The organism is Nannocystis pusilla, from assembly GCF_026626665.1.
GTDB lineage: Bacteria > Myxococcota_A > Polyangia > Nannocystales > Nannocystaceae > Nannocystis > Nannocystis pusilla.
In genome coordinates this window covers 4116857-4173269 of record NZ_JAPNKE010000002.1, presented here as the reverse complement: position 1 = coordinate 4173269, position 56413 = coordinate 4116857, and the positions used below count along the sequence as shown (strand labels likewise).

Annotated in this window: 53 protein-coding genes and 5 pseudogenes (2 of these 58 cut by a window edge); 32 read left to right on the top strand and 26 right to left on the bottom strand. The window is 73.1% G+C overall.

The window, feature by feature from the left end; genetic code table 11:
- The 5 genes from OV079_RS18345 to OV079_RS18325 form a co-directional block, all read left to right on the top strand.
- Window positions 1-64, top strand: the final stretch of a protein-coding gene (locus OV079_RS18345; RefSeq protein WP_267770102.1) for a hypothetical protein. The gene continues 857 nt to the left of window position 1, outside the view; 64 of the gene's 921 nt are visible here — the last part of the coding sequence; its start codon lies beyond the left edge, outside the window; the stop codon is at window positions 62-64.
- 517 nt (window positions 65-581) lie between these two features.
- Window positions 582-1628: an N-acetyl-gamma-glutamyl-phosphate reductase gene (gene argC / locus OV079_RS18340; RefSeq protein ID WP_267770101.1), complete on the top strand. Its 1047-nt coding sequence runs from the start codon at window positions 582-584 to the stop codon at window positions 1626-1628.
- A complete protein-coding gene (gene argB / locus OV079_RS18335) occupies window positions 1625-2458 on the top strand; it encodes an acetylglutamate kinase (RefSeq protein ID WP_267770100.1) in 834 nt (277 codons plus the stop codon). The genes argC and argB overlap by 4 nt, the downstream gene beginning before the upstream one ends.
- Before the next feature lie 240 nt (window positions 2459-2698).
- The gene (locus OV079_RS18330; RefSeq protein ID WP_267770099.1) at window positions 2699-3691 is read left to right on the top strand and encodes a M20/M25/M40 family metallo-hydrolase; all 993 of its coding nucleotides are present in this window, start codon (window positions 2699-2701) and stop codon (window positions 3689-3691) included.
- Between the two features lie 51 nt (window positions 3692-3742).
- Window positions 3743-5029: a hemolysin family protein gene (locus OV079_RS18325; RefSeq protein WP_267770098.1), complete on the top strand. Its 1287-nt coding sequence runs from the start codon at window positions 3743-3745 to the stop codon at window positions 5027-5029.
- A 210-nt stretch (window positions 5030-5239) separates the two neighbouring features.
- Here the strand turns inward: OV079_RS18325 and OV079_RS18320 are convergent, their stop codons facing one another.
- Together OV079_RS18320 and OV079_RS18315 are read right to left on the bottom strand one after the other, a co-directional pair.
- Window positions 5240-6565, bottom strand: a complete 1326-nt coding sequence (locus tag OV079_RS18320; RefSeq protein ID WP_267770097.1) for a Smr/MutS family protein — start codon at window positions 6563-6565, stop codon at window positions 5240-5242.
- A 10-nt stretch (window positions 6566-6575) separates the two neighbouring features.
- A complete protein-coding gene (locus OV079_RS18315; RefSeq protein ID WP_267770095.1) occupies window positions 6576-8018 on the bottom strand; it encodes an MYXO-CTERM sorting domain-containing protein in 1443 nt (480 codons plus the stop codon).
- A 444-nt stretch (window positions 8019-8462) separates the two neighbouring features.
- On the opposite strand from OV079_RS18315, the gene OV079_RS18310 reads away from it, so the two are divergent.
- The gene (locus OV079_RS18310; RefSeq protein WP_267770094.1) at window positions 8463-9875 is read left to right on the top strand and encodes a S1 family peptidase; all 1413 of its coding nucleotides are present in this window, start codon (window positions 8463-8465) and stop codon (window positions 9873-9875) included.
- Between the two features lie 218 nt (window positions 9876-10093).
- Here the strand turns inward: OV079_RS18310 and ruvA are convergent, their stop codons facing one another.
- From ruvA to OV079_RS18270, 8 genes and pseudogenes are all read right to left on the bottom strand, one after another.
- Window positions 10094-10723, bottom strand: coding sequence for a Holliday junction branch migration protein RuvA (gene ruvA, locus OV079_RS18305; protein ID WP_267770092.1), 630 nt, complete (start codon window positions 10721-10723; stop codon window positions 10094-10096).
- Window positions 10720-11223, bottom strand: a complete 504-nt coding sequence (ruvC, locus tag OV079_RS18300) for a crossover junction endodeoxyribonuclease RuvC (protein ID WP_267770090.1) — start codon at window positions 11221-11223, stop codon at window positions 10720-10722. Before ruvC ends, ruvA begins: the two co-directional genes overlap by 4 nt.
- Before the next feature lie 14 nt (window positions 11224-11237).
- A complete protein-coding gene (locus OV079_RS18295) occupies window positions 11238-11984 on the bottom strand; it encodes a YebC/PmpR family DNA-binding transcriptional regulator (protein ID WP_267770089.1) in 747 nt (248 codons plus the stop codon).
- Between the two features lie 438 nt (window positions 11985-12422).
- Complete coding sequence (gene recD2 / locus OV079_RS18290) at window positions 12423-14153, bottom strand: SF1B family DNA helicase RecD2 (protein WP_476703789.1); 1731 nt, start codon at window positions 14151-14153, stop codon at window positions 12423-12425.
- Between the two features lie 86 nt (window positions 14154-14239).
- Window positions 14240-14674 (bottom strand): annotated as a pseudogene (locus OV079_RS58130) (YrrC family ATP-dependent DNA helicase); the annotation flags it as partial.
- A gap of 42 nt (window positions 14675-14716) precedes the next feature.
- Window positions 14717-16372: a hypothetical protein gene (locus OV079_RS18280; protein WP_267770086.1), complete on the bottom strand. Its 1656-nt coding sequence runs from the start codon at window positions 16370-16372 to the stop codon at window positions 14717-14719.
- Window positions 16373-16636: 264 nt separating this feature from the next.
- Window positions 16637-17656, bottom strand: coding sequence for an LLM class flavin-dependent oxidoreductase (locus tag OV079_RS18275; protein WP_267770085.1), 1020 nt, complete (start codon window positions 17654-17656; stop codon window positions 16637-16639).
- A 24-nt stretch (window positions 17657-17680) separates the two neighbouring features.
- Window positions 17681-17923 carry a hypothetical protein gene (locus OV079_RS18270; protein WP_267770084.1) on the bottom strand — a complete coding sequence of 81 codons (243 nt, stop codon included), beginning with the start codon at window positions 17921-17923 and terminating at the stop codon, window positions 17681-17683.
- Here OV079_RS18270 and OV079_RS18265 point away from each other — a divergent pair.
- The 5 genes and pseudogenes from OV079_RS18265 to OV079_RS18245 all read left to right on the top strand — a co-directional run bounded on the left by OV079_RS18265 (window position 17922) and on the right by OV079_RS18245 (window position 21339).
- Window positions 17922-18482, top strand: a complete 561-nt coding sequence (locus tag OV079_RS18265; RefSeq protein WP_267770082.1) for a hypothetical protein — start codon at window positions 17922-17924, stop codon at window positions 18480-18482. The two genes, OV079_RS18270 and OV079_RS18265, sit on opposite strands and share 2 nt — an antisense overlap.
- A gap of 254 nt (window positions 18483-18736) precedes the next feature.
- Window positions 18737-19492, top strand: coding sequence for a hypothetical protein (locus tag OV079_RS18260; RefSeq protein ID WP_267778883.1), 756 nt, complete (start codon window positions 18737-18739; stop codon window positions 19490-19492).
- Window positions 19474-20055: a BamA/TamA family outer membrane protein gene (locus OV079_RS18255; RefSeq protein WP_267778586.1), complete on the top strand. Its 582-nt coding sequence runs from the start codon at window positions 19474-19476 to the stop codon at window positions 20053-20055. Before OV079_RS18260 ends, OV079_RS18255 begins: the two co-directional genes overlap by 19 nt.
- Before the next feature lie 59 nt (window positions 20056-20114).
- A pseudogene (locus OV079_RS58125) lies at window positions 20115-20354 on the top strand (hypothetical protein); the annotation flags it as partial.
- Between the two features lie 82 nt (window positions 20355-20436).
- Window positions 20437-21339 carry an STAS domain-containing protein gene (locus tag OV079_RS18245; RefSeq protein ID WP_267770081.1) on the top strand — a complete coding sequence of 301 codons (903 nt, stop codon included), beginning with the start codon at window positions 20437-20439 and terminating at the stop codon, window positions 21337-21339.
- A gap of 62 nt (window positions 21340-21401) precedes the next feature.
- Here the strand turns inward: OV079_RS18245 and OV079_RS18240 are convergent, their stop codons facing one another.
- Entirely contained in the window at window positions 21402-22151 is a 750-nt protein-coding gene (locus tag OV079_RS18240; protein ID WP_267770080.1) for a hypothetical protein, read from the bottom strand.
- Window positions 22152-22483: 332 nt separating this feature from the next.
- Here OV079_RS18240 and OV079_RS18235 point away from each other — a divergent pair, with 332 nt between their 5' ends.
- Complete coding sequence (locus OV079_RS18235) at window positions 22484-22678, top strand: hypothetical protein (protein WP_267770079.1); 195 nt, start codon at window positions 22484-22486, stop codon at window positions 22676-22678.
- A 479-nt stretch (window positions 22679-23157) separates the two neighbouring features.
- Here OV079_RS18235 and OV079_RS18230 read toward each other — a convergent pair whose 3' ends face one another.
- The 7 genes from OV079_RS18230 to dacB form a co-directional block, all read right to left on the bottom strand.
- Window positions 23158-23847: a sensor histidine kinase gene (locus OV079_RS18230; RefSeq protein WP_267770077.1), complete on the bottom strand. Its 690-nt coding sequence runs from the start codon at window positions 23845-23847 to the stop codon at window positions 23158-23160.
- Entirely contained in the window at window positions 23811-25061 is a 1251-nt protein-coding gene (locus tag OV079_RS18225; protein WP_267770075.1) for a hypothetical protein, read from the bottom strand. The genes OV079_RS18230 and OV079_RS18225 overlap by 37 nt, the downstream gene beginning before the upstream one ends.
- The gene (locus OV079_RS18220; protein WP_267770074.1) at window positions 25058-25753 is read right to left on the bottom strand and encodes a response regulator transcription factor; all 696 of its coding nucleotides are present in this window, start codon (window positions 25751-25753) and stop codon (window positions 25058-25060) included. Before OV079_RS18220 ends, OV079_RS18225 begins: the two co-directional genes overlap by 4 nt.
- 117 nt (window positions 25754-25870) lie before the next feature.
- Window positions 25871-26932, bottom strand: a complete 1062-nt coding sequence (locus OV079_RS18215) for a diacylglycerol/lipid kinase family protein (RefSeq protein ID WP_267770073.1) — start codon at window positions 26930-26932, stop codon at window positions 25871-25873.
- A gap of 688 nt (window positions 26933-27620) precedes the next feature.
- Complete coding sequence (locus tag OV079_RS18210) at window positions 27621-28190, bottom strand: HEAT repeat domain-containing protein (protein WP_267770071.1); 570 nt, start codon at window positions 28188-28190, stop codon at window positions 27621-27623.
- A gap of 43 nt (window positions 28191-28233) precedes the next feature.
- Window positions 28234-29295, bottom strand: a complete 1062-nt coding sequence (locus OV079_RS18205) for a DUF2167 domain-containing protein (RefSeq protein ID WP_267770070.1) — start codon at window positions 29293-29295, stop codon at window positions 28234-28236.
- A gap of 39 nt (window positions 29296-29334) precedes the next feature.
- A complete protein-coding gene (gene dacB, locus OV079_RS18200) occupies window positions 29335-30987 on the bottom strand; it encodes a D-alanyl-D-alanine carboxypeptidase/D-alanyl-D-alanine endopeptidase (RefSeq protein WP_267770069.1) in 1653 nt (550 codons plus the stop codon).
- On the opposite strand from dacB, the gene OV079_RS18195 reads away from it, so the two are divergent.
- From OV079_RS18195 to OV079_RS18185, 3 genes are all read left to right on the top strand, one after another.
- Entirely contained in the window at window positions 30986-33193 is a 2208-nt protein-coding gene (locus OV079_RS18195) for a hypothetical protein (RefSeq protein ID WP_267770068.1), read from the top strand. The two genes, dacB and OV079_RS18195, sit on opposite strands and share 2 nt — an antisense overlap.
- A 3-nt stretch (window positions 33194-33196) precedes the next feature.
- Window positions 33197-33784, top strand: a complete 588-nt coding sequence (locus tag OV079_RS18190) for a hypothetical protein (RefSeq protein ID WP_267770067.1) — start codon at window positions 33197-33199, stop codon at window positions 33782-33784.
- Between the two features lie 207 nt (window positions 33785-33991).
- Window positions 33992-34906: an HTTM domain-containing protein gene (locus OV079_RS18185; RefSeq protein ID WP_267770066.1), complete on the top strand. Its 915-nt coding sequence runs from the start codon at window positions 33992-33994 to the stop codon at window positions 34904-34906.
- A 226-nt stretch (window positions 34907-35132) separates the two neighbouring features.
- Here OV079_RS18185 and OV079_RS18180 read toward each other — a convergent pair whose 3' ends face one another.
- Window positions 35133-35519, bottom strand: a complete 387-nt coding sequence (locus OV079_RS18180) for a zinc ribbon domain-containing protein (protein WP_267770065.1) — start codon at window positions 35517-35519, stop codon at window positions 35133-35135.
- Between the two features lie 264 nt (window positions 35520-35783).
- On the opposite strand from OV079_RS18180, the gene OV079_RS18175 reads away from it, so the two are divergent.
- Window positions 35784-36221, top strand: a complete 438-nt coding sequence (locus tag OV079_RS18175; protein WP_267770064.1) for a hypothetical protein — start codon at window positions 35784-35786, stop codon at window positions 36219-36221.
- Window positions 36222-37547: 1326 nt separating this feature from the next.
- Here the strand turns inward: OV079_RS18175 and OV079_RS18170 are convergent.
- On the bottom strand, window positions 37548-39545 hold the full coding sequence (locus OV079_RS18170) for a hypothetical protein (protein ID WP_267770063.1): 1998 nt from the start codon (window positions 39543-39545) through the stop codon (window positions 37548-37550).
- Window positions 39546-40203: 658 nt separating this feature from the next.
- On the opposite strand from OV079_RS18170, the gene OV079_RS18165 reads away from it, so the two are divergent.
- The 6 genes from OV079_RS18165 (at window position 40204) to OV079_RS18140 (ending at window position 45176) form a co-directional block, all read left to right on the top strand.
- The gene (locus OV079_RS18165) at window positions 40204-41337 is read left to right on the top strand and encodes a hypothetical protein (RefSeq protein WP_267770062.1); all 1134 of its coding nucleotides are present in this window, start codon (window positions 40204-40206) and stop codon (window positions 41335-41337) included.
- A gap of 167 nt (window positions 41338-41504) precedes the next feature.
- Window positions 41505-42110, top strand: coding sequence for a double zinc ribbon domain-containing protein (locus tag OV079_RS18160; RefSeq protein ID WP_267770060.1), 606 nt, complete (start codon window positions 41505-41507; stop codon window positions 42108-42110).
- Between the two features lie 244 nt (window positions 42111-42354).
- On the top strand, window positions 42355-42843 hold the full coding sequence (locus tag OV079_RS56045; protein ID WP_267770059.1) for an FHA domain-containing protein: 489 nt from the start codon (window positions 42355-42357) through the stop codon (window positions 42841-42843).
- Window position 42844: 1 nt separating this feature from the next.
- Window positions 42845-43699, top strand: a complete 855-nt coding sequence (locus OV079_RS18150) for a PP2C family protein-serine/threonine phosphatase (protein WP_267770058.1) — start codon at window positions 42845-42847, stop codon at window positions 43697-43699.
- A 22-nt stretch (window positions 43700-43721) separates the two neighbouring features.
- A complete protein-coding gene (locus OV079_RS18145; RefSeq protein ID WP_267770057.1) occupies window positions 43722-44177 on the top strand; it encodes a nucleoside deaminase in 456 nt (151 codons plus the stop codon).
- Between the two features lie 12 nt (window positions 44178-44189).
- Window positions 44190-45176: an NAD-dependent epimerase/dehydratase family protein gene (locus OV079_RS18140; RefSeq protein ID WP_267770056.1), complete on the top strand. Its 987-nt coding sequence runs from the start codon at window positions 44190-44192 to the stop codon at window positions 45174-45176.
- A 333-nt stretch (window positions 45177-45509) separates the two neighbouring features.
- Here OV079_RS18140 and OV079_RS18135 read toward each other — a convergent pair whose 3' ends face one another.
- From OV079_RS18135 to OV079_RS18115, 5 genes are read right to left on the bottom strand one after another with little or no spacing between them, the layout of a single operon-like run.
- Window positions 45510-46562 carry a hypothetical protein gene (locus OV079_RS18135; RefSeq protein WP_267770055.1) on the bottom strand — a complete coding sequence of 351 codons (1053 nt, stop codon included), beginning with the start codon at window positions 46560-46562 and terminating at the stop codon, window positions 45510-45512.
- Window positions 46563-46571: 9 nt separating this feature from the next.
- Entirely contained in the window at window positions 46572-46766 is a 195-nt protein-coding gene (locus OV079_RS18130; RefSeq protein WP_267770054.1) for a hypothetical protein, read from the bottom strand.
- A 15-nt stretch (window positions 46767-46781) separates the two neighbouring features.
- Window positions 46782-47417, bottom strand: coding sequence for a hypothetical protein (locus OV079_RS18125; RefSeq protein ID WP_267770053.1), 636 nt, complete (start codon window positions 47415-47417; stop codon window positions 46782-46784).
- Complete coding sequence (locus OV079_RS18120) at window positions 47414-48472, bottom strand: RNA polymerase sigma factor (protein WP_267770052.1); 1059 nt, start codon at window positions 48470-48472, stop codon at window positions 47414-47416. The genes OV079_RS18125 and OV079_RS18120 overlap by 4 nt, the downstream gene beginning before the upstream one ends.
- Window positions 48469-49098 (bottom strand): nitrilase-related carbon-nitrogen hydrolase, encoded by a 630-nt coding sequence (locus OV079_RS18115; protein WP_267770051.1) that lies wholly within the window; start codon window positions 49096-49098, stop codon window positions 48469-48471. Before OV079_RS18115 ends, OV079_RS18120 begins: the two co-directional genes overlap by 4 nt.
- A 595-nt stretch (window positions 49099-49693) precedes the next feature.
- Here OV079_RS18115 and OV079_RS18110 point away from each other — a divergent pair.
- From OV079_RS18110 to OV079_RS18095, 4 genes are read left to right on the top strand one after another with little or no spacing between them, the layout of a single operon-like run.
- Window positions 49694-50236 carry a ribosome maturation factor RimP gene (locus OV079_RS18110; RefSeq protein WP_267770050.1) on the top strand — a complete coding sequence of 181 codons (543 nt, stop codon included), beginning with the start codon at window positions 49694-49696 and terminating at the stop codon, window positions 50234-50236.
- 21 nt (window positions 50237-50257) lie between these two features.
- Entirely contained in the window at window positions 50258-51673 is a 1416-nt protein-coding gene (gene nusA / locus OV079_RS18105) for a transcription termination factor NusA (RefSeq protein WP_267770049.1), read from the top strand.
- Window position 51674: 1 nt separating this feature from the next.
- Entirely contained in the window at window positions 51675-52088 is a 414-nt protein-coding gene (locus OV079_RS18100; RefSeq protein ID WP_267770048.1) for a YlxR family protein, read from the top strand.
- 3 nt (window positions 52089-52091) lie between these two features.
- Window positions 52092-52439 carry a translation initiation factor IF-2 N-terminal domain-containing protein gene (locus OV079_RS18095; protein ID WP_267770047.1) on the top strand — a complete coding sequence of 116 codons (348 nt, stop codon included), beginning with the start codon at window positions 52092-52094 and terminating at the stop codon, window positions 52437-52439.
- 463 nt (window positions 52440-52902) lie between these two features.
- Here OV079_RS18095 and OV079_RS18090 read toward each other — a convergent pair whose 3' ends face one another.
- Complete coding sequence (locus OV079_RS18090) at window positions 52903-53049, bottom strand: hypothetical protein (RefSeq protein ID WP_267770046.1); 147 nt, start codon at window positions 53047-53049, stop codon at window positions 52903-52905.
- A 189-nt stretch (window positions 53050-53238) separates the two neighbouring features.
- On the opposite strand from OV079_RS18090, the gene OV079_RS18085 reads away from it, so the two are divergent.
- The 6 genes and pseudogenes from OV079_RS18085 to truB form a co-directional block, all read left to right on the top strand.
- Window positions 53239-53850: a hypothetical protein gene (locus OV079_RS18085; protein ID WP_267770045.1), complete on the top strand. Its 612-nt coding sequence runs from the start codon at window positions 53239-53241 to the stop codon at window positions 53848-53850.
- Window positions 53823-53885 (top strand): annotated as a pseudogene (locus OV079_RS58120) (hypothetical protein); the annotation flags it as partial. The gene OV079_RS18085 and the pseudogene OV079_RS58120, both read left to right, overlap by 28 nt.
- Before the next feature lie 127 nt (window positions 53886-54012).
- Window positions 54013-54762: pseudogene (locus OV079_RS18080) on the top strand (translation initiation factor IF-2); the annotation flags it as partial.
- Window positions 54763-54860: 98 nt separating this feature from the next.
- Window positions 54861-55502: an EF-Tu/IF-2/RF-3 family GTPase gene (locus tag OV079_RS18075; RefSeq protein ID WP_338089089.1), complete on the top strand. Its 642-nt coding sequence runs from the start codon at window positions 54861-54863 to the stop codon at window positions 55500-55502.
- Window positions 55503-55528: 26 nt separating this feature from the next.
- Window positions 55529-55948 carry a 30S ribosome-binding factor RbfA gene (gene rbfA / locus OV079_RS18070; RefSeq protein WP_267770042.1) on the top strand — a complete coding sequence of 140 codons (420 nt, stop codon included), beginning with the start codon at window positions 55529-55531 and terminating at the stop codon, window positions 55946-55948.
- Window positions 55926-56413, top strand: a pseudogene (truB, locus tag OV079_RS18060) (tRNA pseudouridine(55) synthase TruB) (it continues 533 nt past the right edge of the window). Before rbfA ends, truB begins: the two are co-directional and overlap by 23 nt.

The window sequence follows — 56413 nt, the reverse complement described above, 5'->3', positions numbered from 1 at the left end:
CGGGTCCGACCAGGTCGAGCGCCTGGCCGACCACGTGGTCGAGCCCGAGGACCACCTGCACTGAGCTCCGGCGGGCCTTAAATCGAGAACCCGAGATGCCGACCAGCATCCCGGGTCCCCCCCAGATCTAAGATGTTGCTACTGCACCGACCAAGCGAAGCGCGACAAGCTCAAAACGACTCGATAAGCCAGGCGAATTCTAAGTCAGGCGCGAAGGTTCAAGCCAGAAGAAGCTAAATAAGCGGTAAGTGGCGCAAGAGAAGCCAGAAGAAGCCAAGGCGTAAGTCAGAAGGCGAAGCGGAAGGGCTAAGGTAAGTAGGGTCGTCGTTTCCGGCGACACCGACCTAGGAGTGCAGGGCACGAGCCAGGTTGGCAAGTTGTCGAGATCATTGATGACAGGTTGTCAGGTGCGGCGCCGCTCCGCGCCGGTATGACATCCCTGTCAGGCCTGGCCCGCCGGCCGCCGCGACAGGCCATGACATCGATGTCGTGCGCGGGCGGGGCCGGACATCGCGCGTGCCGCGGGCATCTGCTAGGAAGTCCCGCACAGAGGCCCCATGTCCACGAATTCGCGGCCACGCGTGACGATTATTGGCGGAACCGGCTACGGCGGCGCCGAGCTGATCCGGTTACTTCGTTGGCACCCCGGCGTCGACCTGGTCCGCGTGACCAGCATCGACCAGGTCGGCGAGCCGCTGGAGGCGGTCCACCGCAACCTGCCGAAGACCGGCCTGGTGTTCGAGAACATCCCCGCGGCCGAGGCCGCCCGTGACGTCGACGTGGTGTTCCTCGCGCTGCCGCACAAGGTCAGCGCGACCATGGCGGGCGAGCTCGCCGACGTGCCGGCGCGGGTGATCGACCTGTCCGGCGACTTCCGCCTGCGCGACAAGGACGCCTACAAGACTTTCTACGGCGACGTCCACCCGCACCCCGAGCACCTGGGCTCGTGGGTCTACGGCCTGCCGGAGCTGCACAAGGAGGCGATCCGCGCGGCCCGCAGGGTCGCCTCGCCGGGCTGCTTCGCCACCGCGATCGCCCTCGGCCTGCTGCCGCTGGCCCGCGCCGGCCTGCTGCGCGGGGCGATCCACACCGTCGCCATGACCGGCTCGTCCGGCTCGGGGGCGTACGCGCAGATCGGTACGCACCACCCGCTGCGCGCCGGCAACCTCAAGACGTACAAGGTGCTGAACCACCAGCACACGCCGGAGATCGAGCAGACGCTGCGCGACGCGGCCGGCCGCGACAGGCGGGCGAGCGAGTTCTCGCTGGCGTTCGTGCCGGTGTCGGCGCCGCTGGTGCGCGGGATCCTGGCGACCAGCATCGTCCCGGTGCCCGGCGACCTCGACGTCAAGGCGCTCTACGGCGAGTTCTACAAAGATGCACCGTTCGTCCGCGTGCTCGGCAGCAAGGTCGGCGCCGAGGTCGTGGCGATCAAGGGCAGCATGTACGTCGACCTGTCCTGGACTTTGGGACAGGTCGATCCCGCGACCGGTCAGCGCCAGCTGGCGGTGGTCACCGCGCTCGACAACCTCGTCAAGGGCGGGGCAGGGCAGGCGGTGCAGTCGATGAACCTGATGCTCGGGCTCGCGGAGACGGCCGGCATCGACGCCCCGGGGTTGTGGCCATGACGACGGCGGTCCTCAAGTTCGGCGGCGAGGTCATCGCCGACGCCCCCGCGCTGGCGGCGGTGCTCGGCGATGTCGCCCGCCTCACCGCGTCCGGGTGGAAGTTCGCCATCTGCCACGGCGGCGGGCCCCAGGCCAACGCGCTGCAGGAGCGCCTGGGGCTGCAGCCGGTCAAGGTCGGCGGCCGGCGCGTCACCGACGAGGCGACGCTGCAGGTCATGAAGTACGTCCTCGCCGGCGAGCTCTCGGTCGACGTCGTCGCCGCCGCGCTCGCGGCCGGGCTGGGCGGCGCGCTCGGGCTCTCCGGCGTCAGCGCGGGCCTGGTGGCGGCGCGCAAGCGTCCGCCCACGCGCGTGAGCGGCGGCGGCGAGGAGCTGGTCGACTTCGGCCTGGTCGGCGACGTCGTCGAGATCCGCACCGCCGTGATCGAGCACCTGTGGGCCGGCGGGTACACGCCGGTGATCAACACGCTCGGCGTCGGGCTCGAGACCGCGGGCTTCGCCTGCCCGGTCTTCAACATCAACGCCGACACGGTGTCGTCGGCGATCGCGGGCGCGCTCAAGGTCGACCACCTGTTCCTCATGACCGGCGTGCCGGGCGTGCTGCGCGACAAGGACGACCCGAGCACGCGCATCGCTCGCCTCAGCGCCGCCGAGGCGCGCGGGGCGATCGAGATGAAGGTGATCGTCGGCGGCATGATCCCCAAGGTCGAGGAGGCGCTCGCCAACCTTGCCCTCGGGATCGGCGCAGTGCACATCCTCGGCGCCACCGCGGGCGCGCTGCAGGCCGAGGCGGCGACGCCCGGCAGCGTCGGCACCGTGCTGGTCGCGTGAGGCTGCTACACTCGCGGCCCATGCGCGACCCACTCCTCGGCGCCGCCCTGCGCGCGGCCGTCGACGCCGCCTTCGAGACCGAACAGGTGCCGCTCCTGCAGCGGCTGGTCGACCTCCCGAGCCACACCTACGCCCGCGACGACGTCGAGATCGCCGCCGCGGCGCTCGACGAGGCGGCCGCGGCGGTCGGGCTCACCTGTACCAGTACCGGACCCTTCGGGCAGGTTCGCCGACCATCGCGTGTACGCCGACGCCAGCGTGGGCGACGGACCGTCGCTGGCGCTGGTCGGGCACATCGACACCGTGTTCCCGCGCTCGCTCGGCTTCCTGAGCTTCCGCCGCGATGGCGACGTCGCCCGCGGCCCCGGCGTGCTCGACATGAAGTCGGGGCTCACCTCGGTGATCTTCGCCCTGCGCGCGTTGCGGGCGGTGGCGCCGGCGCGCGCGGGCTTGCCGGTGCGCTTCATCGTCGTAAGCGACGAGGAGGTCGGCTCGCCGAGCAGCGCGGCGATGTACCGCGAGCTGGCGCCGAAGCTGACCGGCGCGCTGGTGTTCGAGTCGGGCCGCGAGGGCGACACGATCGTCACGCGGCGCAAGGGCGGCGGGCTGTTCACGATCACGGTGCGCGGCAAGGCGGCCCACGCCGGCAACAACCATCACAAGGGCGTCAACGCCATCCACGCGCTCGCGCTGCTGGTCGATCGCGTCGAGCGGCTCACCGATTATTCGCGCGGCAGCACGCTCAACGTCGGGCTCATCGAGGGCGGCACCGCCAAGAACACGGTGCCCGCGAGCGCGAAGTGCCAGATCGACGCGCGCTTCGAGACCGTGGCCGACGCCGAGCGCGTGGCCGCGTTCCTGCAGGCGCTGCAGCGCGATCCGTTCGCCGGCCTCGCGGACGTGCCGGAGCGGCTGCGCGGGGTCGCGGTCGAGGTCAGCGGCGGCATCACGCGTCCGCCGATGGAAGCGTCGGCGGCGAGCCAGCGGCTGCGCGGGGTCTACGAGCCCTACGCCGCGGCGTGCGGTCTACAAGTCGGCGAGTGCCCGCTCCAGGGCGGCGGCTCCGACGCCAACTTGCTCGCGGCCGACGGCGTGCCCTGCGTCGACGGCCTCGGCCCGTACGGGCAACACTTCCACGAGACCGAGGAGTGGTGCAGCCTCGACAGCCTGCGTCGTCGAACGGCGGCGCTGGCGTGCTTCCTCGCGGAAGAGGCCGGTACGTGCTTCCGGTGACGCCCGCTTGCGGAGCTCTCGCGTCTCGTGAGAATTCTGCAGGACGCGCCGATGAGCGATGCCGACGTCCTGGGGCTGTTGATCGTCGTCCTGTGTCTGGCCGCGAGCATGTTCTTCTCCGGTTCGGAGACCGCGATCACCAGCCTCGACGCGCACAAGGCCAAGCGCCTGGTCGAGGACGGCGGGCGGCAGGGTCGCATCGCGGCGTTCTGGGTGCGTGAGCCGGTGCGGGTGCTGTCGACCATCTTGGTCGGCAACAACATCGCCAACACGTTGATGGGCGCGGTCGTGACGGCGCTAGCGATCCGTCACCTCGAGGGCGGGCCGTGGGGCGGCTGGGCGGTCGGAGGCGCGGTGTTCGTGACGACCGTGCTGCTGCTGATCCTCGGCGAGATCACGCCCAAGGCGCTCGGCCGGATCTACGCCGAGCGGCTGGCCCTGCCGGCGCTGTGGGTGCTGCGCGGGCTCAGCAAGCTCATGGCGCCGGCGCTGTGGTTGCTCACCACGATCACGGGCGTGATCGTCCGGCGCTTCGAGCCGAAGGACGGCGGGTCGGGCGGCAGCAAGGTCACCTCCGACGACATCGGCTATCTCGTGCAGGTCGGCCAGCGCGAGGGCTCGATCGATCCGGGGCAGGCCATGCTGCTCGCCGGCATCGTCCGCTTCGAGGCCAAGATCGTCCGCGACATCATGATCCCGGCCAGCCGGATCATCGCGGTCAACTTCGCGTGGACCGTCGCGCAGGTGCGCCAGGTGGCCTTGCGCTCGGGGCACAGCCGGCTGCCGGTCTACGAGGGCCAGCCGGGCAACATCAAGGGCGTGCTGCACATCAAGCAGCTGGTCGACCTGGCCGACAACGAGCGGCTGGCGCGGGTGGTCCGCCAGCCGGTGTTCGTCAGCCAGACGATGCGGCTGCACGACCTGCTGCAGCGGTTCAAGGAGCAGCGGGTCCACCTGGCGATCGTGGTCGACGACGCCGGCGACGCCGTCGGCATCGTCAGCCTCGAGGACGTGCTCGAGCAGATCGTCGGCCAGATCTTCGACGAGAGCGACCGGGCGCCGCTGACCCCGGTGCCCGACGTCAGCGGCGCCGTGATCGTCGAGGGCCAGGACAGCCTGACGCGGGTCGAGGAGCGCCTCCACGTCGAGCTGGCCGACCTCGAGGGCGTCATCAGCGTCGGCGACCTGCTGACGCACCTGGCGGGCCAGATCCCGATCGCCGGCTCGGTGTTCGTGTGGGAGGGCCTGCGCTTCCGCGTGCTCGAGGCCGACGCGCGGCACGTGATCCGCGTCCGCGTCGAGCCGACCGGCGGTGACGACGACGACGACGACGACTGACCGTTTCGACATGCGCTGAAGGGCATGTCGAAACGGACATGACGCACGGAACATGTCTTGAGATTTTCGTCGAGCGCCCGGCCCGCGCGGTGGGTCGCGCTCGTGCACGTCGTCATCGGCGCGCGGCCCTGTTCGGCGCGGGAAGGCGGCGTCCGGCCAGGCGATCAGGTCGGTGCGCCGGCCGCCGCGCGGCCGGGGTTGCCTCACCGGTCAGGCGCGCGGCCGCAGCTGGAGGATGACCGAGCCGTACTCGCCGCGGACGTCGAGCTCGGGCGCCCACGCGGCCACCTCGGCCTCGCCGGCCACGGAGGCGCACCACTCGGCCAGCGCCTCCTTGAGGACCGGGTCGCCGGGGCTGCCGAGGCCCTTGCCGGTGACGACCCGGACGTAGCGAGTCCCTGCCATGCGCTCGCGCGCGGCGAAGGCGGCCAGGGCCTCGACTGCCGGCTCGCGCCGCAGGCCGCGGAGGCGCAGGGTCGGCAGGCGGCCGCGGCGGGCGCGGGCGACCAGTTCGGCGGCCGCGCGCGCGTGCTCGACGGTGCGGCCGGGCTCGTCGCGCCAGCCAGAGCCGGCCCAGGTGCGGCCTTGCAGGACCGCAGAGCTCGGAGGCTCGGGCTCTCGTCGAGTCGCGGCGGGTGTGCTCGCGCCTCCGGCCTGTGTCCGCAGGCGGGCCGGGGAGTCGTCACGCTCGCGCGTGGCCGCTCGCGTGCCGGCTTCCTGCGCTCGCAGGCGGGCGGCGAAGGACTCGTCGTCGCTCGTAGGCTTGGTCGCTCGCGTGCCGGCTTCCTGCGCTCGCAGGAGGTCCGCGAAGGACTCGTCGTCGTCGCTCGCGGGCGCAGTCGTTCGCGTGCCGGCTTCTTGCGCTCGCAGGAGGTCCGCGAAGGACTCGTCGTCGTCGCGCTCGAGGCCGGCCGGGCGCGGGCCGGCGGCCTTCGCTCGCAGGACGGCGGCGAAGTCGTCGCGCTCGTGACCGGCCGAGCGGGCGCCGGCGGCCTTCGCCCGCAGGAGGGTCGTGACGTCGTCGCGCTCGTGACCGGCCGGGCGGGCGCCGGCGGCCTTCGCCCGCAGGAGGGTCGTGACGTCGTCGCGCTCGTGACCGGCCGAGCGGGCGCCGGCGGCCTGCGCCCGCAGCAGGGCCGCGAAGTCGTCGTCGTCGCTCGCGGGCGCAGCCGGGCGCGCGTCAGCGGCTGGCTTCGGTCCGCGCGGCGGCGCCGGCCTGGACGCTCCGGGCGCGGCGGATGAGCTGGCCTCTGCGACATGTCGTTTCGAACCTGTCGCGGAGGGCAGGCGCGTCACGACGCGCAGGGCGTCGAAGTCGAGCGGGTCGCCGGTGGCGAGGGCCGCGAACGCCCGCGCCATCAGCTCGCGCTCGCTGACGGGCTGCGGCGGGGGTTGCGGCGGCGGAGCGGGCGGCGGGGGCTTGGGCAGGCCGTCAGGGAACAGAGCGACCAGCGGAGCGCGCAGGCGGCCCTCCGGCTCCGGCGGCGCGGACCGGCGCGGGGCGGCGGTCCGGCCGGGACGTCGGCGACGCGGCATGGCCGCGAGGTCAGGTGCGGCGCCGGCGGACGAGGCCGAGGCCGGCGAGCGCGAGCATCCAAACGGACATGTCGCGAGAGACAGGCGCAGTCACGCAGTTGCAGCCGCTCTCGTCGGTGCCGGGGTCCAGCGGGGCGGTGGCGGTCGCCGGGTCGACGGTCGCGTTCGAGCCGCCCCCGCCGGTGCTGTCCTCGGTGTCGCTCTCGCCGGGCGGGCCTTCGCTGGTGGTGCCGCTGGTGTCGCTGCCGGTGGTGGGCTCGCCGGTGGTCGGGTCGGTCGGCTCGACGCCGACGTGGATGACGGACTCGGCGAAGCCGATGTTGCCGTCGTGGTCGAGCGCCTCGACGCGGATCGTGTACGTGCCCTTGGGCGGCTTGATCGACCACTGCTTCTCGCCGGAGTAGGCGGGCTGCTCGATGTTGGCCTCGGGGATCATCATGCGCCAGCCGTAGCCCTCGAAGTTGTCGCTGACCTCGGCCTTGACCAGCACGTCGGTGCCGGGCTCGATCATCGCGCCGTCTTCGGGGGACAGCAGGGTGACCGTCGGCGCCACGTCGTCGACCGAGTTGGCGCCGAAGAACGCCATCAGCTCGGCGATGTCGTTCTGCGCGCCGCCGTTTTCGCCGCAGAACTCGTCGTGGACGTACTCGCAGCCGATCGGCCCGGTCGCCGCGTTGTACGGCGTGCAGGTGTCGGCCCACACCTTCTTCCCGAAGGTGGCGTACGGGTACATGATGTTGTCCTCGCCGTCGATGTGGTCGAGGCCCCAGGCGTGCGCGGCCTCCTGCAGCGCGGTGGTGCCGAGGACCTGGATGTCGCCGGCGACCTCGGTGAAGGCGAAGGTCGTGTCGCGCCACCACGTGTCGCCGCAGTCGAGGTTGCAGGCCACGCCGAGCACGCCGTTGGGCAGGCCGATCACCTGCGGCTTGCCGCCCATCATCACCATGCTGTACGGCAGGTGCTTCGGCGGCGCCTTCTCGTAGGCGATCCGCACGCCGAACGGCTCCATCGCGTCCTTGAACACCTGGATGATCGCCAGCGCCTCCTGCTCCGAGCGCAGGAACTGGGGGTACTGGACCGTGCCGCCCTGGATGCACGGCGACTCCATCAGCGCGGAGTTGGTGCCGCCCGTCATCTCGCCGCCGAAGAAGTTGAGGAAGACCGTGTGGCGCTTCGGCGGGGTGTCCCAGGCGTAGCTCGGGCGCGGGCCGGCGGAGAGATCGTCCTCGGCCATCGACCGCGGGACCACGAGCCCGCCGGCGTGGATGAGGTCGTTCTCCTCGAGGTACTTCTCGAAGGCGGCGCGGCGGGCCGCGATCTCCTCCTCGGTGAGCTCGGGCGCGGCCTGCACCGGCTGGCCGAACAGCGTCTGCGGTGCGGGATCAGCCGCCGCGGCGAGCGGTGCGAGGGCGAGCGCGCAGGGGATCGAGATGTAGGCGATGAGGCGAGTCATAGGGGTCCGACCGCACGCTATCACAGCGGTGCGGCGGCGATCTCGGCCGCGACCGGCGGCGCGCGTGTGGCAGGACATGCGGCGCCGCGTGGGCAGGCAGCGACAGGGGCGGGCGCTTTCCCGGGATTGCGGGCGGCCGATGAACGCGGGCTCATGATCACGGGCGACGTCGCCGGATCGGCCGGTCGGATCTCGGCCCCGCACCCACCTCGCCGCGCGCCCTCCGCGGGCGATCGTCGTGCTGTCTTTCGGGCCAGGTCTCTCGGGATAGGTGACATGTCGGTCGCGGCGACGGCGGGTGCGGGCTCGGCCACGGCGGACCGGCGCGGACGCGGAGACTCGCGCGGCGGCGCGCCCGGGCCGCGAGGCGCGTCCGTGGGGGCCACCACACGAGATTTGGCTTCGGGCTGGCCGGTGCCCGAAGCGTGCCGTAGCCTGGATGTTGTGCCTGCTGCGCTCCGGATCCTGTCGCTCTGCGCCGCCCTCGTCGCCCTGGGCTGCGCGAGCCGTCCGATCGGCGACGTGACGCTCGAGCGCGGCAAGACCGGGCGCGCGCAAGGAGACCTCGCGGTGGCGCAGAAGGGGGCCGCGTCGGTGGCGGTCATCTCGACCGACGTCGGCCGCGGCCTCGCGTTCGTGGTCGATCCCGCCGGCTATCTCATCACCAACCGCCACGTGATCGAGGACGCCGATCACATCGAGGACGTCACGTTCCCCGCGCTCCGGCCCCAGCGCAGCTTCGCCGCGGTCCGCATCGTCTACATCGATCCGAGCCGCGACCTCGCGCTGATCAAGCTCGACGTCGACGCGCCGCTGCCGGCCCTGTCCCTTGCGACAGTCGGCTTGGCGCCGATCGAGGACTATCTGCACGCCAAGGATCGCGTGCTGCTGCTGGCGCGCCCGAGCGAGGACGACGCGAGCGCGGGCGGCAAGAAGCCCGACGGCTTCGTGGCCCGCACCGGCAACGTGCGCGAGCTCGAGGTGTTCAACCCCGCGGTCGGGCCGGGCGCGTTCTTCGGTCTGTCGCAGGCGGTGCGGCGCGGGCAGAGCGGCGGGCCGGTGCTCGACCGCTACGGCCGCGTGGTCGGGGTGGTCAGCTGGACGTGGAAGCACCGCGTCGGCGGCTACGCGATCCCGATCGCCGAGGCGGCGCAGATGCTGAGCGAGCGCCCGGCGATGGAGACCGCGGCCGAGCAGAGCGCCCGCGCGACCGAGCGGGCCCGCGGCTTCCTCAAGGCGCTCGACGGCGGCGACCTCGAGGTCGCGCGGCGCATGATGTCGCCGACCTACAGCCGGAAGATCCGCCAGCGCACCATGACCACCATCGCCGAACAGCTGCCGGGCGACGGCCGCGCGGCGGTCCAGCAGTTCGTGGCCGCGCTCGAGGACATCATCGACTCCGAGCCGGCCGGCGCCGAGGAGCTGCCGTTCTCCAAGGTCCAGGACGTCGTCCTCCGCACCGGTACCCGCGGCTTCATGGAGGCGCTCGGGGTCGAGGGCGCGCTGTCGAAGGACCAGGTCATCAGCTTCTTCTTCGAGTTCGCCCAGGCCTACGTCGGCGCCCGCTACTTCGCCGAGAGCGACCAGGACACCGCCATGACCGCGGCGATGATGCGCCTGCAGACCGTCGACGCGGCCCGCACCTTCGCGTTCGCCGAGGCCACCGGCCGCTTCAAGCGCGGGGCGCACCTCGAGGTCGAGCGCCTGGAGATCGTGCCCGGCGCCTACGCGCCGCACGCGGTGGTCACCCTGCGCAACCGCGACACCGACGGCCGCCAGCCGGCCACGCTGGTGATGCAGATGCGGCTCGAGTGGGGCGACTGGTACGTCGCCGAGCTGCAGACGGCCGGCGGCTGAGCAGCTGTCCCGAAGGCCAGCCGGAGGACAGGCCGCGGGGCTGCCGACGCTCGGGAGCCCCGGTCGGACGGCGAGGGCGGGCGTGGCCGCGAGCCCGCTGCGTCGGGCGGGCCGTCCGCGCGGGCAGGCCGGGACATGTCCTCGCTAACATGTTCGCGGAGACATGCCCGCTCGAGCATGTGCGAACGGACATGCTCGAACCGGCAGCTCCGAGCGCCTCAGCGCTCCATCAGCTGGGCCAGCGTCCGGCGCACCAGGTCGTCGAGCGAGGCGGTGACGGGGCCGCCGGCGGTGAGCTTGGCCAGGGCGACCTCGACCTCTTTGACGCGCCAGCCGAGGTCGACCAGCACCTGCTTGGCCTCCTCGACGATCGCGGGCGGCTCCGGCTCGGCCTTGGCCGGGGTGGGGCCGCGGGGGCTGCCCTCGAGCTCGGTGGCGAAGGAGGCGACCTTGTCGGCGATCGACAGCAGGATCTGCTCGGCGGTCTTCTTGCCGATGCCGGGGATCTTCGTCAGCATGACCTCGCGGCCCTGCGTGAGGTGGTCGACCAGCTCGGCCAGCGGGAAGCCGCCGAGGACCGCCATCGCGTGCTTGGGGCCGACCTTGGGCACGCCGGTCAGCAGCAGGAACAGCTGCTTCTCGGCCTGGGTGGCGAAGCCGAACAGCAGCAGCGCGTCCTCGCGGGCGTGGGTGTGGACCCACAGGGCGCAGTGCTCGTCGGGGTCGCCGACGGCGGCGAGGGTCTGCAGCGACACGCGCAGCTCGTAGCCGACGCCGCCGACGTTGAGGACGACGACGCCCTGCCTGGCGTCGCGGTGGACGACGATGCCCGACAACCAGCCGATCATGGACCTGTCCTCCGGGGCAGCCTGGGCGCGTGCACGTGGCACAGCGCGATGGCGAGGGCGTCGGCGGCGTCGGCCGTGGGGGCGCGCGCCAGGCCGAACAGCAGCTGCACGCGGGCCATGACGTCCTCCTTGGTGGCGCGGCCGTGGCCGACGACGGCGCGCTTGACGTAGGCGGGCGGGTACTCGGCGACCTCGAGGCCGCGCTCGGCGGCGACGGCCATCACCGCGCCGCGCGCCTGGCCGAGCTTGAGCGCGGAGCTGGGGTTGACGCCGTGGAAGGCTGCCTCGAGGGACAGGACGCGCGGGCCGAACTCGACGATGAGCTCGGCGATCGTGCGGGCGAGGACGGACAGGCGCACGGGCATCGGGTCTTCCTGGCGCAGGCGAATGACGCCGCACTCGACATAGGCGGGGCGGGCCCCCTGCCGGTGATCGAGGAGGCCGTAGCCGACGATCCGGGTGCCGGGATCGACGCCGAGGATCCGCGTGGCGGTCGACAACGGGGATCCGCGGCCTACGGGCCGTGCTCCTCCATGACCTCGTCGGGCAGGGTGGCGTTGGTGTAGCAGCTCTGGACGTCGTCGTGCTCGTCGAGCTTGGCCCACAACTTGGCCACCGAGACCGCCACGTCGCCGTCGAGCGCCTTCTCGTTCTCGGGCTTGGCGATCCACTGCACGCCGCCGCTGGGCTCGAGGTCGGCGAGCTCGGTCTGCAGCCCGGCGAGGTCGCTCGGCGACGACATGATGGCCCACGTCTCGCCCCAGTCCTGGATGTCCTCGCCGCCGGCCCCGAGCGCCCGCTCCATCAGCGCCTCTTCGCTGATCTTGGCCTTCGGGACCTCGAGCACGCCCTTGTGGTCGAACATCCACGCGACCGCGCCGCTCGACACCATCTCGCCGCCCGACTTGCCGAAGGCGGTGCGGATCTCGGCGACCGTGCGGTTCTTGTTGTCGGTCAGCACCTCGACGATGAAGCACGAACCACCGGGACCGCGGCCCTCGTAGAGCACGTTCTCGAAGGTGACGCCGGCGAGCTCGCCGGTGCCCTTCTTGATCGCGCGCTCCTGGTTCTCCTTCGGCATGTTGGCGGCCCTGGCCGCGAGGAGCGCGGTGCGCAGGCGCGGGTTGCCGGCCGGGTCGCCGCCGCCGTCCTTCGCGGCGACCATGATCTCGCGGGCGATCTTGGTGAAGATCTTGCCACGCTGGGCGTCGAGCGCCCCCTTCTTGCGCTTAATCGTGGACCATTTGCTGTGGCCGGACATGCTGACCGAGGTCAGTACCACACGCGCCTGGCGGAAAAAAGCACCCCGCAGGGCCCGGCAGGGAGGCCTCGGGGACCGCTTCGTCGCCGGCAGCCCGGGCTCGAGGGCGCTGCGGAACGTGCGTTCGGACCCCGTTCGCCGGCCGGCGGTGATCGCGGCCGGCGGCTGTCCCGGGCGGCTCCGTCGACCGCGGTGAGTTCCGCCCCGAGACGTCGCCGTCCGCGGGGAGGCAGCGGAAGCGCCGGAGATCGAGCCGCCAGGTCACCCCCGGTGCGCCGCAGGGCCCGGCGCCGATCCCGCGCGGCCCTGTCCACGCGCCGAACGCCGGGGTCGGACTGGCGGCGAGGGTCGTCGTGGCATGTCCTCGAGGACATGTTCGAGGGGATATGTCCTCGAGCATGGTGAGGAGGACATGTCCCATGGACCAGCCCCGAGCACTCATGCCGTGTCGATGTGGCGCACGGTCCGGCGCTCGCCGAGGCGCTCGCGCAGGGCGGCGAGCAGGCGCTCGCGCAGGCCGGTGAAGCGGCGGGCGGCGTCGCTGCGGTGGACGGCCTGGGTCAGGGCGCGCGGGTCGGCGACGAGGACGCACAGGCGGCGAGCGCGGGTGACGGCGGTGTAGAGGAGGTTGCGGCGCAGCATGACGTGGTGCTCGCCGAGCAGCGGCACGACCACGGCGGGGAACTCGCTGCCCTGGCTCTTGTGGATCGAGACGGCGTAGGCGAGCTGCAGCGCGTTGAGCTGCTTGCTGTCGTAGGAGACCGGGTCGCCGTCGATCTCGACGGTGAGGATCTGGCGCTCGGGGTCGACCGCGGTGACGAGGCCGATGTCGCCGTTGAAGACGCCGCGCTCGTGGTCGTTCTTGGTCTGCATCACGCGGTCGCCGACGCGGAAGATCCGCGGCTGGCGGCCGGGCAGCACCAGCTCGGGCGCGCCGGCGGTGTGGTGGGCCTGGAGCGCGGCGTTGAGGGCCTCGGTGCCGGCCTTGCCCTTGTGCATCGGGCACAGCACCTGGACCTCGGTGCGCGGGTCGAGGCCGTAGGCCCTGGGGATCCGCTCGGTGATGGCCTTGAGCACGAGCTCGTGGGCGCGCTCGCTGTCGCGGGCCTGGACGACGTAGAACTGGCCGCCCTCGCTGCGGTCGGAGTCGGGGACCTTGCCGCGCAAGATCGCGTGCGCCGAGGTGACGATCGACGAGCCCTCGGCCTGGCGGAAGATCTGGGTCAGGCGCACCACCGGGATCGGCGAGTCGGGGCGGTCGGCCGCGGCGAGGACGTCGCGCAGGACGTTGCCGGGGCCGACCGAGGGCAGCTGATCGGCGTCGCCGACCAGGAGGAGGCGGTGCTGGGGCGTGAGCGCCAGGAGCAGCGCCTCGGCCAGCGGGAGGTCGAGCATCGAGGCCTCGTCGATCACGACCAGGCCCTCGGGCAGCGGGTTTTGAGCGTTGTGGAAGAACTCGCCGGTGCCGCCCTCGATCTCGAGCAGGCGGTGGATGGTGGTGGCGCGCTGGCCGGTGGCCTCGGCGAGGCGCTTGGCGGCCCGGCCGGTCGGCGCGGCCAACAGCACCGGCGACTCGTTGGCGAGCGCGGTGTCGATGATGGCGCGGGTGACGGTGCTCTTGCCCGTACCTGGCCCTCCGGTCAGGATGACGAGGCCGGCGTCGCGGATGGCCGCGATCGCGGCGAGCTGGCCGGCCGACAGGCCCGGCGGCGGGGCGACCTCGGTCCAGCGGCCGCGGCCCTTGCCGGCGCCCAGAGCGATGTCGGTGAGGATCTCGGCGACGTTGCGCTCGGCGTCGTAGAAGCGCGGCGGGTAGCACAGCGGCGGCAGCGGCTCGCCCTCGTCGCCCTCGCGCCGGTCGAGCACGAGCGCGCCGGAGTGGACGAGCTTCATCGCCTCGGCCTCGATGCGGGCCGGCGGCAGCTCGAGCAGGCGCTCGGCGTTCTGCACGAGGATCGGCAGCGGCAGGGCGCAGTGGCCGTTCTGCTCCGACTGCTCGAGGGTGTGGAACAGGCCGGCCTCGATGCGCTCGTCGCTCTCGAGGTCGACGCCGAGGGCGCGGGCGATCTTGTCGGCGGTGATGAAGCCGATCCCGCGGACCTCGCGGGCCAGGCGGTAGGGGTGCTGGCGCAGGACGGTGAGCGCGGTCTCGCCGAAGCGCTGGCTGATCGCGTCGGCGAAGTGGGTCGGCAGATCGAGCTCGAGCAGCTGATTCTCGATCTCCGCGGTCGGGCCGCCGCGCGCGTGTGGTGGGCCAGGATCCGCTCGAGCGTCTTGGGGCCGATGCCCTCGACCTCGAGCAGGCGGCGCGGCGACTTGTCGAGGATCCCCAGGGTGTCGAGGCCGAAGCGCTGGACGATCCGCTCGGCCTTCTCGGCGCCGAGGCCGGGGTAGCGCTCGAGCCGGCGCTGGATGCCGGGCAGGGTGGTCGGGGCCTTGGCGGCGATCCTGGCGAAGTTGAACTGCTTGCCGTAGTTCGGGTGGTGCGTCCACTCGCCCGCGGCCGTGACCTGCATGCCCTCCTCGATGCCGGTCGAGCGGCCGACCCACGTCTGCGGCGCGACCTCGCCGGGCCGCACGACCCGCAGCACCGTGTAGCGGGTCTGCGGGTTGTGGTGGACGACGCGCAGCACGGCCCCCTCGATCCGCTCGCCGGCGGCTTCGTTCTCGGGGGTCTCGGGGGTCGCCATGCGGCGGCGGAGCATCGCCCATCGCGCGCCGATCGGCAACGTTCATGGGCCTGTGCCCGGGTTCGCGCGGCCGCTCGGGTGCGGAGCCCAGGCGGCGGGGGTGTCGCATCCGCCCGGGTCGCGGGCGAGCGAGCGCCCCGGGAGATCGCCCGGGTCGTGCCAGCCGCCGTAACTGTCCAATACGACAGGTCCTTTCGCACCTGCCTCGAAGACCAGGAGGAGCGCCTCGCCGGGGCTGTTCTTGAGGCCGCCGGCCGCCAGCGAGGCGTCGACGCGGATCAGCGAGGTGCCCGGCGGCGGGCCCGGATCGTCGCCCTGGGCCGGGTCGTAGGCGGCGGGGACGACCACGTGGCGCTGGCCGGGCGCGGAGGTGAACGGCGGCAGCGGATCGCCGCCCGCGAGGTCGAGGGCGCCCGCGGGGCCGTCGACGAGGCGCAGGCCGCCGACGAGGAGCGGGTCGCCGGCGGCGCGGAGGTCGGCCAGCTCGACGAACTCCTGCGTGGGCTCGCGACCGCGCGGGTTGGCGAGCACCTCGGCGAGCGCGAGCGGCGGAGCGCCGCGATCGAAGCTGTCCCCGAGGACATGCTCGGTGCTGCGCTCGGCGGCGCGGCCGGCGAGGTCCCAGGCCTGGAGGGTGGCGGTGACGCGGGCGCCGGCGGGGGCGTCGAGGCGGACTGCGAGGTCGACGGGGCCGGGCGGAGTCACCAGCTCGCGCGCGGCCGGGCCGGCGGTGAGGCGCAGGCGCAGCGGCTCGCGGGCGTGCAGGCGGGCGTGCAGGCAGCGGCCGAGCTGGGCGAACACCAGGTCGGCGAGCTCGGGCGGGCTGAGGTCGGGGCCGGGGCCGGTGCGGAAGGCGGCGAACTCGCGCGAGGCCACCAGGGGACGGCCGGCGCGGTCGCGCAGGCTGCCGCCGGCGAGCTCGTAGACCACGCCGGGGGCGAGCGGCTCGGCTGTCCTCCAGGACAGGCAGAGGCCGGGCACCCAGCCGGGACAGGCGACGGGATCGACGAGCTCGCGCGGATGATCGGCGGCGCGCAGCTGCAAGGTGTCGCCCGGGGCGGCGGCGACGGGGCGGTCGAAGGCGGTGTCGACGCGGGCGAGATCGGTGGGCACGAGGTCGGCCCCCGGCGGCGGCGAGACGAGCCGCGGCGCCGGGCCCGAGCTGGCGGGGCCGGCCGTGACGAGGTCGCGCCGCCACACGACCGCCTCGCCGTCGTCGTCGACCAGCGGCGCGCCGCGGCGGTCGCGGGCGAACACGAGGAGGCTGTGGCGAGCGTGGGCCGCGAGCGGGCGCTCCGGGGTGATGTGGAGGCTCGTGCCTGGCCTTTCGGGCAGGTCTTCGAGGGCGAGGGCGAGCGGGATGGCGCCGTCGAGCGGGTCGCCGCGCTCCAGGGCGCGCAGGTCGGCGTCGGCGATCGGGTCGACCTGGCAGCGCCCGCGCTCGCAGCTGCCCTCGTCGCACTCGGGGGTGAGCTCGCAGGCGCCGACGGTCTCCCAGGCGAGCAGGGCGACGCGCAGGCGCCGAGGATCGAGCGGCTCGCTGAACTCGAGCCGCCACGGGCCGGCGACCGGGACCTCGACGGCGCGCGGGCCGGGGAAGTCGCTGGCGACGATGCGCGGGCCGTCGAGGTCGGCGTCGAGGACGAAGTCGATGCAGGAGGGGACGATGGCGAGGGCGAGGAGGAGCCGGAGTCTCACACCGAGAGGTCGCGCGAAGATGGGGTTGTTTTGCAGGACGTCGGTGTGAGGGCGCGCGCCAAGGCCGGTTGGGTGGCGGGGCTCGACGGGGCAGACGAGGCTGACGGCAGAGTGGGCAGAAATTGCTCGCGGCGCGGACGGGGTGCGCTGCTCACCCGTTCCCAGGCGGCGAGCCGGCGGGCGCATGACGACATGTCGATTTGAACATGTCGCTTGAGATATGTCCTCGACGACATGCCCTCATGGACATGTCCTGAAGGACTTTCAGCGCAGCAGCGGCATCACCTCGGCGGCGAAGCGCTCCATCTCCTCGAGCTGCGGGCTGCACTGCAGGAGCAGGAGGTCGACGCCGGCGGCTTCGAAGCGGCGGATCTGGTCGGCGACCTGCTCGGGCGTGCCGACGAGGCCGGCGCGCAGGCCCCGGTTCGAGACCGAGTAGTCCTCGCGGCTGACCTGCTGCTCGAGCTGGGTGTTCTGTAAAAAGTCGCGGTAGTTGGCGTAGCCGGGCGAGCCCTCGGAGACGTCGGTGATCCGCGCCCGCTCGCGCTCGGCCTCGGCCTCGCTGGCGCGCACGATGACGTAGGCGGCCATGCCGTGCTGCATCGGCGGCAGGCCCAGGGCGTCCCGGCGGCGGCGCATGTCGGCGATCTTGGGGGCGACGCGCTCGGGCGGGTCACCGTGCATGACGTAGGCGTCGCAGGCGCGGGCGATCAGCGACTTCGCGGCCTCGGACTCGCCGCCGGCGTAGATGACGGGCCGTCGCGCCGGCTTGGGCTCGAGCACGCAGGCGTCGACCTCGTAGTGCTGGCCGCGGAACGAGAACTCGGGCTCGCGCCAGGCGCCGGTGACGACCTGCAGCCACTCGTCGGTGCGGGCGTAGCGGTCGTCGTGGCGCTCGAAGCGGACGCCGTAGCGGCGGGCCTCGTCGGACCACCACGAGGAGACGACGTTGAGCGCGAGCCGGCCGCCGCTGATCCGGTCGAGGTTGGCGGCCTGCTTGGCGAAGATCGCCGGGCTGTGGAAGGTGGGGCGCACCGCGACCATGAGCTCGAGGCGCGAGGTGACGGCCGCCAGCGCGGCGGCGGTGGTCCAGGCGTCGAGCGCGGGGGCGGCCGGGCCCTTGATGTCGTTGAGGAACAGCTCGGCGACGAGGGTGAGGTCGTAGCCGAGCTCCTCGCTGCGCACGGCGAGCCGGCGCGCGTAGTCCCAGGTGGCCGCCATGCCCTCGTCGGGCACGTTGCGCAGCCAGCCGCCGAACACGGGGAGCCAGTAACCGAAGCGCATGTCCGTTCCTACAGGGTCGAAGGGTCAGGCGCCGGCTTCCCAGCGGGCCTGCAGGTAGTCGACGCAGCGGGCGAAGGCGTCGAGGCCGACGACGTTCGGCGCGTCGGCGACGAAGTTCGAGAGGGCGTTGATGTCGTAGTAGTCGATCTCGCCGTCGCGGTCGTCGACGAGGTACTCGACGCCGCCGACGTCGAGCGCGGCCGCCTCGGCGATCGCCTCGACGGCGCGGATGACCTCGGGCGGGGGCGTGTAGCCCTGGACGCGCATGCCCGTCTTCGGGGCATCGAGGGCGCAGGCCGAGCGCACGAGGTCGCGGCCGTCGGCGGTCTGGCAAGCGTCGGCCGGGCACAGGTTGAAGGAGGAGGGCGGGGAAGACCTCGATCGCGTAGAGGAACTTGCGGCCGACGACCTCGACGCGCACGATCCGCCCGCCGCGCAGAGGGCACAGCTCCTGCACCAGCGCGGTCTGGTCGACGCCGAGATCGAGCTCGCCCCGATCGGCGGCCTCGGCGAGCTCGGCCGGACCGTCGAAGCGACGGATCCCGGCCCCGCTGCCGCCGACGTTGGCCTTGACGAGGATCGGCCAGCGCAGGCCCTCGGCGGCGAGCAGCGCCTGGCTGGCGTGGTTGATGACGCGGGCGCGCGGATAACCGAGGCCGAGGTCGTCGAGGAGGCCGAGCTGGTCGGCCTTGGAGACCTCGTAGCGGTAGACGGCGCTGCCGTTGACGACGGGGATCTTGCGCCGCTCCCAGTGCCGCAATTGCGAGGGTGTAATGCGTGGTCTGGCCTCGCCCGCGCAGGTAGGCGGAGGGACTTGCGCGGTTGAACACGAGGCCGTAGGGCGGCTCGCGCTCGGCAGGGTCGAAGCGGCTCTGATCGGCGGCGAGTCGGACCACCGGGAGGTGGCGCCGCTCGAGCTCGGCGAACAGAGGACGGAACCAATCGGGGTGTTCGTAGAAGATGGCGATCGGGGCAGGCATCTTCGTAGTAGGGGCACGGTAGCGCGCGCCGCGCTGAGCAGGCAAGCGAGCGCTTGCATCGGCTGCGCGCGCGGTCAACACTGCCGCGGACTCCGAATCCTTGTTCGCCGCCTGCGCCATCGCCCTCGCGCTCGCGCCGTCGCCCGTCCCCGGCGCGACGCCGGCGACGCCGCCGGGCGTGCCGCCGGAGGGGCCGAAGCTGCCGCCCGCCCAGCCGCTGGCCGTCAGCGTCGACAACGGTCCGCCGAAGCCAGAGCTGCCGGAGGCGACGGTGCCGGTCACGCCGCCGGCCGGCCGCCGCTTCCGCAAACGCCAACGTCGGCAGCGCGACAACCGTCACCGCTTGCTGCCGCTGCCGCACCTGAGCTCGCAGCCCGCCACCGGCCTGACGCTCGGCGGCTCGCTCAACTACGCCTACCGCCTGCCCAACGACAACTTCAACCGCGTGTACGGCCTGGCGTGGTCGCGCGTGTCGACCAAGCTGGTGCAGGACCACATCCTCAGCGCCCGCATGCGCGACATGCTGGGCCGCCGCGAGATCTTCAACTTCGGCTTCTGGGCCTCGCTCGACCCCGTCTATCCGTTCTACGGGGTCAACAACCACGGCACGATCACGCCGGCGGAGCTGCAGTCGCCCTACAACCTGATCCGCATGGACAACTGGGGCGGGTGGTTCACCTTCGAACACCCGCTGTACACCGTGGAGCGCCCGGGCCGCTCGCCCGGGACGCTGCGCCACTACTCGGGGATCTTCTATTACGTCGACATCGTCCGCGGCTACGCGAACAGCCGGCTGGTGGAGCAGTACCCGAGCGCGGAGGGACGACGCGGCGCGGCATCGTCCGCCTGGGCCTGACGTGGGACAGCCGCGACAACGACTGGAGCCCGACCGAGGGCAGCCTCATCGACGTGACGTTCGACGCGGCCGGCAAGTGGACCGGCTCGACGTCGAACTGGGGCCGCTTCCACACGACGGTGCGCCACTACTGGTCGCTCGGCCAGTCGAAGGTGGTGCTGGCCCACCGCTTCACGTTCGACTCGCTGTGGGGCGAACCACCGCTGATGACGCTCGGCGAGTTCGGCGGGCTGTTCCCGATGGACGCCTACGGCGGCGCGTTCGTCGGCCGCGGCTTCGGCCGCCGTCGCTTCATCGGCAAGCACAAGGCGACGGCCTCGTTCGAGCTGCGGTTCGCGCCGGTCGAGTTCAAGATCCGCCGCCACACGCTCGGGGTCGGTCTCGAGCTGTTCGTCGAGGCCGGCCTGGTGTCGCAGACGATGACCGACCTCCTCAAGCACTGGTACGTGTCCGGCGGGCCAGGCCTGCTCCTGATCTGGGACCGCTTCGTGGTGTTCCGCGTCGAGGGCGGTTTCGGCAAGGAGGGCGGGGCGCTGTACCTGCAGAGCGAGCACGCGTTTTGAGGACATGTCCGTAAGGACATGTCAGGCGAAACCTGTTCTAGAGCGCGTTCCAGCGCCGCGTGTCGGACGACGTGCGGCGGGCTGCTCCGCAGCAGCACGGACGGTGCGGCGCGCGTGAGTGCAGGTCCGGTGCGAGGCGGCGGAGCGGCTGCGGCGCCGGCGGTGGTTGTGCTGAAATCCGGGGATGGAACGACGTAGCGGGGGGCCACCGCGTCCCCTTCGCGGTGGTCGGGCTCGACCTGGAATTGCGAGTCACGGAGTGGAACGAGAGCGCCGAGCAGCTGCTGGGCGTGACGCGCGAGGAAGCGGTGGGTCGCTCGATCGCGGAGTTGGTGCCGCTGCGCGGGGGAGTGGCGATCTGTCCTCGAGGACAGCCTGACGGTGCGCCTGACTCTGGTCGACGGGCGGACGATCGAGTGGACGCCCGCGGCCGAGGCGGACGAGGCGGGGGCGCGGGTCGGGGTGGTCTGCTACGGGCGCGAGGTGACGGCGGAGGTGGCGGCCGAGAAGCAGGCGCAGATCGAGCACGCGGCGCTGCGGGCGTTCCTCAGCCACTTGCCGACGGTGGTCAGCGTGTTCGATCGCGAGGGCACGTACATGCTGCTCGAGGGCAAGGGCCTCGAGGCGATCGGCATCGCCCCCAATCAGTTCGTCGGGCAAAACGCGTTCGACCTGTACGGGAAGAGCGAGTCGGCGGAGTTCATCCGCCGGGGCCTGGCCGGCGACGTGATGCCGATGACCGTGCTCGAGGAGTACGGGACTTGGGAGAACTGGCACATCCCGGTCCCCGAGGGCAGCGACGCCGGTCTGGTGACGATCACGATCGACGCCACGGCGACCCGCGTGCGCGAGCGGGAGCTGCTCGAGAAGATCGAGCTCATCGAGCGCCAGCAGCGGGTGATCCGCGAGCTGTCGACGCCGATCATCGAGGTGTGGGAGGGGATCCTGGCGCTGCCGATCATCGGCCTGGTCGACAGCGTGCGCACGGCCGAGATCATGGACAGCCTGCTGCAGCACGTCGGCCGCATGCGCGCGCGGCATGCGATCCTCGACATGACCGGGATCGAGGTGGTCGACACGTCGACGGCGAATCACTTGATCTCGATGATCCGCGCGATCCGCCTGCTCGGCGCGGAAGGAGTCATCACGGGCATCAACCCGGGCATCGCCCAGACGATCGTCACCCTCGGCGTCGACCTGCGCGGGATCCAGGTGTTCGCCACGCTGCGTCAGGCGCTCAAGTACTGCATCGGGGCGAAAGAAGCGAAGGCCGCGACGACCTGACGACGCGCGTCGGCCCGCGGTGCGAGGCGCCGCGGGCCGAGTCGTGAGGCGGTGGGCCGCGCTCAGAAGCGGTAGTTGAGGCCGAGGCCGCCGCCGTCGAAGCGGGGCATCGGCGCGACCGCGAGGCCGGTCTTGCCGACCGGGATGCCGGCGAAGTTGCGCTCCCAGTTCTTGTAGCGCGAGTAGCGGACGGCGCCGACGACACCCATGAGGAAGGTGGCGATCTGGATGCCGGAGACGAGGAACAGGCCGAAGGTCTCGCGCGCGCTGTCGGAGCCCTGCGCGGCCAGCATCGGGCCGACGAACGGGACCATCAGCGCCTTGCCCATCTCGCGGCAGTCGTGCTTGCCGCGGTTGCAGCCGCCGTGGCCGTCGTGGCTCATGGCGCCGGCCCAGGCGGTGAGCAGGTAGGTGGTGCCGAACATCGAGAAGCCGGCGATCATCAGGCCGAGGCCGCGCTTGGGCGGCGGGACCGGGCGGCGCGGGGCCGCGGGCGGGGCCGGCGGCGGGGCGACGATCACGGTGGTCGTGGTCGGGCCGCGCAGCGAGGGGTCGCTGTAGGGCTGGACCGTCGGCGTGGTGACGACCACGGCCTCGGCCACCACCGGCTCGGGCGGGGCCGGCGGCGCCTCGGGCACCGGCACGGCCTCGACGATCACCTCGTGCGTGCCGGCCGGGGCGTAACCCGCGGGGACGTCGCCGTCGGCGTGCAGCTGGACGAGGTAGGGGCTGGCGGCGGCGGTGTTCGGGACCAGCGGGAGGCCGACGAGGCTGACGGCGGCGGTGAGGGCGGCGATGCGTGACGTGAACATGAGGACAGGTCCTTGAGTTCAGGTGACCGGGGGCGAGGGGAAGTGCCGCGGGGCGTGGTGAAGACGCGAGGTGGCGCGGAGCGTGAAAGAGGTCGAAGCGGGCGCCCAGGGTGAGGGTGCCGCCGTCGAGGAAGCGGGTGGGGGCGACGCCGAGGCGCAGCTTGTTGCCGAGCTTGAGGCCGTCGACGCCGACGTAGCGCGGCTCGCGGCCGTCGCGGACGAACTGCACGGTGCCGATGATGCCCATCGTCAGGCCGGCGATCTGGACCAGCGCCGGGAAGGCCATCAGGACCTTGGGCGTGATCGCGTCGGTCTCGATGTAGGGGATGGCCATGAACGGGCCGATCGCGGGGATCAGGCTGAAGGCGGCGGCGTTCTTGCAGTTCGGGTTGCGGGTCAGGTTGCAGGTGTCGTGGACGATGGCGGCGACGAAGGCGGTCGCCAGGTACGACGAGCCGAACATGACCCAGCCGCCGATCATCAGGCCCTTGCGGCGCTTGCGGGGCATCGGCGGCGGCGGGGCATAGCCGACGGTGGGCGTGCTGCCGGGGTCGGCGTACGGCTGCGGACCCTCGACGACCGGGGCGGGCGCGGCGGGGTCGGCGTAGGGCTGGGGCGCAGGCGCAGCGACGGGCGCCGGAGCGGCGGGGCCGGACTCGACGACGACGGTGGTCTCCGTCGCGGGCTGCTGGGCGTTGGAACGAAGGGACAGGTTCGCAGGGACATGTCCCCAAGGACTGGCGAAGACCTCGGGGCAGGCGAGCGTGACGGCGAGGGCGGCGGCGAGCGGGGCGGCGCGGCGGATCATGCTGGGCTCCTCAATGGGGGCGAGCGTGCATTGTTTGCCCCCGGGTCCTGGCCTCAGCAAGACGCGTACTTCCGCCCGACGCCCGGGGGCCGGCCGCAAGTCTGCGAGATCGTTCGAGGCCGGCCGGCTGCGCGGGAACGACGGGCGGCGGTGGTGTAGCGAGATGCCGCGCCGCCGCTGCAGGCCACGACGCGTCGATCACGTCGGCCGGACCGCGGCGGATGCGAGCGGGAAGCGGACCTGGAGCTCGGCGCCGCCGCCCGGGCGCGCGGCCGCCACGGCGTCGCCGCCGTGCCCACGGGCCAGCTCGCGCACGAGGGCGAGGCCGAGGCCGGTGCCCGGGGTGTGGGCGTCGCGCTCACGCGCGACCCGGTAGAAGCGGTCGAACACGCGGTCGCGGTCGGCCTCGGGGATGCCGGGGCCGCGGTCCTGGACGCGCAGGATGGCCTGGTCGGCTAGGGCGGCGAGCTCCACGCGCAGGCCGGCCGCGCGCGCGTCGGCGGCGTACTTGAGGGCGTTGTCGAGGAGGTTGACGAGGATCTGCTCGACCGCCTGCGGGTCGCTGCGGACGGTCACCGGCTCGTCGGGGAGAGCGAGCTCGACCGGCGGGAAGCCGCGCCGCTCGACGTGACGCGCCTGGTCGTCGACGATGTCGCGGATCTGCGCGGCGAGATCGCCCGGCCGCAGCTGCAGGACGCGCCGGCCCTCCTCGAGCTGGGCGACCGCGAGGACGTTCTCGACCAGGCGGCTCAGTCGCACGCTCTCGTGGGCGAGGTCGTCGTAGAAGACGGGCAGGCGCTCGGGCGCGACGAGGCCCTCCTGCAGCATCTCGGCGTGCATGCGAAGGGTGGTCAGCGGGGTCCGCAGCTCGTGCGAGACGGCCGACACGAAGGCGGTCTTCTGCGCCGACAGCTCGTCCGACCGCCGCGCGGCCCGGGCGATGGCGACGATCGCCGCCGCGACCACGCCGCCGAGGCCGAGCAGGACGCCGAGCTGCAGGACGAGCGAGCCGCCGGGGGGAGCGGAGGGGCGGGGAAGCAGAACGAGAGGTCGGGCAGGACCTCGTCGTGGACCGGCCGCGCGAGCGCGCAGGCGCCGGTGGCGGAGGTCGCGGCGATCGTCGGGGTGGCCTCCGGGAGGGCGTGGCGGGCGACCAGGGCGCCGAGCCACTCGCCGGCGAGGCGGCCGCGGTCGAGCACCGCGCCCTGCACCGAGCCGGCGCCGGCGTGGCTGACGACGCGCTGCAGGACGACGACGTCGCCGAGCCGCAGGTAGGCCATCGGCGAGTAGTCGAGGCTCGGGCCTGCCTCTTGGGGAATGTCCTCGAGGGCATGTTCTTTCGGCAATGGCCGTTGCGACATGTCCGATAGAGCATTCCCGTCGGCGTCGGCGGCGCGCTGCTGCTGGATCGCCTCGAACACCGGCTCGGCGCTGGCCTGCTGCGGGGGAGAGGCGCTCTGGGCCTGCTGGCTCTGGATCGTGTCCCAGGTGACGAGGTTGCGGCTGGTCTGCGGCAGGCGGACCTTCTGGGTCCGCTCGGCGGCGAGGGCGTCGCCGCGGCGGGCGTCGGCGAGGTCGCGGTAGGCGGCGTTGCCCATGTCGTTGAGGGCGTAGGTGAGCGACTGGTCGCGGCCGGCGGCGCCGCTGCCGAAGCTGAGGGCGCGCAGCGGGGCGAACTCGGGGCCGGCGACGGTGGCCTCGACGGCGACGGCGCGCGGCGAGCCGCCGGGCTCGAGCGCGTAAGGGGTGCGCACGCGGCCGTCGGGATCGATCTGGAAGTAGGCGGAGATCCGCGGGTCGTCGGGCGCGCCGGCCAGCGGGGAGAGGGCCACGGCCTCGCCGAGCGCGAGCACCTCGGGCGGGCGGTAGAACCGGCCGTAGTGCTCGAACGGGCGCGCGTCCTCGCGGCGGCGCAGCTCCTCGAGGCTCTCGCGCGCGGCGGCCCGCAGCAGCTCGGCCGCCTGGACCAGCTCGCCCTCGCGCTGCTCGGCGAGCATGTTGCGCTCGCGCAGGTCGGCGAGCAGCCAGCCGAGGGCGAGGACGAGGGTCGGCGCGGCGACGCCGAGGCCGAGGGCGAGGGTGCGACGGCGGGCGGGGGTCATCGCGCGTCCCAGCGGTAGCCGCGGCCGCGGACGGTGCCGATCCAGTCGTCGCCGCCGGGCAGCTGGCGCAGCTTGCCGCGCAGCTGCAGGATGTGGACGTCGACGGTGCGGGTGCGGACGGTGCCGTCGTGGTAGCCCCAGACCTGGGTGAGGAGCTCCTCGCGGGTGACGCCGACGCCGGGCCGGGCGCGCAGGAAGTCGAGGATCAGGCCCTCGCGGGCGGTGAGATCGAGCTGTCCTCCGGGCCAGGTGACGCTGAGGCGGGCGAGGTCGACGAGGGCGTCGCCGACGCGGAACGACTGGCTGGCCGGGGCGGGGCGGTTGCGGCGGAGCAGGCCGCGGGCGCGCGCGAGGAGCTCGCGGATGCCGAACGGCTTGGTGACGTAGTCGTCGGCGCCGGCGTCGAGGCCGGCGACGATGTCGGCCTCGGCCCCGCGCGCGGTCAGGACGAGCACCGGGACGAGGTCGCCGCGGGCCCGGGTCTGCCGCAGGACGCCGAGGCCGTCGACGCCGGGCAGCATGATGTCGAGGAGGACCAGGTCGAACTGGGCGCAGGCGAGGCGCGCGAGCGCGGCGTGGCCGTCCTCGGCGACCTCGAGGGTGTAGCCCTGCGAGCGGAACAGCTCGACGAGGCCGTGACGGATCGCCGGCTCGTCCTCGACGATCAAGATCCGCGGGGCAGGCTCGGTCACGCCGACGATCGTGGCACAGATCGCGGCGGCGTCGGTAAGAGGTCGGTAAAACCTCGCGGACGCGAAAGAGCCCCGGCGACACGAGGTGCGGCCGGGCTCGCGGCGCGTTCCGGGGTCTCAGTTGGAGGCGAAGGTGGGCAGCTCGACGCGGGGGCCGAGGGTGAGCTCGACGTGGCCGAGGCCGTGGAACTGCTCGCCGTCGATGACGGGGTTCAGGGCCTCGCCGTCCACGGCGGTGATCCGCACGCGGCGGGCCTTGTCGTCGTAGACCTTGCGGCCGAGGATCGGGGTGCCGAGGACGATGTTGGGGACGTTGGCGACGACGCCGATCGGGGTGGTGTCGAGCGCCTGGAAGTGGAGGACGCCGCCCTCGCGCGCGTGGCGGAAGCAGCGGACGACGCCGGCGAGGTTGATGTCGATCGCGCCGACCTGCATCGAGGCGAAGCTGGCGAACGGGAGCTCGCGGCCGTCGACCTCGACGCGGGCGCGCGTGGGCCGGAAGAAGTCGGTGGCGTAGCTGCGCATCTCGTCGGGGATGAAGCGCTGCAGCGGCGGAGCGAGGTTGCTGGCGAGGGTGCTGACCAGCGCGCCGCCGGCGGCGGCGCCGATGACCCCGGCGATGGCGAGCGCGCCGCGCTCCTTGGGCAGGGCGTAGAAGCGGTCGAAGAACGCCTGGGCGACGCCGCCGAGCGCGGCGGCCAGGCCGACGCGCTCGAACGCGGGCGCCTGCGGGCTGTCCGAAAGTTCCTGTCCGATCGGCGCGCCGACGATCTTGCAGGTGTCGATCGTGACGGTGGGGATCGGCTCGCCGCGCTCGAGCCGGCCGACGAGGCGGCGGACGATCGAGTCGGCGTCGCCCTTGAGGCCGGCCTTGCGGGCGACGAAGTCGACGGTGCCGCCGTTGGTGGGGACGACGATCGGGAGGCGGGCGGCGCCGGTCTGCCGGGCGTCGGCGTGGAGGGTGTTGAGGACCCAGTGGAGGGTGCCGTCGCCGCCGTCGCACACGAAGTAGCGGCAGCCGGCCTCACGCAGGTTACGAATCGCCTTCGGCAGCTCGTCGAGGCGCCGGGTCTCGACGACCGCGCCGTAACGTCCGACGGCCTGCTCGAGGGCGCGCCGACGCTGCGGCCGGCGGTAGTTCTTCTTCGAGTTGGGGTTGGTGATGATGCCGACGTCCATTGCGACCCCGAAGTGCCGAGGGAAGACATTACGCGCCCCGATCGGGAGCGACAAATTCTGACGAGGGCCCGCTGAGCACGCCGTGCGCCGCGACGCGGGCGGTGTGCAATCGAATGCGCAGTGTGTCACTCGGGCAGCGCGGCGCAGCGGCGGCGGAACATCGATCCCTCGCCGCGCTCCTCGGGCGACGCGGTCGGCTGCGCAGGCCGGTGCGCACGGCGATCGCGGCGCTCGTGAGTGAAGGTCCGCCGCCGCTGCGCCCGCGGGCCCGCGGGCCCGGGCCGATCCCCGGGCCCAGCGGCGTGGTGCGCAGTGACGCGCGCAGCGAGGGCGGGGGCGGCAGGTGTCCCGAAAGTCAGGCGCAGCGAACGGCGGGGGCGGCGCCCGGCGCCCGGCCGACGTGCGCCTGCCCCCGAGGGCATGCTCTAAAAAACATGTCCCGAGAGACCGATCGAGTCGATGGTCGGGTCGCCGCTCCGGCGAGGCGGGGGACGCAGCCAGGGCGACGGGGACCCCGGCACCTCATGTAAGGAGGTCCCGAGGGACCGATCGAGTCGAGCGTCGGGTCGCCGCACCGGTGAGGCGGGGAAACGCAGCCAGGGCGACGGGGACCCCGGCACCTCATGTGAGGACATGTCCCGAGGAGCCGATCGACGCGGGGCAACGAGCCCCTCGCGGAGAGCGGCCGTCAGGTCGCGGCAGCGGCGAGGTGGCGGCGGAACGCGGCCAGGGCGACCGCGGACCGCTCGCGCACCTCGGGGTCCGGGTCTTCGCTCGCCATCGCTTCGAGCAGGGGCAGGAACTCCGGCCAGGTCGGGTACGCGGCGGCCGTGAGCGCCTTGCTCCGCAGCGCCGGGTCCTCGTCGGCGAGCAGGCGGGAGAAGTGGTCGAACACGCGCGGGTCGAACGAGGGCGGCGCGAGCACGCCGAGCGAGGCGATCACCGGGAACGACCGCGCGGCGTCGGCATCGACGGCCAGCGCGGCGAGCAGCGTCGCCAGCGAGAGGCCGTCGAGCTCGTCGATCGCGTCCGCGGCCAGGCTCGCCTCGTCCGCGCCGTCGACGACGAGGTAGGCGACGCCGGCGAAGCGATCGTCGAGCCGGTGCAGCCGCGTCGCGCCGTCGCGGCTGATCCAGATGACCTCCTCGGGGTTGGCGTCGCTCTCGGGGACCTTGTCGTAGAAGACGAGGCCGCGGTCCGCGGCGAAGCAGGAGACCTTCCACGAGGTGACGCGATCCTCGATGACGATGCGTTGCATGGCTGTCTCGAGGGACCTGCTCCGAGAGACCTGTCCGAAGGGGCTATTCCTTCTTGCGGGTGAACCAGGCGCGGATGCCGGCGAACAGGCCGACGATGGCGAGGACGATGAACTTGCCGCCCTTGGCGAGGAGGGCGAACAGGCCGGCCTTCATCGCCAGCTTGCCGGCGATGAGGCCGCCGATGCCGTAGGCCGCGACGGTGTCGATGTCGGGGTTGAAGTCGCCGTAGCGGTTGCCGTCGTCGAACTCGACGCGGCCGTAGATCGTCTCCATCTCGGGGCGGATCTGCGGGAGCTGCGTCATGCCGGACACCGCGTTGAGCTCGAGCACGCCCTTGCGGCCGAGCACGCGCACGGCGTAGTTGAGCGAGTTCTCGCCGCCGTCGTCGCCGCCGAGCTCCTTGGCCCAGTAGAGGCTGTGGCGCGACTGGTCGTAGTGCGGGGGCTCGGCCCAGCCGACCAGGTGCATGGCCGGGAAGCCCATGGCCTTGCGCGACTCGTTCTCCTTCTCGGTCGCCTCCTTCATCTGCGTCAGCAGCTCGTCGTAGTCGATGCTGGCGGCGTCGGCGTCGTCGACGTGGCCCTCCTCGACGTAGGAGACGACGACGCCCCAGCCGCGCGGGTCGGCGGGGCTCAGCTTGGCCGGGACGATCATGCCGAGCGGCTGATCGCCGGGCGGGTTGTGCCAGGCCTCCTCGATGACGCGGCGGGCGTCGGCGGGGCCGAGGAAGCGGTAGTCCTCGCCGAGGTGCAAGGTGGCGAGGCCGTCGCCGACCTTGATGTCACCTGTCTGATAGGTCAGCTTGCTGTCGAACTCGGCGCCCATGAGGATCGCCAGGCCCTCGGCGATCAGCGTCTCGTCGGCGGTGAGGGCCTCGCCGCGGTCGAGCTTGCCGGCGAGCGCCTGAATGCCGGCCTCGTCGATCGCGGCCAGCTTCTCCTGCTGGGCGGGGCTGAGCGCGTCCCACCCGGGCGGCGGGGCCTCGTCCTGCGCGGCGCCGGGCTGCGGGGCCGCGGCGCTGTTGCCGTCCTCGAACACGGTGGCGCGAGCGGTGAGCGGGGCGCCGGCGAGGAGCGCTCCGAGGACGAGGGCGACGTGCTTCATCGCGCCAGGCTAGCACCGGGCTCAGGCGGACGATAGTCGTCAGGGCCGGGCCGCGACCGCGCCCGCGAGCAGTTCGGCGATCTGGTTCTGGAGATCGCGCGCCTGCGGGGCGGCGAAGGTGTCGAGGTCGTTGAAGAGGATGGCGAAGGCGAGCGGGGGGCGGCCGACGGCGCCGGCGTAGCCCGAGAAGGTCGAAACGCCGTCCAGCGAGCCGGTCTTGGCGCGCACGAAGCGGGCGGCCCGGCCCTCCTGCATGCGCCCGCGCAGGGTGCCGTCGACGCCGGCGATCGGCAGCGAGGCGAGGAAGTCGGCGCCGTAGCGGAAGTCGCGGTGGACGGCGATCAGGAGCTGCACCAATTGCGCGGCGCTGATCCGGTTGGCGTCGTAGAGGCCGGAGCCGTTGTTGTAGACGAAGCCGTCGACGCCGACGCCGAGGCCCGCGAGCCAGGTGCGCACGCGCGCGAGGCCGCCGGCGAAGCTGGCCGGGGTGTGGTCGTCGAGGCTCTTGAGGATGTGCTCGGCGACGTAGTTGTTCGACAGCTTGTTGACGCTGCGGACGAGCACGCTGAGCGGCTCGCTGCGCACGAGGGCCAGGCGCTCGCTGTCCTCGGGGACAGCTTCGGACTTGACCGCGGCGCGCCCGAGGCTGACGCCGCGCTGCTTGAGGACGAGGCGGAACACCTCGCCGGCGTACTCGGCCGGGCGGGCGACGGGGTAGCGGTACTCGGCCGCGGCGGCGTCCTTGCCGATGGTGCCGTCGACGGCGATCTCGACCACGCCGGCGTCGGTGGTGCCGATGGCGAGCTTGAGCTGGTTGCGCGCGCCGGTGGCGGTGGTGGCGGTGTTGGCCTTGAGCTTGAGCGAGGGGACCGGCGGGTCGATGGCGACGATCGCCGGGTCACCCTCGCCGGCGCCCGGGCGGGCGAGCACGACGTAGGTGCCGAAGTTGACGGCCGTGGCCCCGCCGGGGGCGCGGAACGAGGCGAGCTCGTCCTTCTGATCGAACAGCGGCGGCAGCTCGTCGCGGTCGTAGGCGGTGCTGTCGAGGACGAGGCCGCCGGTGATCTTGGTGACGCCGAGGGCTCGCAGGTCGCTGGCCAATTGATAGAGGTCGGCGGTGACGAGCGAAGGATCGCCGCCGCCCTTGAGATAGAGGTCGCCGTCGACGGTGTGGCCCTTGAGCGCGCCCTTCTTGGCGTAGACGCGGGTGACGTAGCGGTGCTCGGGGCCGAGGAGCGACAGCGCGGCGGCGGTGGTGACGAGCTTGATGTTGCTGGCGGGGTTGAGGCCGAGGTCGGGGTTCTTCTCGTAGAGCCGGGCGCCGGTGGCCATGTCGACGACGAGCAGGCCGATGCGCGCGCGAGCCAGGATTGGCCTGCAGCAAGAGGTCGATCTGGCCGGCGAGGTCGGTCGGCGCGGCGGCAGGCGCGGACTCGGCGACCGGGGCCGCGGCCGACGGGGGCGGAGCGAGGCAGCACACGAAGGCCGCGGCGGCGATGGCGAGGCGCTGGCCGAACGAGGGGCGCACCCGGCCAGGCTACGTGATTTGCCGGCCGAACGTCCAATTGCGTCGCGCCGCGCGCCGTGCAGGCCGGCCGCGAAGCAGAGAACCTGGGGTGATCGGGCGGCCGTCTTCGCCGCCGCCCGGCCGGCGATCTTGGGTATGCTGTTGGCCTCGGCAGGAGCGCTCATGACGGTCGCGCGGAGCTTGCGGTGGTTCGGTCTCGGTCTCGGGCTGTGCGTCGCGTGGCCGCACGCGCTGGCCGGTCCGCCGCAGCTGGCCGCGGAGGCGCGCGCGCTGCCGGTGGCGCTGCGCGACGGGGCGGCGACGGTGGCCCACAAGTCGTACACGCTGCACGGGATCCCGGTGCGCGGGGCGTTCGCGACGGTGCTGTCCGACAGGACAGGTGAGCGCGAGGTCGCGTCCTCGCGGCCGCTCGCCGGTCCGCAGTTGCGGCCCGAGGAGGCGCGGATCGAGGTGGGCGAGGCGGAGGCGATCGCGGCCGCCCACGTTCACGCGGAGGGGCCCGAGGCGTCGGGTACGCTGGTCTACAAGCTGATCCTCGGCGAACCGGTGTTGGCCTACGAGGTCGATCTGCCGCTGCAGTGGGACCCGGAGCCGAGCAAGAAGACGATCTGGGTGTCGGCGAGCTCGGGCATCGTGCTGGACGAGTGGGAGCACGTGCGGTCGTCGCGGGCGCGGGTGTTCCAGACCAACCCGGCGTCGACGCCGGTGCCGATCGAGGTCGAGCTGGCGGGCATCCACGCGACCGGGCCGGGGCAGCCGCTCGAGGGCGACAGGATCCGCTCGTTCAACTGCACGCTCGAGGCGCCGGAGGAGGACCAGATCCAGCCGTGGTGGGCCGAGGGCAAGTGCTACGCGGTCCACCGCGCGCTGTCGGACGAGAACGGCGACTACTTCCTGCCGCTGCCCGACGTCATCTTCCCCGCGGACAACGCCGACGACGACGACCTGTACGCCGAGCTGTCGATGTACTACCACGCCGAGCGCTTCATCGACGAGATGAAGCGGTTCGGGGTCGACGCGTTCAAGTGCGCGCTGTCGACGATGCTCGCCAACTACCGCACGAGCGAGCTGTCGACGGCCTACCCCGACCTCGATTACACGCCGCTCAACAACGCCTACTGGACCAACACGTGCGACCCGGAGAAGGGGCCGACGATGATCTTCGGCCAGGGCACGGCGGTCGACTTCGGCTACGACGGCGACGTGGTCTACCACGAGCTCGGCCACGGGATGGTGTCGCTGCTGACGCCGAACGGGCTCGGCGACCGCACGCTGCGCAGCGACGGGGTGCTGAACGACGCCGGCGGGCTGAACGAGGCGATCGCCGACTACTTCTCGGTGATCCTCGCCAACGAGCCGCTGCTCGGCGACTACGTGGCTCGCTTCTGGCCCGGCTACGGCAACGCGATCCGCAACGCGGAGAACACCAAGCGCTGCCCCGACAACACGGTCGGTCAGGTCCACAACGACGGCGAGCCGTTCATGGGCGCGATGTGGGCGGCGCGCAAGCGGATCGGCCGCGAGAAGATGGACCCGGTGGTGTTCGAGCTGCTGCCGCGCCTGCCGAGCGACGCGGACCTCGAGACGGCGAGCTTCGCGGTGCTCGAGATCGCGGAGGAGGCGCTGGCGCGCGGCGAGTGGACCCAGAGCGACGTCGATCAGCTGGTCCGCGGCTTCGACTCGCGCGGGCTGTACGACTGCCCGCGCGTCCACGTCGACCCGGACAAGGTGGCGAGCGGGGCGTCGCTGTACCTGCGCGGCAAGACGACCGGGGTGACGCCGTTCTTCCCGGGGCCGATGCAGCTGCGCCACGAGGTGCCGCAGGGCAGCGACAACGTGATCGTGCGCTTCCGCCTCGGCGGCGACGCGGGGCCGCCGGACAACCCGACGGGCGTGGTGGTGCTGCTCAAGCGGGCCGACGAGCCGATCGCGTTCGAGTACACGCTGACGGCGGTCGACAAGAACCCGGACGGCTCGAACAAGGGCTCGGTCCGCGAGGTCATTCAGGTGTCGGGTGACTGGGACCACCAGCTGGCGGCGAGCCGCCTCGGCGATTCGGACAACCAGCTGGTGCTGCGCGGGTTCCGGCCCGGCGAGGTGGTCCACGTGGCGCTGGCCAACCTGACGACGGGGGAGCAGGTCGCCAGCGGGACGTCGATCGTCAGCGTGCCGCCCGAGTTCCTCGACGAGGGCACGGTGACGGTCGATGTCGGGCCGCCCGAGGTGGTGACCGACGGGCAAGGCGTCGACGCGTCGGAGGTCCACACCGCCGAGCCCGAGGCCAGCTGCGCCTGCCGCAGCGACGGGGCATCGGCGCCGCTGGCCCTGCTGGCGCTGCTGGGGCTGCGCCGCGGGCGGAGGCGGCGCTAGGGAATGGCTGGCCTTCGGGACAGGTTGTCGACGATCTGGAACACGCTGCTGCCGCTGGCGCTGGTGGTCCTGATCGTCGGGCCCGCGCTGCCGAACGCGGCGCTCGGCGGGGTTCCGTCGACGCTGGCGCAGTGGCAGAAGAAGATCAGCGTGGTCCAGACGTGGAACATGTACGCGCCGGACCCGACCCGCGCGCACACGTACATCGCGGTGTACGCGGAGTTCGAGGACGGCCGCCGCGAGGCGCTGCCCGAGGCCGCGCAGGCGCAGCACGGCTGGGGCTCGACGTGGGCGTGGCAGAAGACGCGGGTCGACATCTGGCGCTACTACGCGGTGCTGAACCCCGACAAGCCGAACAACAACCGGCTGTGGTACCTCCGCTCGCTGTGCGTGCGCGAGGCCCTGGCCCGCGAAGAGCCGCCGCGCAAGATCGTGGCCGAGCGGGTCCGCCGGCGCTTCACCCCGCCCGACCGCGTGCGCGCCGGCAAGCCCGGGCTCGGTCCGGCCGAGCGCAAGCCGCTGGCGACGATCGACTGCAAGACCTGGCCGGTGCGCGAGATGCTGGCGGACGCGCAGGCTCGCCATGGCTGAAGGGTCAGGTCCGGACGGGCAGGGCGGTGAGCTCGCTGCGGTGGGGATCGCGGCGAGCACCGGGATGGCCGATGTGACAGGTTCCGAGGGACATGGCGCAGAGGACATGCCGGAAGCGGCGATGACCGGGGAGGGGGGCCGTTCGAGGCGAGCAGAGGGCGGGTCTCCGGGGGACCGGCGCTCGCAGGTCCTGTCGAAAAGGGCGCGATGGACAGGCGCGGGCGGCTGGCTCGCCTGCGCGACGCGCTGCTGACGGGGGAGGAGGATCCGGCGGCGCTCGGGCTGCTGCGGATCGGGCTGGTCGCGGTGTTCACCGCGAGCCTGCTGTCGCACGTCGGCTCGGTGGCCGAGTATTTTTCGAGCGCGTCGCCGCTGGCCGGGCAGTACGCGCGCCAGGCGTTCCCGACCCGCTGGTCGCTGTTCTTCACGATCGACGATCCGCTGGCGGTGCAGGCGATCTTCGCCGCCGGGGTGGTGGCGCACGTGCTGTGGCTGGTGGGGCTGTTCACGCGGCCGGCGGCGCTGCTGAGCGCGCTGGTGTGGGTCAGCATGGTCGGGCGCAACCCGCTGCTGTACGCGATGCCGGACCAGCTGCACTCGGCGATGATCGTGTGGCTGGCGCTGATGCCGACGGGCCGCGGGCTCAGCCTCGACGCGCGCTGGCGCGGCAAGGGCGGGCCGGTGCCGGTGTGGTGCCGCCGCATCGTGCAGCTGCAGCTGGCCGTCGTGTACACGTCGACGGGGCTGGCCAAGCACGGGGCGACCTGGAAGTCGGAGGGGACGGCGATCTACTTCTCGCTGGTCAGCCCCTACAACCGTCACTTCGACCTCTCGCGCGTGCTGGCGACGCTGCAGCCGTACGTGCTGCGGCCGATCACGTGGCTGGTGCTGGCCTGGGAGGTCGGCTTCAGCGGGTTCGTGCTGGCCCACTGGCTGCGCGAGCGGTGGCGCAGGGTCCCCGACCTGCGCTGGCTGTTCCTCGGCTTCGGGGTGGCGATGCACGTGGGCATCCAGATGATGATGTACGTCGAGTGGTTCACGCCGCTGACGCTGGCCTGCTACCTGGCGTTCCTACGGCCCGACGAGGTGCGGCGGATCGTGCGGCGGTTCGCGCGCGGGTGAACGATCGGGCATGTCCGAAGGGGCATGCGCGAAAGGGCATGTTCTACGGAGCATGCTGTATGAGACATACGACGCCGGCACGGGGTTCGCCGAGGGCGCGCGCCGCCTCGCGCGCGCGAGGCCTGGACGCTGCGGGGGCGGCGCGCGAGGTCGGTCCCGCGATCGCGTCACCGTCGCCCGCGAGGCCGGCGGACGCCACAGACCGAGCCCCGACGGGCTGGCTGGCTCAAGAGGCAGGCGGGGCGGCGGCCGGGGTCGACTGCGCGGCGTCGGGCTCGGCGGCGTCGGGGTGGGCGCGGCGCCAGGCCTCCTCGGCGGCCAGGCGCTCGCGCGGGTGGTGGATGACGCCGACGACGTCGCCGCCGCAGCGCGGGCAGACCTTGTCGCCGGAAGCCAGAGTGGCGCCGCAGCGCGGCTCGGAGCAGCGAGACTCGCGGAGGAAGCGGCCGAGGACGAGGCCGGTGACGCCGAGGCCGACGGCGATCATGGGGATCGTGCCGGCCTCGAGCTGAAGGCCGCCCTTCATGCCGGCGACGACGCCGCCGAGCATGAGCGCGCCCATGCCGAGAGTGCGGCCGAGCCGGGCGGCCATGCTGCGCTCGACGCGGAACACGGGCTTGCCGGCGTTGATGCCGGCGATCCCGGGTCCTCGTCACGCCGGGCCTCGGGGGCGGCGTCGGGGTCGTCGGTGAAGGGGACGGTGAGCGCGGCGAGGTCGGGCGGGGAGGGCCACTGCTCCGGCGGCGGCAGGCCGAGCTGCTGGCTCACGGGCGGCTCGGCGCGGTCGAGCGCGGCGTAGGCGTGGCGCAGGAAGGCGGCCTGGTTGGCTTGCAGGAGCTTGCCGATCCGCTGCCGCTCGGCCCGCGGGAGGACGCGCGTGCAGCTGGGCGGCGAGGAGGAAGCAGAGCGATTGCGGCGAGAGGACGCCGAGCCGCGCGGGGGCGCGGCGGGTCTGCATCGGGCCGGCTGCCGTGCGGACGGTGTAGCGCAGGGCGGCGTCGGCAGTGAGCACGCCGAAGCCGAGGAAGACGCCGGTGAGGTCGATGCGCGGGTCGAAGGCGTCGGTGGTGGGGAGGCCGAAGTGACGGCGATAGAGGTGGGCGACGACGCGAGCGGCGGCAGCGACGATGGTGTGCGGGTCGACCATGGCCGAGCTCTCGGCGCCGACCTTGACGAGGTCGCGCTCGAAGCCGGCGAGCCAGACGACGAGGTCGTGGCCGCGCGACGAGCTGGGCTTGCCGAGCACCTCGCCGCGGCGGGCCGGATCGGCGTCGTAGATGGCGACCTCGACGCGAACTGGCCGAGGCCGGCGTAGCCGAGCAGGCGCCGCACGAGCCGCCGCAAGCTGGCCTCGCCGCCCTGCCAGCGATCGGGGAAGAACCGGGCGCTCGGCTCGAGCAGCGGGGCGACGAGCAGCGGCGCCGGACCCCGCGCCTTGACGAGCGCGGCCATCTGGTCGAGCAGGGTGCGACGCTCGTCCAGGGGCGGCAACATCAGGCCGTCGTCGTCTCGCTCGGTCGACACGGCGGGGAGGTGTAGCACAGCCGCCTGGGCGCCTGACGAATCCGGCGCGGCAGCCCGGCTCACCGGTGTGCGAGCGTCCACGCCTCGCGCTCGCCGACGTCCCCGGTTCGCGCCGGCCGGTCGCTCGGAGGGCCGATGCGGACGGTCCGCCGCGCCGGCCGCCGCCGCAGTCTCCAGGTGGTGAGCGGCGCTTCGCAGCGAGATGGCGGGCTCGTCGGTGTGTCGCGCGGCACTCGGGCGCGATGCGAACGGTGTTCGGATCGATCCTGGCGGTGAGGGCGGCCGGCGGACGAGAGAAGAAGGGGGCGAGGAGGGAACTGCTCGCGGATACGACCTCGGCGGGTCGGGACGTGGGCGAAGGCCGGGCCGTCGTCGGGAGAGCGCACGCGGGGAGCGCGTGGCCGCCCGCGATCTGTCCTCGGGGACAGCCTTGAGCCATCCCGCCTCGGGACCGGGGGCGAGGCTGTCCTGGGGGACATCTTCTGGACGGCGGCGGCTCGGCGAGACTTGCTGTCCTCGGGGACAGATCACGACCGGCGGGCCATCGCTCGGCTGGGTTCGAGCTGTCCTTGAAGACAGAACGAGAGGCGTGGGTCGGGGGCCGGCAGCAGCGTGATCCGTGCCTTGTTGACCGCGATGTCGATGTTCCGAGCGAGGTCGGTGCGGAGGCATCGTCGGCGTTGCTGCCGCGGTCGCCCTGGCAGTCATTTTGACTCGTATGTACCGTCACGGTCTCGCTGTTGCGCGCGCTCGTCGTGGTCCGGCACCCGCCCGGTGCCGGCGGCTTCATCGAGCAGTGCGCCGTCGATCCTCGCGCACCTTGGGACTGGGGGGCGCGGCGGAGCTGGCGCGTCGACGACCGCAGGCCTCGGCGCGTCGAGTACGACCGGTGAGTCGTCGCTCTGAACTGTCCTCGGGGACAGTATCGGTGACTCGAGCAGTGCGCTGTCGATCCTCGCGCACCCATGGGACTGGGGCGCGGCGGAGCTGGCGGCGTCGACGACCGCAGGCCTCGGCGCCTCGAGTACGACCGGTGAGTCGTCGCTCTGAACTGTCCTCGGGGACAGTATCGGTGACGAGGAGCCGCCGAGGAGGCCCGGCGGCGCCCCGCGAGCGCTCAGCCCTTGGCCTTGCCGCCGGGCTGTCCCTTGGGACTGGTGGCCTCGGCCGGGGGCTTGGTGGCGGGCTGTCCCTTGGGACTGGTGGCCTCGGCGGGAGGCTGTCCCTTGGGACTGGTCGTGCCCTTGGCGGCGGGCTGGGCCGGGCTGGTCGGCTCGGCGGTCCCGGGCGCCTTGGCGGGCTTTCCGGGCGGGCTCTCGGCCTTGCGGGCTTGACCGCCGTTGCTCGGGACGGGCTCCACCGGCTGACCCTTGGTCTTGCCGCCGGACTTGCCGGGCTGTCCCTTGGTGCCGGTGGTGGGGGCGAGCTCGGGCTCGGGTTCCGGCGCGGGCTCGGGCTCGGGCTCGACGGGCTCCGCCTCGAGCTCTTCCTCGAGCGGGGCGGCCTGCTCCGGCGGCGGCGGGACGTAGGGCGCCGGCACGATCGGGTAGACCTTGCTCTCGGTGGCGAGGACGTGCTCGAGCAGGAGCGGCTCGCCGCTGGCCCGTCGCGCGCGCAGGACCACGACGGCCCGCTCGCCGTCGCCGAGGCCGGTGGGGATCCCGTTGACGCGGTTGCGCTCGCCGGGGCGCAGGGCGACCTTGCGGACGATGGTGCGCGCGCCGGCGGCGTCCTGACGCAGGACCAGGACGACCGCGTCGACGAGGCCGGGCGGGACCATGAAGTCGAGGTTGCCGGCGGCGGCGTCGAAGTCGAGCTCAGGCCAGGTCGGCCACAGCCAGTCGAGCAGCGAGCGCGTGACCTCGATCGCCCGCGGGGCGAGGTGGACGAACTGCTCGCGGTAGACGGCCTCGTCGACGTAGGGGCGGACGCGGCCGTCGTCGTCGGTGTCGAAGGCGGCCAGCGGGCGGCCGGTGCCGCTCTGGACGTAGCCGCGCGCGGCCGGCCACGGGTGCAGGCGGGCGCCCTCGAGCTCGGCGGGGTCGAGGCGGCTGCCCTGCAGCAGCTCGGCGGCGGCGGCCTCGGGGGTGAGGTCGTCGTCGAGGAAGCGCGGGGCCGGGACGCTGGCCTCGGACAGGAAGCGGCGGGCGGTGAAGACCGCGAGGCCTTCGTAACCTGTCCCTTCGGGCAGGACGAGCGCGCCGGGCTCCTTGCTGGGGGCGGCGCCGCCGAACAGGTGCTCGGCGAGCGAGCCGGCCACGGGGATCCCGCGGGCCTGGGCGATCTGGTCCTGGGTCGGGCGGCCGGGCAGGGCGCTGCGGCCGAAGGCGAGCCGGGCCAGCTCGGCGAACGGCAGGCCGCGGTCGCCGGGGCTGGGCGAGAGCGGGCTGAAGAAGCCGCTGACGTCGCCGCGCGCGTGGGCCGGGACGGCGAGGTCCTGGACGACGTGGAGCAGGGCGCCGAGGCCGACCAGCGCGAGCGCGAGGTGGTGCGCGCGCGCCTCGGGGTCGGGCAGGGTGGAAGAGAGCTCGAGGTGGCGCCACATCTGCGGCGGGGCCAGCGGGTCGGCCTCGTCGCGCAGGAAGGAGATGACCGAAGGGCCCTGTCCCGAAAAACCTGTCTGTGTGGCCAGGGCGGCGGCCGAGCCGCCGTTGTGCCGGACCTGGCGCAGGCGCAGCAGGCCGGGGCGCGACTGCGGGTCGCTGAAGTCGCGGCGCAGCGGGTCGTCGCGGTCGACGAAGTGGTGGACGGCCCGCGCCGAGGGCACGAGCTCGGCGAGGACGCCGACCTGCAGCCACTGCAGCGCCGGCAGCTCCCACAGGTCGCCCTGGACGCAGTAGCGCTGGGTCTCGATGGGGGCGCCGAGGCCGGGGCAGGCCCCGGGCCCGCCGAGCGCCTCGAGGCCGCCGTGCTGCAGCGCGGCGGTCAGCATGCGCCGCTCGGGCGCGGACAGCCGCCGGGGGTCGATGCGCAGCGGGGTGAAGAGGCCGCGCTGCAGCTCGCTGGCGGCCATCCAGCGCAGGTGCAGGGCGCTCTCGAGCAGGGCCCGGTCGACCATGCCGAGGTGGGTGGCGCGGGCGTCCCAGGCGGCCGCCGGCGCGGGGACGGCGAACACCGCGAGGGCCGCCGCGAGGGCCGAGCGCCGCAGCCAGCCGCGCAGGCCGCCGCCGCGTGTCTCGCGGGACAGGGCGGAAGCGACCTGGCCCTCGAGACCGGTCGAGCCCGCGGGGCGAGCGTCGAGGGGGGCCGGGGCGAGCGCGCGCCGTCTGTCTCGGAGGACATGGTCGAAGAGACATGGCCCTCGGGGCCGGTCGAGCCCGCGGGGCGAGCGTCGAGGGGGGCCGGGTCGAGCGCGCGCCGCCTGTCTCGGAGGACATGGTCGAAGAGACATGGCCCTGGGGGCCGGTCGAGCCCGCGGGGCGAGCGTCGAGGGGGGCCGGGGCGAGCGCCGCAGCCAGCTGCGCAGGCCGCTCATGGCCGCTTGCCCTTCCCGGCGGGTTGGCCTGACTCTGGGGACATGGTCGAAGCGCCCTGTCCCTTGGGACCGGTGGCGCCGGTGGTGGGACCTGACTCTGGGGACATGGTCGAAGCGCCCTGGCCCTTGGGACTGGCGACGCCGGCGGGGTTGTTCGCCCCGGCGCCGCTCGGGGCGCCGGTCTTGCCGGGGACGGCGCCGCTCGGGACGCCCGGGGCGCCCTGCGGGGCGGCGGGGGCGTGGCCGCGGCGCCGGCGGGGTCGGGGACCGACTTGAGGCGGTCGAGGCTGCGGTAGACGTGCTTGGCGAGGATCAGCGCGGTGTCGAGGTCGTGGCACTGCTGATCGCCGCAGGTCAGCAGGACGCCGATCTTCTGCGCGCGGTCGACGAAGCCGATCGCGTGGACGCCGTCGGCGGTGGTGCTCCACGTCTCGGGGGTGATGTCGGCGCCCGGCTTGACCTTGCCGAAGGTCTCCTGAATCGTGGCCGCGACCGGGTCCATGCCGCCCGGCGGGGCGCTCCAGACGCGCAGCGCGAGGTCGTGGCGCTCGTCGCTGTTGACGGCCTGCAGGTGGACGCCGTGGTAGAAGCCGGTGCGCTTGAGGTCGGTGAGGTCCTTGACCTCGAAGGCCTCGGTGTAGCCGGTGCGCTGGCGGACCTCGTCGGGCGTGAGCAGGCCGCTGGCGTCGAGCACCTCGGCGACCACCGGCGCGCTCGCCTTGCCTGGCTCTTCTTCTTCGACGACGACCGCAGGCCCGCCGGCGCCGCCGAGAGCGCGGAAGAGGTCGAGGTTGGCCAACTCGGCCTCCCAGCGCACCGCCTTGTGCAGCGGCCGCGGCGGCGCGAGGAACAGCAGGTGCTCGGCGTGCGAGTCGCTGTTCTGCCACTTGCGCAGCTCGACCCGGTTGTGGCGCACGGTGAAGTCGGACCGCGGACCACCGGTCGGCACGGCGTCGGAGCGGTAGCCGGCGTAGCCGCGCTTGTAGACGATGAGGTAGGCGTCGACGAGCCGCGCGGTCGAGCCCCGCACGACGAGCTTGGCCGGCGGGATCCGGTAGCGACCCGTGGCGTCGGTGGTGACGCTGGTCGTTTCCGCGCCCCACGGGCCGATGAAGCCGTCGCCGCGGTCGTACGACCAGACGGCGACCACGGTGGCCTCGGCGACCGGCTCGCTGGTGGCGGCGTCGACGACCTGGCCGTCGAACGGGCCGATCAGCGAGGCGTCGGTGACCACGTCGCGCGCGCCGACGTAGGCCGGCGGGCGCACGATCGGGGCGCAGGCGGCCAGGAGGGGGGCACACAGGGCGGCGGCGACGACCAGGACGGTGCGCAAGCGGCGGATCACGCGGAGCGATCCGCGGCCGAAATCGTCGCCCCGGCGGTCGGCATGCGAGCACGCCGCGCGCCCCGAGGGCGAGGAAGACCGACCTGACGACGGCTCGGGCCCGGCGGGCGAGGGCGACGAGCCTGACTGTGCAATGGCGACGCTCAATTGACGCGGTCCGAGCCGGACGGGTACCCTGGCAGGGCGAATAGCGGGCGAGCGCGGGTCTATCCCACGCGAGCGACCCTGGCAAGCCTTCTCCAGGCACGACGCCGATGACGGAGTGGATCCCCTGTCCCGCCTGTGGCACCGAACACGCCCCAGAGGCCGTCGCGTGCGAGATCTGCGGTTATCGCCTGTCGCCGCCGGCGCCAGTGAGCGCGCTCCCGAAGTGCGCGCGCTGCGGGCAGCCCCTCGGCGACGGCTTCGAGTTCTGCCAGATCTGCGGCCTCCGCGTGCACTCTCGCCGGCCGCGCCCCAGCACGCAGAGCATAAAGTTGATCCCGCGGCGCCTGGCCGAGGGCACGGGCGAGGTGGAGCCGGCACGCTCCCCGGTACCCGATCCGCCGCCGCGTTCTTCCGCGGTCGAGCCGGCCCCCGCCCAGGTCGCCGACGCCGGGGGGATCGTCCCGGCGAGCCCGGCGCCGCAGGTGGTTCAACCTGTCCCGAACGCCAGCCCGGCCGCGGTCGAGGCGGGCGCCGACGGCTCGGCCGACGGCGCGACCGCCGAGGCCGGTCAGGGCTCGTGGGGCCAGGCCCGCGTGGTCCCGCGAGCGGCGGTCGACGACGGGGTGCCGGTCGCGCGCAGACGCCCGGCCCCGGTGACACGGCGCGCATGGGCCAGGCGGCGCCGGCGAGCGAGCAGGCGTCGGTGTCGGTGACCGGCTCGCCGGGCGGACCGTCGTGGTCGGCGCCGATGGCGAGGCTGGCGGTCGAGTCGTCGCGCCGCTCGGCCGGGGCGGCGCCGCTGCGGGTGGTGCTGGTCAAGCGCGACGGCTCGGAGGGCGAGTCGGTGGCGCTGCGCGGGACTCTGGTGGTCGGCCGCAAGCAGGGCGAGCTGCTGTTCCCGAGCGACGAGTTCCTGAGCCCGGCCCACGCCCGCCTCGAGCCGGCGCCCGGCGGGGGGTGCGCCTCGGCGATCTCGGATCTCGCAACGGGGTCTATGTCCGGATCTCGCGGCCGGAACCGGTGTTTCCGGGCGATCTCTTCCTGGTCGGCCACCATTTGTTGCGGCTCGAGAACCTGCCGCCGGGCGGCCGCGAGCAGGAGCTCGACGGCGACTCGACCCGCCTGTTCGGCACGCCGATGCAGCCGGCCTGGGGCCGTTTGACGCTGATCGGGGTCGGCGGGGCCGAGGCCGAGGTCCACTGCCTGCGCGCCCCGCAGATCGTGTTCGGCCGCGAGCTCGGCGACATCATCTTCCCCACGGACCCCTTCGTGAGCTGGCAACACGCGCAACTGGCGATGGAGCTGCGCGGAGACGCGATGACGGTCCTGCTGACCGACCTCCGCTCGGCCAACGGGACCTATCTCAGGATCCGCGGGGATGTCATCCTTCAACCGGGCGACATGTTCCGGGTCGGGGACCAGATCTTCCGCGTGAGGATGCACTGAGGTGGCGCAGCTCGAGGTGTTCGCAAGGACGGAGGTCGGTTGCGTCCGCAAGCGCAACGAGGACCACTTCGTGGTCCAAAACCTCCAGACCGGGGAGCGCGGGCTGCTGCCGCACCAGCGCGTGCAACCGCTGACGTCGCGCGGGACGCTGATCGCGGTGTGCGACGGGATGGGCGGGGCGGCGGCCGGCGACGTGGCGTCGCGGATCGCGGTCGACGTGCTGTCGGCGGTGGTCCACAGCAAGGCGCCGTTCCCCACCACGACGGCGGCCCAGGACGTGATGCACGAGGCGATCACGGCGGTGAACGACAAGATCCGCGCGGCGGCGGTCGAAGACCCGGCGCGCCACGGGATGGGCACGACGCTCACCGCGGCCCTGGCCTTCGGGCCAGAATTGCTGATCGGCCACGTCGGCGACTCGCGGGCGTACATCCGCCGCGGCCGCTCGCTGACGCAGATCACGACGGACCACAGCGTGGTCGGCCAGCTGATCGCGGCCGGCCGCCTGCGCCCCGACCAGGCCCGCGACTACGAGCACCGCAACGTGCTGCTGCAGGCGCTCGGGGTCCAGCCGCGCGTGGGCCCGGAGTTCGACGTGGTGCAGCTGCGCGCCGGCGACGTGCTGATGCTGTGCAGCGACGGCCTCACCGGGCCGGTCACCGACGAGCAGATCCTCGGGCTGATGCTCCGCTACGAAGACCCGCTGCGCTGCTGCCGGGCGCTGACCGAAGCGGCCTGCGCTGCGGGCGGGCCCGACAACGTGACGGTGGCGATCGCGCGATTCTCGGGCGAGGGCCTGGAGCTGCCCCACGGCCGCGAAGAGGTGGCCGTGCACCGCGTCCAGCTGGCGGTCTGACGCGAGCGTGCATGCTGTGGTCGTGACCGACGACGACCGGTTCCTGTGCCGCGCGCTCGAGCTCGCCTGCGACAACGCGCTGGCGGGCGGGCGCCCGTACGGCGCGGTGGTGGTGCGCGAGGGCCAGCTGGTGGCCGAGGCGGTCAACGAGCTGCACCTGCGGCCCGACCCGTCGGCCCACGCGGAGATGCTGGCGCTGCGCTCGGCCGCGGCGACGCTCGAGCGGGCGCGGCTCGACGACTGCACGGTGTACGCGAGCGGGCAGCCGTGCCCGATGTGCCTGGCGGCGCTGCACCTGGCCAGCGTACGTCGGGTGGTGTTCGCGTACAGCAACGCCGACGGCGAGCCGTACGGGTTCACGACGTCCGCGCTGTACGAGCAGCTGACGCTGCCGCTGGCGGCGCAGTCGCTGGAGATCGTGCAAGGCGACGCGTCGCTGTGGCCGGACAACCCGTTCGCGCTGGCGTCGCGGCGCTGATAGGCTGAGCCGGTGAACGACGCGGTGCTCGTGACCGGCGGGGCCGGGTTCATCGGTTCGCACACGGTGGCGACGCTGCGCGCGGCGGGCCGGCGAGTGGTGGTGCTCGACGACTTCAGCACGGGGCGGCGCGAGAACCTGTCCGAATGGACAGGCGACCCCCAGGTCGAGGTGGTCGAGGGCGACGTGCGCGGCGAGGTGGGGCTGCTGCTGGCCGGGCACGGGCCGTTCGCGGCGGTGGTCCACCTGGCAGCCCAGACGTCGGTGGTGCGATCGATCGCCGCGCCGATCGACGACCTCGACGTCAACCTGCGCGCGACCACCCGGCTGGCGCTGTGGGCGGCCGCGGCCGGAGCGCGACGGTTCGTGTTCGCGTCGTCGGCGGCGGTCTACGGCGAGCCGTGCCGGGTGCCGGTGGCGGAGAGCGAGCCGACGACCCCGCTGTCGCCGTACGGGGCGGCGAAGCGAGCGGCCGAGCTGTACCTCGGCTGCCTGGGTCCGCTGCACGGGATGCAGACGGTGTGCCTGCGGCTGTTCAACGTATACGGGCCGCGGCAAGACCCGAAGAGCCCGTACTCGGGGGTGGTGGCGACGTTCCTGGCCCGCGCGCGCGCCGGCGAGCCGCTGACGATCTTCGGCGACGGCGAGCAGACGCGCGACCTGATCTACGTGGGCGACGTGGCCCGGGCCATCTGCCTGGCCGTCGAAGCAGGGTCGAAAGAACATGTCCTTGGGGACATGACCGCGGGGCCGCCCGAGCCGGCGGGGATCAACATCGGCACCGGACGCGAGGTGGCGGTCGTCGAGCTGGCGGCGGCGGTGCAGCGGGCCTGCGGCGTGAAGGCGGAGGCGATCACGTTCGCGCCGGCGCGCGCGGGGGAGATCGCTCGCTCGGCGGCGACGACCGACACGGCGGCGGAGATGCTGGGGTTTCGCGCGGAGGTCGAGCTCGACGAAGGACTGCGGCGGACGGCGGCGTGGCTCGCCGAGCAGGGCTGACCGGCGACGAGGTCGGTCAGGAGCTGCCGAGGTCCTTCACGGAGTGAGGCGCCCGCGGGGCCCGAAGGCGCTCGTCGGCAAGCGCGGCGGAGAGGGAGCTCGGGGACATGTCCGATCGAGCATGCTCTCGCGGACAGGGGCTCGAGCGCAAGATCCTGTCGGACCGAAGGTGATCGTCGCGGCAGGCGACGCGGGGAGGTTCTCAGGACATGTTCGATGGAGCATGCTCTCGCGGACAGGAGCTCGAGCGCAGACTCCTGGCGGGCCCGCAGGTGATCGCCGTGGGAGGTCCTCAGGGACATGCTCTGAAGAACAGGCCCCGGAGGCGATCGCTCACCACTCCTCGTAGACGCCGGGCAGCAGCTGGTCGGGCAGCTCGTCGCAGTCGATGACGCGCGGCAGGAGCTGGAGGGCGCGCTCGGCGGCGTCGTCGGACAGGTCGTCGACGAGCGGGAGAGCGAGGCGGCCGAGGCGGCCGAGGGCGTCGGCGCGGGCCTGGAGGATGTCGAGCAGGTCGTCCTCGTCGCGCACCATGCCCTCGACCGAGAGGACGGTCCACGGGGGCAGCGGGGCCGCGCACAGCTCGTCGAGCAGCGCCACCAGGTCATCGCTGCCCGACAAGTAGACGTGGCGCAGGGCGGGCGCCCGCAGCCGCCGCAGAGCGCGGACGACGTCGCTCGTCGAGGTGGGCTCGTCGTCGCGGCTGAGGCACAGGACCAGCCGCTCGAGCGCGGGGAACTCGCTGCTGCCAAGGCCGGCCAAGGCGTCGGCGGGCAGCGGATCGCCGAGCAAGTGCAGGTGCTTGAGGCGGGCGTGCTGACAGCCGCGCAGCTCGACGTCGCCGGTGACGTAGGCCGACTCGAGGGCGGGCAGCGCCTGCAGGACGAGGTCGAGCCGGCCGGGACTGTTGTGGCGCTGGCGCGTGACGGTCTGGAACGGGGTGTCGAAGACGAAGCTGCGCACCTGCGGGAGCGGTCGCTCGGCCAGGGCGACGGCGAGGACGCTGCCGGGGCTGGCCGGGTCGCACACGAGGTGAAGACCCGCGGCCCCGCGCGCGGCGGCGACGTCGGGCAGGACTTCGCAGCGGGTCCGCACGCCCACGTTGTCGGTGAACACGCAGCGGAGGCGGCGATGCTCGGCGTCCCACTCGAACAGGTCGTCGTGCACGCCGGCCTGGGCCTGCTCGGGGGCGAACCGGCGGCTGCTGACGCCGTAGCCGGTGCGTTGAAGGCGCCGCAGGACGTAGTCGAGGTGCGAGCGGGCCTCGGCGTCGTCGTCGAAGGTCTGGGTGACGCTGTTCTCGCCCTCGCCGGTGACGAGGTCGCAGCCGTCGTGGACGATGCGGATGGTGTCGCTGCCGCGGGTGAGAATGTGCTCGGTGGCCACGCGCGCAGCCTATCGCAGATCCTGGCCGATGCGCTGCCGGCTGCGCACGACCGGCGGCGCGGGCAGGGAGTGGTTGGCGACGAGGCCGCGGACGGCTCGGTCCGGCTGGGCGCGGCGGGCTCCGCTCTGCCACAAAGAGTGGTTGGCGACGAGGCCGCGGCCGGCGATCCGTTCGGGCTGGCGCGGCGGGCAGCGCAGCACCACGAGGCCGGCGGCGATTCAGCCGGCCTGGCGCTGGCGGCGGTGCAGGACGGCGCCGACGAGGCCGGCGGCCAGGAGCATGAGGACGCCGGCGCCCAGGTGCGAGGGCAGGGTGTGATCGAGGCCGGTGATCACGCAGTGCCAGGTGGTGGTGTCGATCCCGATGAGGGCGATCGCGGCGGCCAGCCACAGCGCGCCGGCGCTGCGCCGGCGCTGGGCGAAGGCCCCGCTGAGGGCGCAGACCGCCAGCACCAGCGCGCCGGCGCCGAGAGTCAGCGAGGCGCAGCCGAACTGGTAGATCGGGTGGTCTTCGAGACCTGTCGGATAGGACCTGTCGAAGAGGGCAGGTCCGGCGGCGACGGCGACGGCGACGGCGGCGGCGACGAGCCCGAGCACGACCCGGGCGGCGCGCCCGGGGAACCACAGGCCGAGCCCGAGCGCCGGCAAGGCGAACAGGGCGAGGCCCCACACCAGCGCCTGGAGGACGAGGATCCAGGTCGGCTGGGCCCAGAAGTCGTCGCGCGCGCCGGTGGCGAGCAGGCCGACGACGGGGATCGCCACGGCCAACAGCCAGGCCGGCCGGAAGTGTTGCAGGCGCTCGCGCCGGCGCTCGCCGAGGTCGTCGGCGATCAGGGCTTTGGCGTCGATGGTCACGCGCGACCTCCCGACGCCGGATCTCGCGCTCCGGCGCGCTCGTCGGGGTGGGTGCGGAGGATCGCGCGAGACCCGAGCGCGTGAGGATGCGGCCGGTCGCGCCCCGCCGCGTTCGAGCGAGATTCGCGCTGACGGGGGGACGGCTCGCGGCACGAGCGGTGATGCAATCGCGGCTCGCGGCGCGAGCGAGATCCGCGGTGACGGGGGGACGGCTCGCGGCACGAGCGGTGACGCGATCGCGGCTCGCGGCGCGAGCCAAATCCGCGGCGACGGGGGCACGGCTCACGGCGGCACGAGCGGTGACGCGATCGCGGCTCGCGGCGCGAGCGAGATCCGCGGCGACGGCAGGACAGCGCGTCGTCATGCCCCACCTCGCGCGAGCAGCACGAGCAGGACTCGCAGGGAGGGGTCAGCCACTGCGCGAGGGCCTTGTAGGCGCGGTGGGCCCGGACCCGCACGGCGCCCTCGCGGATCCGCAGGCGCGCCGCGATCTCGGCCATGCTCAGGCCCTGGAACTTGTGGAGCTCGACGATCTCGCGTTGCCCGGCGGGCAGCTGGGCAAGGGCGTCGCGGATCCGCGAGGTGATCTCCTGCGCCTCGGCCTCGCCGATCTCCAGCTCCTCGGCGGTCGGCAGGTCCGACGGGATCTCGGCCAGCGGATCGCGGTCGTCGGCGTCGCCGGCGCCGGGCTCGCGGCGGCGGCGCTCGCGGACCTGGGCGCGCAGCCAGTCGACCGCGAGGTTGCGCGCGATCGTGAAGTACCAGGCCTGCACCGCGCCGTCGGGGCTCGTGCCCTGGACCTGGAAGCGGGCCCGGGCCAGGTGCGCTTTGAGCCAGGTCGCCTGGACCAGGTCATCGGCGGCGGCGGTGTCGCGGACGAGGTGCACGAGGAAGGCCGTGAGACGAGGGACGAGGGCGGCGTGCAGGGCGGCGAAGGCCCGCGCGTCGCCGTCGAGGTAGCGGTCCATCAGCGCGTGGAGGCCGGGTGGAGCGCCGCGGCCTGGGCCGGAGGCGCGGCCCGTGCCGATGGTGCGGCCGGTGCCGGGAGAGGTCACGCCGGGGTCTCTTCGGCCGACAACGTGACGACCTCGGCCGGAGTTACGCCGTGGAGGCGGCGGTGCGTCAGCGCGGGCAGGTCGCTGCGGACGCGCTGGAGCAGGTCGGCGCGCAGCCAGGTGAGGGCGAGGCCCTCGCCGCGCGAGACCTGGGCGATGACGGCGCCCCAGGGGTCGACGGCGAGGCTGTGGCCGAAGCTGTGGCGGCCGTGGCCGTGGGGCCCGTACTGCGCCGGGGCGAGCACGTAGGCCTGGTTTTCGATGGCGCGGGCGCGCAGCAGCGGCTCCCAGTGGTCGATGCCGGTCAGGAGGGTGAAGGCCGAGGGCACGACGAGGATCTCCGCGCCGGCGGCGGAGAGCGCGCGATAGAGCTCGGGGAAGCGGAGGTCGTAGCAGATGCTGAGGCCGATCTTGCCGAACGGGGCGGCGAGCACGTGCGGAGTCTCGCCCGCGAGGATGACGTCGGACTCGGAGGCGCGCGAGCCGTCCGGCAAGGTGGCGTCGAAGCGGTGGATCTTGCGGTAGACCGCGACCACGCGGCCGCCGAACACCGCGACCAGGGTGTTGTAGAACTTGCCCTCGCCGCCGGCCGGGGGCAGCTCCGGCAGGCCGCCGAGGATGATCACCGCCGCCGGGTACTCCCGCGAGAGAGAGGAAGGGTCGCAGCACCGGCGGCGGTTCGCCGTGGAGATCGCCGCCCGGCCCGAGGGCGCTGAGATCGACCGCCCACGGCCTCCGGTCGAGGCCCGGCGGGGCGACGGCCCAGAAGTTCTCGGGCAACACGACGAGCTCGGCGCCGTGCGCGAGCGCCTCGCGCGTGAGTTCGGCGGCGCGAGCGAGGCTCGGGACGGGGTCAGCCCCACTGCCGAGCTGGATCAAGGCGGCGCAGAGGTCTCGCACGCGGGGATGGTAGCGAGAAAACGCCCGCCGCCAAGCCTCCTGGAGGACCCGACGCCAGGACCGCGCCATCGGGGGCCTCCGGGCCTCACGCCCCGGGAAGGGGGTTGCTCGCCTTCAAGCGCCGTGCTACGAGCCCCGCCAGCAATTGCCTTTCGTAAGCGAGCAGGCAACTGGCCGAGCTCGCTTTTTCGTTTGTCTCGAATCCCACCCGCATGGCCACGAGGCGCCCGACACACAACAAGAGCCCCAAGCACCCGCCGCAGCCCGCGGCGGTCGACGACGTCGCTGGCACCGAGGCCGAGCACGAGGGGCACGAGGGCGGTGCGCCTGCTCGAGGCGGCGGTCGAGCCGGTGGCGCGGGCGATGGGCTTCGAGGTCGTGCTCATCGAGTGGGCCGGCGGCCGCGGCGGCCGGATCGCGCGCGTGTACCTCGACCATCCCAACGGCGTCTCGCTCGACGACTGCTCGCGCATGAGCGGGGTCCTGAGCAACGCCCTCGACGCCGCCGAGGCCGATCCCGAGACGCCGGAGCTGACCGCGTTGCTGTCGCTGCCGTACACGCTCGAGGTCAGCTCGCCCGGCGTCGACCGGCCGCTGGCACGCCTCAGTCACTTCGCCCGCCACGTCGGCGGGCGCGCCGTGGTCCGCACGTTCCACCCGCTGCCGGACCAGGGCAGCGCCGACCAGCGGACCTTTCACGGACGGATCGTCGGCACCGAGGTCGACGCCGCCGATCCTGCCGACGATCGCCGCGGCACGGTGCTCTTGCGGTCGCTCGACAGTGATACCATCTACAAGATCTCGCTCGCCGACATCCGGCGGGCCAACCTCGTGTACTCCCCCGAGTACGGGGGGCACGGCTAGGACAGCAGAGGTCATCCGGTTATGGAAGAACAGCTCAACCTCAGTGCGGTGCTCGACCAGGTCTGCGACGAGAAGAAGATCTCGCGCGAGGTCCTGATCGAGACTGTCGAGCAGGCGGTCGCCACCGCGGCGAAGAAGGTCTTCGAAGACAAGGAGATCGAGGCCAGCTTCGACCCGGAGACCGGGCACGTAAACCTGTTCCAGGTGCTCTACGTGGTCGACAAGGTGACCGCGCCCCACCGCGAGATCAGCCTCGAGCAAGCGCACCGCGCCGGCCTCGAGGCCGAGATCGGCGACGAGCTCCTCTTCCAGATCTTCTATCTCGAATCCGACAAGAAGCGCGCCGAGCAGCAGGCCAAGGACTACGCCGAGATCGAGGCGCTGCAGTTCGGCCAGCACGGGTTCGGCCGCATCGCCGCCCAGACCGCCAAGCAGGTCATCATCCAGCGCGTCCGCGAGGCCGAGCGCGACAACCTGTTCGACGCCTACAAGGACAAGAAGTCCGAGCTGATGACCGGCATCGTCCGCCGCTTCGAGCGCGGCTCGATCGTGGTCGAGGTCGACAACGGCAAGGCCGAGGCGCTCCTGCCGGCGCGCGAGCAGGTGCCGCGCGAGTCGCTGCGCCCCGGCGACCGCGTGGTCGCGTTCGTCAAGGACGTCGACAAGTCGGCCCGCGGCCCGCAGATCATCCTGTCGCGGACCCACCGCGGCCTGGTCGAGAAGCTGTTCGAGCACGAGGTGCCCGAGATCTACGAGGGCATCGTCCGCATCGAGGCGTGCGCCCGCGAGCCGGGGGCCCGCAGCAAGATCGCGGTGTCCTCGCGCGACCGCGACGTCGACCCCGTCGGCGCCTGTGTCGGCATCCGCGGCAGCCGCGTCCAGGCGGTGGTCCAGGAGCTGCGCGGCGAGAAGATCGACATCGTCCCCTACAACGACGACCCGGCCCGCTTCGTGTGCAACGCGATCCAGCCGGCCACCGTGTCGCGCGTCCTCATCGACGCCGAGCGCCACACGATGGAGCTCGTGGTCCCCGACGACAAGCTGTCGCTGGCGATCGGCAAGAAGGGCCAGAACGTCCGCCTGGCCTCGCGCCTGACGGGCTGGCGCATCGACATCTACTCCGAGTCGAAGCTCAAGCAGATGGAGCGGCGCTCGCTGGCCGAGATGGCGGCGATCCCGGGCGTCGGCGACGCCGTGGCCCTGGCCATGTTCCAGATGGGTTGGCGCAACCTCCGCGACGTCGCCATCGCCGACGCGGAAGAGCTGGCGCAGGTGCCGGGCGTGGGCTCGACCGAGCGCGCCGAGCAGATCATCGAGGTCGCGGACGACGCGGCCTCGGGCAAGCTCGAGCTCAACGTCAAGTACCCCGAGCCCCCGCCCGAAGACATGGGCGAGGACCACTACCAAAGTGACGACGGCGACGGAGGTGGCGAGTAACATGCACGCGCCGATGCGCACTTGCGTGGGCTGCCGCGCCGTCCGTCCGCAGGCTGAACTCCTGCGGACGAGGATCCTGCTCGCCGATGATGGCGAACAGGTGTTGGTCGTTCCGGACGAGTACATCCGGACATGTGCGAAGCGCCATGGCCTTTCGGCCAGGGGGCGCTCGGCTTACGTGTGCCCGGCGCGCGCCTGTCTCGAGCGCGCCGCCCGCCGTGGCGGCCTCGCCCGCGCGTTCGCTCGTAAGATGCCAGCGGTGGACCCCGCTGGTTTGTGGCGCGCGCACGAAGAGGCGCTCGCGGGCAAGATCGATCTCCTGAACCGCACCGGCGGCACCGCCGCTGCGGCGCGCATCCAACGTCTCGCTGCCTTGGCGACCGCCATGCGCGCCCCGGTGGGGAGGGTTTCCTGAGTTATGGCCAAGATTCGCGTCTATGAGCTCGCCAAAGAGCTGGGCAAGGACAACAAGGTGATGGAGAACCTGATCCGCGGCCTCGGGGTCGAGATCAAGGGCGTGATGAGCACGCTCGACGACGACCAGGCCGAGCTTGTCCGTCGCCAAGTCCAGGGCGGCGGCCGCCGCGAGCCCGAGCGTAACGATCCGCGTGCCAGCGGTCCGGCAGCGGTCATTCGTCGTCCCGGCGTGGCCCGCGGCCGGAAGATGAGGAGCAGCAGCCCGAGGTGGCCGCTCGTCCCTCGCCGCCGGTCGTGCGTCCCGCTCCGGTGCAACAGCAGCCGCAGCAGCAGCAGCCCGCGCCGGTGATCCGCCGGCCCGTGCCGCCGACACCGACGAGCGCGCCGCAGCCGGTGGTCCGTCCGAGCGCGCCAGTGGCGCGCCCGAGCGAGCCGTCGCGCCCGCCGGAGACCCCGTGGTCCACGCCTGCGGTGACGCAGCCGCGTGAGCCGCAGCGCGAGGTGCGGGCCGTCGCCGAGCCGATCGAGGTGCGCGAGCGCCCGAGCGAGCCGGTCGAGGCCCGTCCGAGCCAGCCGGTGCAGGCGCCCGTCCAGCCGTCGGTGCAGGCCGAGCCCCCGGCTCCGCCCGCCCCGCCGCGCCCGGTCGCGCCGCCTGCCGAGCCCGTCGTGGCCGAGCCGGTCCGCAGCGAGCCGGTCGAGCCGGCCCGCCCGGCCGAGCCGGCCGTGACGCCGCCCCCGGTGGCTGCGCCGCAGCCCGTCACGCCGCCTGCTCCGGTCGCCCCGGCGCAGTCGCAGCCGGTCCAGCCGCCGGTTCAGCGGCCCGTGACCCAGGCGCAGCGCCCGGCCCAGCCGCCGGTGACGCGGCACGCCGAGTCGCGCCCGGAGGTCCGCAGGGCCGAGCAGTCGCGGCCGCAGCCGCAGGCCAGCGCTCCGCGGGCGCCCGCGCCCGAGGTGGGCACGCGGATCCAGCTCCGCCGGGCACCAAGCGCCTGCCGGGCGGCGTCGCCTCGCGCATGGAGGACAGCCCGCGGGGCGGTGAGGCTCGCCACGAGCCTCGCAACGAGCCGCATCGCCGTGGTCCCGACGGTCCGCGCGGCACACCGCCGCAGGGCCAGGTCGGCCCGGTCGGTACGCCGCTTCGTCCGGGCGTGCAGACGCGCCCGGGCCCCGGCAAGCCGGGCGCCCCGACCCAGACCGGCACTCGCCCGCTGGGCACGCAGCTCGGCCAGCAGACCGGTCCGCGCGGCCAGGTCGTGCAGCCGGCGCCGGTCTCCGGCCGTCCGGGCGATCGCTCCGGCGCCGGCCAGCTCGGCCGTCCCGCCGCGCCCGCGGCCCCGCAGCCGCCGCAGCCGCCGCAACCTGCGCCTCTTTCCGAAGCGGCCGAGGCGGCGAACCGCCGCGTCGTCCGCGACGAGTCGGGCACCATCATCGGCGCCGCTCCGCAGCGCGCCGAGCCGAAGATCCTCGGCTTCGTCCAGCTCGCCAACCGCCCGCGGCCGCAGCAGGTGATCATCACCGACGCCAGCGACAGCCAGCAGCGCGGCCGCGCCACGATCCGCAAGGAGCGCGAGGAGCGGGCGCAGCAGCAGGGCCGCAAGCGCAAGACGATGCTCCGCAACGTCCGCGGACGCCCCGGCGCGTCCGGGCCCGACCCTCCACGCAGGAGATGTCGGAGTCGAAGAAGCGCATCCGCGTCGACGAGGCGATCCCGGTCGCCGACCTCGCGCACCAGATGGGCAAGAAGGCGACGATGCTGCTGAAGACGCTGTGGGGCATGGGCCTGCGCGGGGTCACCATCAACAGCGCGGTCGACGCCGAGACGGCGGAACTGGTGGCGGCCGAGTACGGCTACACCGTCGAGAACGTGGCCTTCCAGGAGGACCAGTACTTCGACGAGGGCACCGAGGAGGGGGCCGGGGACGCGCGCGCCCGTGGTCACCATCATGGGCCACGTCGACCACGGCAAGACCTCGCTCCTCGACCGGATCCGCAAGGCCACGGTCGCCGAGGGCGAGGCCGGCGGCATCACCCAGCACATCGGCGCCTACAAGGTCAGCACGGCCAAGGGCGACGTGGTGTTCCTCGACACGCCCGGTCACGAGGCGTTCTCGGCGATGCGTGCCCGCGGGGCGCAAGTCACCGACGTCGTCGTGCTGGTCGTCGCCGCCGACGACGGCATCATGCCGACCACGGTCGAGGCCATCAAGCACGCGCGGGAGGCCAACGTCCCGCTGGTGGTGGCGCTCAACAAGATCGACAAGCCCGACGCCAACCCCGGCCGCGTCAAGCAGATGCTGATGGAGCACAGCTTGGTCGGCGAGGAGTACGGCGGCGACACCATCATCTGCGAGGTGTCGGCGAAGACCGGCAAGGGCATCGACCACCTGCTCGAGATGTTGGCCATCCAGTCGGAGATCCTCGATCTCCGGGCCACCACCGAGGGCCGGGCGATCGGCGTCGTGCTCGAGGCGCGCGTCGACAAGGGTCGCGGCCCGATCGCCACCGTCCTGGTGGAGGCCGGCACGCTGCGCAAGGGCGACATCGTGGTCGCCAACGAGTTCAGCGGCAAGGTCCGCGGCATGCTCGACGACCGCGGCCGCGCGCTCGAAGACGTGGGACCCTCGACGCCGGTCGAGGTCCTCGGCCTCGACGGCGTGCCGTCGGCCGGCGACCGCTTCAACGTGGTCGAGAGCGAGAAGGCCGCCCGCCGCTCGTCACCCACCGCCGCGAGGTCCGGCGCCGCAAGGAGAGCGCGCGCTCGGGTCCCAGCATCGCCGACTTCATCCAGCGCAAGAAGACGCCGACCCTCAAGATCGTCCTCCGGGCCGACGTGCAGGGCTCGGCCGAGGCGCTCAAGCAGGCGCTGCTCGAGCTGTCGACCGACAAGGTCAAGGTCGAGGTCATCTCGTCCGGCGTCGGTGCCATCACCCAGACCGACGTCAAGACCGCGTCCGCCGGCGAGGCCGTGATCATCGGCTTCAACACCAAGCCGGTCGGCAAGGCCGGTCAGATCGCCGACGCCGAGAAGGTGCCGGTCTACACCTTCAACGTCATCTACAACGCGCTCGACAAGACGCGTGAGCTGATGGTCGGCCTGCTCGAGCCCGAGTACCGCGAGCGCGATCAGGGCGAGGCCGAGGTGCGGGCGCTGTTCCCGATCCCGAAGGTCGGTGTGGTCGCCGGTTGCCGCGTCATGCGGGGCCTCATCCAGCGCACGAGCCACGTCCGCGTGGTCCGTGGCGGGACGGTCATCCACAAGGGGAGGATCTCGAGCCTGCGCGTCATCAAGGAGGACGTGAAGGAAGTCCGCGAGGGCTTCGAGTGCGGCATCGTGATCGACTCGTTCCCCGAGGTGGAGCCGGGCGACATCCTGCAGGCGTTCGAGATCGAGACGATCGCGCCGACGCTGTGAGGCGGCGGAGAGGGCAGGGAGCGCGTATGGCGAGTAACCGGATGCAACGGGTCGAGGAGACCCTGCGCCGCGGGATCGCCGACGCGCTCCTGTTCGGAGCGATCAGCGACCCACGCCTTCAGGGGGTCAACTTCAGCGTCACCGGCGTCAAGGTCGACACCGAGCTGACGCTGGCGCGGGTGTTCGTCGACCTGCTGTCGCCCGACCGCGACCGCGCCACGGTGCTGGCGGGGCTGCGCTCGGCGGCAGGGGCCGTGCGGCGCGAACTGCAGGGGCGGGTCCAACTGCGGCGGATCCCCGAGCTGCGGTTCGAGTTCGACGAGAGCATCCAGCGCGGCCTGCGGATCGAGACGATCCTGTCCGAGATCGCCACGCCCCCGGCCGCGCCGAAGTCCGAAGAAGACAGCGGCGACGAGGACGAGGGTGGCGAGGGCGACGGCGACTGAGCGCTGCGGCGTCCTGCTCGTCGACAAGCCGGAAGGGCCGACCTCGCACGACGTGGTCGGCTTCGTCCGCTGGGTCCTGAACGAGAAGGCGGTCGGCCACTGCGGCACCCTCGACCCGCTCGCCTCGGGCTTGCTCGTGGTGTGCGTGGGCGCGGCGACGCGGCTCGTGCCGTACCTCAGCGCCGTCGACAAGGTCTACCGCGCGCTTCGGCCTCGGTCGCTCGACCACCACGGCCGATCGCGCGGGTGAGACGATCGCCGAGGCCCCGGTGTCCGCGGCGCAGACGCGGGCCGCTGCGGATGTCCTGAAGGACATGTGCGGCGCGCTCGAGCTGCCGCCGCCCGCGTACTCGGCGGTCAAGCTCGAGGGTCGTCCGGCCCACGAACGGGCCCGCAAGGGCGAGGCCCTGGCGCTCGCACCGCGGCCGATGGAGCTGCGGTCCGTGGGAGACATCGAGGTCGGCG

Coding starts and splice junctions, on each gene's coding strand:
- argB (WP_267770100.1), top strand. CDS start 1,625: ATGACGACGGCGGTCCTCAAGTTCGGCGGCGAGGTCATCGCCGACGCC.
- OV079_RS18325 (WP_267770098.1), top strand. CDS start 3,743: ATGAGCGATGCCGACGTCCTGGGGCTGTTGATCGTCGTCCTGTGTCTG.
- OV079_RS18320 (WP_267770097.1), bottom strand. CDS start 6,565: ATGCCGCGTCGCCGACGTCCCGGCCGGACCGCCGCCCCGCGCCGGTCC.
- OV079_RS18315 (WP_267770095.1), bottom strand. CDS start 8,018: ATGACTCGCCTCATCGCCTACATCTCGATCCCCTGCGCGCTCGCCCTC.
- ruvA (WP_267770092.1), bottom strand. CDS start 10,723: ATGATCGGCTGGTTGTCGGGCATCGTCGTCCACCGCGACGCCAGGCAG.
- OV079_RS18295 (WP_267770089.1), bottom strand. CDS start 11,984: ATGTCCGGCCACAGCAAATGGTCCACGATTAAGCGCAAGAAGGGGGCG.
- OV079_RS18275 (WP_267770085.1), bottom strand. CDS start 17,656: ATGCGCTTCGGTTACTGGCTCCCCGTGTTCGGCGGCTGGCTGCGCAAC.
- OV079_RS18265 (WP_267770082.1), top strand. CDS start 17,922: ATGCCCGTCTTCGGGGCATCGAGGGCGCAGGCCGAGCGCACGAGGTCG.
- OV079_RS18270 (WP_267770084.1), bottom strand. CDS start 17,923: ATGCGCGTCCAGGGCTACACGCCCCCGCCCGAGGTCATCCGCGCCGTC.
- OV079_RS18240 (WP_267770080.1), bottom strand. CDS start 22,151: ATGTTCACGTCACGCATCGCCGCCCTCACCGCCGCCGTCAGCCTCGTC.
- OV079_RS18235 (WP_267770079.1), top strand. CDS start 22,484: ATGAACGGGCCGATCGCGGGGATCAGGCTGAAGGCGGCGGCGTTCTTG.
- OV079_RS18225 (WP_267770075.1), bottom strand. CDS start 25,061: ATGACCCCCGCCCGCCGTCGCACCCTCGCCCTCGGCCTCGGCGTCGCC.
- OV079_RS18215 (WP_267770073.1), bottom strand. CDS start 26,932: ATGGACGTCGGCATCATCACCAACCCCAACTCGAAGAAGAACTACCGC.
- OV079_RS18210 (WP_267770071.1), bottom strand. CDS start 28,190: ATGCAACGCATCGTCATCGAGGATCGCGTCACCTCGTGGAAGGTCTCC.
- OV079_RS18205 (WP_267770070.1), bottom strand. CDS start 29,295: ATGAAGCACGTCGCCCTCGTCCTCGGAGCGCTCCTCGCCGGCGCCCCG.
- OV079_RS18195 (WP_267770068.1), top strand. CDS start 30,986: ATGACGGTCGCGCGGAGCTTGCGGTGGTTCGGTCTCGGTCTCGGGCTG.
- dacB (WP_267770069.1), bottom strand. CDS start 30,987: ATGAGCGCTCCTGCCGAGGCCAACAGCATACCCAAGATCGCCGGCCGG.
- OV079_RS18190 (WP_267770067.1), top strand. CDS start 33,197: ATGGCTGGCCTTCGGGACAGGTTGTCGACGATCTGGAACACGCTGCTG.
- OV079_RS18185 (WP_267770066.1), top strand. CDS start 33,992: ATGGACAGGCGCGGGCGGCTGGCTCGCCTGCGCGACGCGCTGCTGACG.
- OV079_RS18160 (WP_267770060.1), top strand. CDS start 41,505: ATGACGGAGTGGATCCCCTGTCCCGCCTGTGGCACCGAACACGCCCCA.
- nusA (WP_267770049.1), top strand. CDS start 50,258: ATGGAAGAACAGCTCAACCTCAGTGCGGTGCTCGACCAGGTCTGCGAC.
- OV079_RS18100 (WP_267770048.1), top strand. CDS start 51,675: ATGCACGCGCCGATGCGCACTTGCGTGGGCTGCCGCGCCGTCCGTCCG.
- OV079_RS18095 (WP_267770047.1), top strand. CDS start 52,092: ATGGCCAAGATTCGCGTCTATGAGCTCGCCAAAGAGCTGGGCAAGGAC.
- rbfA (WP_267770042.1), top strand. CDS start 55,529: ATGGCGAGTAACCGGATGCAACGGGTCGAGGAGACCCTGCGCCGCGGG.